This is a genomic window from Xenorhabdus stockiae (assembly GCF_002632825.1).
GTDB classification, from domain to species: domain Bacteria; phylum Pseudomonadota; class Gammaproteobacteria; order Enterobacterales; family Enterobacteriaceae; genus Xenorhabdus; species Xenorhabdus stockiae.
Genome location: NZ_NJAJ01000018.1, coordinates 1 through 57,671 on the forward strand (window position 1 = coordinate 1; position 57,671 = coordinate 57,671).

Here is a 57,671-nt window from a genome sequence, read left to right on the forward strand (position 1 = left end):
TTTCATGTCACCTTACCCGAAAAAGGACAGGAATTAGCTACCCGGCTGACCGATAATTTCCAGACTTTAATTCCTGCATCTTCAAGTTAATTGCGTATAGATTAAGAAATAGCGATAAAATATTTTCCTGTCTATAAGATAAAAAAACCGGAAAACGATAATTCCATATAATTGGTAAGCATTAAAAGTTAAAATCAAAAACTAGCTAAAGGAAAGGTACATAATATGAACCCTATTGCTGCATTGAGAAAAGTAACAAATTTAAAACAAGAATTTGATTTAATCAAAGAAGTATGGTCACCGAAGGTAATAACTGAAACAAACGAATATAAGATAATTATATTACTCGCAGATGGTGATTTTATATGGCATACACATGAAAAAGAAGACAAGGTGTTTATGGTAATTGAGGGTCAGCTACGTATAGATTTTAAAGATGAACACGTAATAATAAATCAAGGTGAGTTTTTTGTAGTTCCTAAAGGAGAAGAAAGTAAACCTTCTTCCACAGTATTAACCAAGCTGCTATTAATCGAACCTATAGTTGCGAATTAATAAAAATTGGCAAGTCATAAATTCAGATAATTATTCCTATACACAATGGATTTCAAGATGTGTCGCGGCGGCAAGGGAGTAACAAATTCGTCGGGAACGAATTTGCCCAGCCAAAGGCTGGCCTCCGGTGAAAGGCCGGAGCCTCTCAGTAATCCCTAGGAGCATAGATAACTATGTGACTGGGGTGAGCGAACGAAGCCAACAAAGAGGCAACTTGAAAGACGAAGTGTATATACGTGATTTGAAATAAAGGCAGGGGAACAGACAATGATTAGTTCCCCCTGCCCTATCGTTTATTATCTTTAACTTTCAGTCAGGCTGAGTAATCCATTAATTGCGCAGAAAAACCGATGTATATACATCGGCCTTATAAAGCGCCGGAAGTATATTAATCAACTCGGTTTAAATGCGACTAAATCAATCAAAGCAGATATACCAGAATGACCTGTTCCTTCTTGAAGTTCACTATCATATTCATCCAATTTGGATATTCTGAAATCCCCAAACATTTCTTCTAATAACGTCCGTGTGTAAAAATATTCAAGCTCCCTAGGTCCCCCAGTCCCATATTCTAACTGCTCCGGTCTGTAACCCTGCATCAGTATCATCCCTCCTGGCCGTAGTGTCGTTTTCATTCCTTCAAAGATTTTCCTACGCATCGCAGGTGGTGCGAACTGAATAAAAATGGCAACCACAATATCAAACTGTTCCGGAACCCAGCGCCAGTTTTCTATGTCAGAGAGTTTGAAATTAACCGACACATCATTAAGGGTAGCTAGCTTTTTCGCTTTTTTCAGGCCTTCATCGGACATATCGAAAGCCGTCACATTCAGCCCCTGCGAAGCAAGCCAGATACTGTTCCGACCTTCTCCATCCGCGACAGATAATACCGACTTTCCTGGTGATAGCAGGTGTTCACAGGAGGTAAGGAAGATGTTCGGTTCGGTACCAAAGATGTAATCAGAGCATGAATACCTTTCGTTCCACATCAGTAATTTAGCCTTATATTTAAATAGTTATAAATAATTGAGTATATTAAACACGATACCCAGTGGATTTGTTTTTTGTCATACCACCATATTTACCATAATGTTCTGTTGAAAGTTTATACATTTCTAGGTAATGGTAATTCCAATCAAGATATCAATGCTAATATTGGCTTTTTGCATGTCATATCACAGAACATCTAAAGGATATTTTTGCTCGATATCCAGTTAAGAATTTTGGCATGAGAGTACATAGAAGGCGTGGGTATCTAGGGAACAAGTCATTTTCTACTGTGGGAGGCGCCAATCCTGCTCAAACGAAGATCGGCGCACTCAATGCTGTTTTTTTAGAAGCTCATTTTCGCACCAATACCCACTTCACGCGGCTCTAGCATATTGCCAGAAAGCCCGGCAGTACGGTCACGATACTTATTTGTCGGCGCACGTCTGTCAAAAATATTATTTCCGTAGGCGAAGAGTTCCAGATTATTAGTCGGATTATATGAGAAACGAAGATTGGAAACTGAATAAGAACTGACTCGTAATTCAGGATCGTTTTGGTCATCAGAGAAGTAATGATCCACGTAACGAAGAGATCCACTCAGACGGAATTGTTCGGTGATATTCCAGTCAGCTCCGATATTAAACATATAACCGGGTGCTTTAGAGAAGTGTTTTCCTTCAAACGAGTTGCCTCGATAATCAGCGAATTTTTTGATTTCAGTATGAAGTAATCCAAGCCCGCCGTTTAAGCTTAAATTATCCAGTACCCGATAATCTGCGCTGAGTTCAACCCCATAGCTTACAGCTTTATCGGCGTTAACAAGAATCGAACCGTTAGATTTGTCTTCCCTGTAATCATCTACAGCACTCTGGAACCCCTTATAATCTGTATAGAAAATATTGCTGGTTACCAGTAATCGGTTATTGATGGCTTTACCACGGGCAAACAACTCATAATTCCAGGCCTTTTCCGGGGCAAAGGTATAATAAGAATGCCCGGAGAAATTCACACCTGTACCACCCGGAGCATAACCTTTACTGACTAAAGTACCGACAGTGACATCGTCAGTAATATCGTAAGCGAGGGAAACTTTCGGCAGGACAGCATGGAACCCTTTACTATACTCATGATAAACACCGGGTACATAGCTGTTGATCCCTTCATGCTTAACCTGATCATATTGATAACGCAAACCGCCAGTCAGAGCCCATTTTCCTGCAAAACGTCTGGTCGCCTCAGAGAAAAGGCCAATGCTCGTGTTAGTCAAATCGGCATCAGCCTTGCCCAAGACATTATTAAGCACATTTCTGGCCTTATCACGCGAATAATAAAGCCCTGTCACTCCGCTCCAGATTGAATATTCATCACCAAAGTTCAAATGTGTTTCGTTAGTGATATTGTTCGAATCACGGTTTGCGATACCCGGCAACATCTTCGTGAAAGTGTAACGGTATTTCGATGCAGAATATTGAAGCTGGTTGGAGAGCACGATATCGTTGTCAAAATCATACTGAAGATCGAAGATACCGACATTACTGCTGGTCTTAGATCTGTTTATGCCCGCGGTCATACTCTTCAAATTACGGTAAGGCAATGAAGCAGACTCAGCATCAGAGTTTTTTGCTGCTGTATGGAAGTAGGTGAGTTTAGCCAGCCAAGGACTATCCAGTGGTTGCCAAAGTGCTTTAAATCGGGCATCCAGATTTTCAGAACCTTTCTTCATATCAGAATCATAGAAGTCGGGGTTGGTATATTTCATAAACGTATTTCTGCCGCTGTAATCCACCGCGAGGCGTACCGCGAGATCATCTGTTAATGGCCCATTAACAGTAAAGGACGCTCGTTTCTTTTGGTGGCTTCCATACAAAACCTGACCATCGAATTCGGGAGTAAAGGTGGGATCGTTTGTCTTGATAATAATTGCCCCGGCAATACTGTTTGCTCCCTGTGTTGTGGTTTGTGGGCCGCGGAAGACTTCTATTGAATTCACGTCCCAAATAGGCCCTCTTCCCAAACTGAATTCCGCCGCACTTATATAACGACCATCAACACTGGTGGTTGCACGGGGTATCGGTTTGGAAAGAAAAGTATTTCCTCCTACAAGAGGGCCGTTCGTCTCAATACCGCGAATACTCGGTGCCTCTGTATTACTGGTATAAAGCACATTGGGTGTACCCTGCAACATACCACCGATGGTTGTCGCTTCGGGCTTATTTCGTATCTCCTGTCTGGAGATAACGGTAACTGAACTTGCCGTTCTTTGTAGTGATCTTGCCGTTTTTTCACCGGTTACAGTGATGATATCGGCTTCATCGTTCCTCTTTTCATTTTTCTCTACTTTATCAGACGCAATCGCTTGCCCCCCCAGAGAGGATAAAGAAAGCAAAATTGCGCTGTTAAGTAACATTTTTCTGCGTGAAAAAATCTGATTTCCTGCCTTGATAGCTAGGGGAGTTACTGTCTTTTTCGGGATGATTCTCATTATCATTATCATTATCATTAGTGTTCACAGGCAGGTAATATTATGTTAACCTTCTAATTTGTCAATTACATATTTGTTAGTATTTCTTCAAATACGGGCCGTTACAGCACATATTCTTCGGGTAACATCTGGCTTCCCTGTGCAGTATTTAATGGCTATTAGCCCGTATTAATACACTTAAAAAAACAACTAATTAGTTTGATAAAGCGGGATTTTTTATGTTGAATATTGATTCAGGAAAGTTATCGCACGTAGCCGTATCCCGTTATGAAGAACATATCTGGTTACTCCAGCAACAGAATCCTGACCGCGTACTTAAACAGCTCTCAGCCTGGCAACTTCATGATGATATTAATATTTCAATGATGGTGCAGGCTGTCCAATCTGTTGTTGAAGCAATACCGGATTTGAACGTACGTTATGAGCTAAATGATGACGGTGAATTGTATAAAACCCGAGCAGTTAGCTGGCAGTCGTGCCTTGAGTTTTTCCATGCCAATTCACATTCAGACATGCTCAAGAAAATGCTAACTGTGCAAGCATCTGCCTGGCTCCCTGAACAAAATCCACCCTTCAATGTATTGATAATACAAAGAAATGAGAAAGTTGTTTTAGCTCTGATCTTGCACGAAATACTGGCACAAACTTGCCATGAAACCGAAATTCTCGAAATGCTGATCCGCGCTTATGCCGGTCACTTAGTAAAACTTCCACCGCTAAAACGCGTTTCTTTATTACCTTACGATGGAAAAGCAACTTCTGTTGTTTCCTGGCTATGTTGCCGCAACAATGAGAATGCCACCATTCATTCCTCTTTTGGTAAGGAAACTGACCTGAATAAAGACAGGCTCGCACTGCGTTGGAAAACCGGGCTTAAAATTAATGAACTGGAAAAATCTCTTCCTAGCGACAGATTACCTCACTATGTGCCAGCTCTTATTTCAGCCCGATTTGTCCAGTTCATCGCTCTGCTTGGAAGCCAGAAAAAGCTGACACTGTGTCTGTTACAGTCGGACGGGGTCCGTCGCCTTGTTATCGAACCTGACATGGCGGAAACCCAAATTATCAGCTCCATCATGGATAAACTTCAGGCTCAACCAAACGAAGACCATTTTCTCTCCGATGCTCCGGTAACAGGGAGTGATGAACCGGAGGTATATGTTCGGTTGTTATCTCGCCCGAACGATCTGGTTGAACAACAGAGATTACTGAGTCAGTCAATACTGTTACCCACCTATGAAATGCGACCCGATTTTGAGCTGGCAATGGAGTATGAAAGTACAGAGGAAATTAGTCTTATATTAACAACCGGCCAGTCGGTTTCCAGCCATGCCGGAGAGTTCTTGATGAGCCGTTTTGTATCTTTTCTTAAAGGTACTGAAGATGCCATGATGAGCTTAGCCGTGAAATCTGTGTCTGACTCAGAGATACCTTCTACGCATGATGCCACCAGCAAAGAAATCTCCGTTGGCACTGACGAAATAGCAACAATAATCCTGTCGGAATTCCGTGAAGCGTTGGCGATTAAAGATATGGCACTGGAGGATGATTTTTTTGATTGTGGCGGTCATTCCCTGCTGGCAACACGTATTATCGGTAAATTGCTTGGTACGCACGGTCTGGAAGTACACTTTGGTGATTTCTTCAGCCATCCTTCAGCTACTGCTTTGGCATCCCGTGCAATCAGAAAAAATCAGCATAAAAGCGCCATCTGTTCGGCACAGAATGATCATTTAACCGCGCCATTGGCACTTGCACAAACCTCGCTCTGGAATGCCTATAAGGCCTATAAGTTTGGCACTATCTTTAATCTGCCATTTGCTCTGGATTTTCTTGATGAGATTGATGAAACAATCCTTGAACAGGTTTTTTCTGATCTTATAGAACGCCATTCCAGTCTGCGTACCCTGTTCTATGTTCAAAATGGAGAGGTTTATCAGCAGATTGTCACGATGTCGGACATGAGTGATTATAAATGGTTCTGGTTCAGTCACGAAAATCAGGGTGTACACCTTGATGATGAAGCGGCTTATACGTTCGATCTTTCCCGTGAATTGCCAATCAGAATACGACTACTCCGCAATGCAGAAACCGGACGTCAGATATTATCGCTTCTGGTCCACCATATGGTTATTGATGAATGGTCGCTGAATGTTCTGATGGATGAACTCTCCCAGGCTTACTTATCACGCTCTTCCGGTGTGGCCCCTAGCTGGAAAAAACCCGTATTATCATTCCATCAATTTGCTCTGCAACAGCAAGCAAACGGTTTTAATCAAAAGCATCTCGATTACTGGACGAACATGCTGCGTGATGCAACTCGCGGATTAGAACTCACCTTCTCTGACAACCAGAAAACGGTTGCAGCGCATGAAAGTTCATCGAAAGCCGGCTGGATCGAGTACAAACCCAGACCTGAAATCACTCATCATCTCTATTCCTTTGCCCGGCAAAATAACGCATCCCTGTTCAGTGTCGTCTACGCTGCAATTGCGCTTTCGTTGCATAAGCTCGGTAATCTGAAGGATATCGTAATCGGTACTTCTGCATCGGGCCGAACCGAACACGATACTTATGAAACAGTCGGCTATTTCACCACCATGGTTGCACACCGGCTGCAATTCTATCCGGAGAAACCCGTCGGTACACTGATCGAAGACACCAGAGATACAATCAATAATTCAATGCCGTATGCAGATGTACCGCTTGATCTTATTCAACAATCGTTGGGGATGACGCCTGAGGAAGGACTGATCTTCGACGTTTATATTCAGATCCATGCCAATAATGCACTGAATGGTGTACTTAAAACCCCGCTTGGTCACAATATACGCTATCGGCAAATCGATCCCGATAAAAAGGAATCCATGTTCGGTCTTCAATTCGAAATTATGGAAGATGTCATTGATGGTGAAAGAATCATGCGGTTGGTCATCACTTACCGTGAAGAGCGTTACCCTGAAGAACTTATCCAACGTCTCTGTAAAACAATAGAGAAAGTTTTCTCATTCTTCACCACACCTGGGGCCTTAAGCCTTCCCCTTGCTCAAGTTACTGTGTGATATCTATAACAACCATGATTAACGTGAGTCGGTCAGTGTTTGCTGACTGACTCATATAACCCTGATCCGTTCTGAAAGAGAAAACATTATGCGATCTGCTATTACTGTAATATTAATGTGCCTAATGGGAACATCGGCCTTTGCCGCATCACGGCAGGTTACGGATACCTTAGGGCGGGATGTCGTTATTCCTGAGGAGCCACAGCGTATTGTGGTTATGAGCGAGCCAGCTATCGGCCTGCCCTTAATGGAGCTGGGTGTTGAACCTGTAGGCAGTTACGGGCGCACGGAAGATGGTATCTACCAGCTTGGAACAGATTTCGTCGATACTGTACTGGGTGAAGGGCGTACAAAACCAAAAGGCATCGGTGCTGGCCGGGAGATTGATCTGGAAAAACTCTACGCGCTGAAGCCCGACCTGATTATCGGAACAGAATTTGATATCGACAAGGTAAAACAACTTTCAACGATCGCCCCTGTCTATCTGCAAAATTTCCTTTCTGGAAAATCCCACAATTTTCATATTGAAGAAAATCTGGCCCAACTGACCGGACGTGAGCAAGGCTTTCAAAAACGACGGGATATGTATTTACAACGCGTTGCCGCAACGCGCGCTCTCTTGCCGGAAAATCCGGCTAAACAGACTTATCTGCCGATCCTTGTCACAGATCAGATCAATGTCGTTGGCGAAGCAACCGGTTTCACTCAGGCATTGGAAGATCTGGGTTTCACCCGCCTGAACCTCTCGAAACAAAGCGGCCTTTCTGCCAATTCATCTCAACTGCTTCTACAGTTGAGTGCAGATAAATTAGGCGAGCTTAACCCGGACGTTCTGGTCGTTCTCAACAGTTGGGGCAGTAAGGAACACGATGAGAAGGCCATTCGCTCCGCGCTTGATCGGGTTGTCCCCGGATGGGCGCACTATATGAAACCCGCCCGCGAAAAACGGATTGTTTTCCTTAATGCAGGTGAAGTCTTTACCCCCACGTTTGCCAGTGCGGAGCATACGCTTAAAGCCGTGGAAGAATGGGCTAAGTCGAAGCAATAAAATGATCTTGCTCGCCAGAGGCTGCTCGCATTCAACCTATTTTTATACTTGTACCTATTAACAGCATTTTTCAACCACGTGAATAAACTATGAGAGAATTAACGTCAATGCAGGCAGCCTACTGGGTCGGGCGTCATGTTCAGGCCGATCTGGGAGGCGTTGCCGCGCACCTTTATGCTGAGTTCGATGGCGATGACATTGAAGTGAGTCGATTTAAACAGGCTCTGGAACGCGTTTGTTCTCTACACCCTATGCTAAGACTCTGTGTCGATGCTGAGGGTCTTCAGTCTGTGACTTCATTCAGTGAATCGTTATTGCCGGAGGTCGAAGATTTTCGCGGATTATCAGAACAAGAAGCGGAGAAGTTACTTCTCGTTAAACGTACGAAGTGGACGCATCAGAAACTTGATCTTTCTTCTGGTCAGGCATCGAGATTCTCGCTCAGTCTGCTAAATGACGGAAAATTTCGCCTGCATATTGATACAGATATGATAGCTGTCGATCCTTCCAGTTTCCGGGTATTAATGGAGGATCTGGCGATATTTTATGATAATCCAGACCAGCCAGCTCCGGTAGTCGCATCATATTTCGAATGGTGCGATCAACTGCGCACCGATCCCCACCTGAAAGCGGCCCGTGAAAGGGATAGAATCTGGTGGCGTTCACGTATTCCACATATTCCACCAGCCCCTGCTCTGCCTATTAACAAAACTCCGCCCGATCAGGTTCACAGCCACCGCTTAGCGGCATGGCTCCAGCCAGACGAACGTCAGGCGCTGAAAAGACTTGCCCGTATACATAAGATAACTATGTCGAGCCTGATGTTGGGGCTTTTCTCCATTATTCTTGGAAAGCATACCGGAGATAAGCGGTTTCGTCTTAATGTGCCGATGTTCTGGCGCTCTCCCCATGTAGATAATGTAGAAAGAATTGTCGGCGATTTCTCTAATGTGCTTATCCTCGGCGTTGATATCAATGGAGCTGAAAGTCCTGCTGATCTTAGTCAACAGCTTAGCGAGCAACTGACAGATTTGCTCGCTCACTCGGCTTATCCGGGTGTGAATCTGATGCGTGACCTTTCCCGGCATCATGGTGCAACGCAATTAACTCCAGTCGTCTTCACCGCAGCTTTGGATATGCCGGGGGAAGAACTTCTCTCAGATCGCGTCAAGCAGGCATTTGGTTCTATGAACTGGGTTATCTCACAAGGCCCGCAAGTTGCCCTTGATGCGCAAGTGGCATCTGCCGATGGCGGTATTCTCATCAATTGGGACATTCGTCTGGATATACTGCCAGAAGCATGGATAACCTCAATGTTTGACAATTTTGTCAGTTTCGTCCGTGAAATCGCTACACACCCACAACAATTCGATGAAGCAATACAATTTTCATCCAATAACGTCGCAGCCCTATCATCAATAATCAGGCGCAAACCTGCTGACTCTACCGCGCAAATTGATCTGAAAAACAATATTGGCCTGAAAAACAATATGGAAAAGATAGATAACACGGAAAAACCATTAACCGCTCTTCAACTGGCGTATCTGCTTGGGCGACGAGCAGAATTACCACTTGGTGGCGTCGCGATGCAAGAGTTTCGTGAATACCGCGGAAGCATGGAATTAGCGCGTTTGCGAAATAATCTGGAGGATATGGTTCAGCGTCATGAAAGCTTGCGCACCCGAATCGATGCCAAGCGACTTGTCCAATATGTTTGTGCAGATGCAGATATCAATTTACACCAAGTCGACCTGAGCGCTATGTCACGGGAAGATGCTCTCTGCCATGTAGAAAACCACCGTGAAGAATATGCCCATGCACTTTGCAATTTAGAGCGCTCTCCGTGGGATATAACATTATTTCGTTTACCAGAATGCCGTTTACCAAAGAATCAATCAGAAAAGGAAGAGCTAGTCGCGTTTATTCGTTTCGACGCGCTGATCCTTGATGGGCGTTCGATAGCTGCTCTGATGGTAGAACTTTTCGAGGGCAAAGTATCACTTGTCGCGGATACCAGTGCCTCCTTAAATGATGACGATATCTCTGAAAAGCGCAAAATAGATGAAGCGTATTGGAAAGCAAAGCTTGAAGCCGTCAGTAGCGCCCCAAGACTTCCGTGGATAAAACCATTGGTGCAAATTGGCACATCCCGCTATGCACGACAAAGCTTGATTGTAGCCCGGGAAGATTATGCCGCAGTATCAAAAGCCGGTACTAAGCAAACGCTTTTTAAGAATTCCACTATTATGGCACTGGTGCTTGAAGTTCTGTCTCATTGGAGCGAAGAGAAGAATCTATCTATCGGTATTCCCGTAGCACCGCAGATCTCTGGTGTTTTGTGTAATCGTTCAAGTTTTATTGTGGTCAACTGGAATGCTGAGCAAGGCAACCTTTCTGAACGGGCCAGTACCTTACAGAACGATGTGATGGAAGGGATTGAACACCTTGCATTTTCAGGTATAGACATTACCCGCATGCTGGTTGAAAAAAATGGGGCTAGCCCTGTTTTACCTGTCGTCATTACCAACGGACTTTCATGGCCGGTATCAGGTCAGGATAGTGGTATGCAGGTGCATAGCGGTTTGACTCAGACACCACAAGTCGCAATGGATATCCGTTTTTCAACTAATGCGGATAAAGAGCTTGTTTTTGACATCGATTATGCAACTGCCGCGATTGAACCCACTTTCATTCAGGACATTTTACAGGCTCTAAGCAAGGCGATACAGGCCATCGTATCATCAGGCGTATTCATCCTTTCAGCGCAGAATATTATCGATACAGACCACTATCGATTAAACGGTGTCGAAGCTGATTTTCACTGCGGACAATTTCTCAGCCGGATAGCCGCCAATATTTTCGACAACAAAAACACCAAAACGGCACTCATCTGTGGCGACAGACATATCAGCTACGCTGATCTGGGGCATGATGTACGTCGAATAATGAGCGCTTTCAGGGAGAAAGGACTTTCCGAGGGTAGCGTTGTCGCCCTTTGCCTGCACCGTGGGCCTGAACATACAGCAGTAACCCTAGCCTGCGCATTAACAGGAGTGATCTGGGTTCCGATAGACGCAGACTCCCCCTCAGAGCGACTGCATTATCTCCTTGAAAACTGTCATCCGGATCTTGTCGTAACGACAAAAAGAGAAGGTATTGAACATCCGGCGGAAATGCCTGAAACACTCTTATCAGCCGAACCTTTAGCAGAACTCCCACTTCCGCTTGACGCTCTCTCATCAAGTGAGGCACCCGCTTATTATCTCTACACATCAGGGACAACCGGAAGGCCAAAGTGCGTTGTTTTATCCAATAAATCAACATCGAATGTCATTACCAGTACCCTTAAAGAGTGGTCTGTAACACATCAGGATGTCTTCATTTCTGTAACGCCTTTACATCATGATATGTCGGTTTTCGACGTTTTGGGGTGCCTGACCGCCGGTGCAACACTGGTTCTTCCCGCTGTCGGTGAAGAAAAGGATGCCCTGTGCTGGAACCAGTTAGTTGCCAGACACAAGGTCACATTATGGTGCTCTGTGCCTGCTATTTTGGAAATGCTCCTCGCATGCCGTCAGGGTGATGAATTAAAAAGCCTGCGGTTGATTGCTCAGGGTGGCGATTACATCAAACCTGCTGTGATTGGTAACTTACGTACACTGCTACCGGCAGTGCGGTTGATTTCGTTAGGGGGACCAACCGAAACGACTATATGGAGTATATGGCACGAAATTGGGCAGGATGATATCAGTCAAATCCCTTATGGAAAACCCTTGCCTGCTAACAGCTACTTTCTGTTGAACGAGTGTGGTAGCCACTGTCCGGTGGGTGTGACTGGCCTTATGCATACGGCTGGCGTCAACGTCGCATTGGGTTATCTGGAAAACGGGAAGCTCACCCAGACCAATTTTGTCACCATCAGGGATACAAACGGAGAAGACATCCGAGCGTTCCGAACCGGCGATCACGGGCATTATCGTCACGATGGCATCATTGTTTTTGATAGCCGTGTCAACGGTTACGTCAAGGTGCGCGGAGTGCGTATTTCGTTGCCGGATATCGAGAATGAACTGGTTCGTCATCCGTCAGTTAAGCACATTCTTGTGGTGAATTATGGTGATGAAATGCATGGTGAAACCTCTATCGGCGTACTTTATGTACCGCTAAAAGAAGATGCCCTGTCAGGAGCAGAATTGCGCAAATATGCCAGCCAATGTCTGCCTCCATCACATATTCCCACACGGTTCGCACAGGTCACCGAATTACCGCTCTCACCAAATGGTAAACCTGACCGCCCTAAAGCACGCAGCCTATTGATGGAATCTGTGCATGAAGCATCGACTATTCGACAAGATCCTTCCCCTGAAAGACAGGCAGAGATAGAAGAGACTGGAGTGAAAAAGAAAGTGCTGGAAATCTATCTGGACGTGCTCGGCAAATCACAAGATAGTCATTTTGATGGTTCCAGCGACTTCATCAGCATGGGATTACGCCCCCAGCATCTGAAAATAATTTCGGTACGAATCTCCGAGGAATTTGCTATCGATGTTTCGTTACCACAATTGCTGCGTTGCCGTAATGCCGCAGAGGTTGAACAGCAACTGAACGCATCTCTGCGCTTTTGAAAACAGTTCGGATTATTAACATGAATAATATTGACCTTATCGGTATTGGCATCGGCCCCTTCAATCTGGGATTAGCGGCCCTGCTTTCGTCACACTCTAATCTGACCAGCCTTTTCCTCGATCGCAAGCCTGAGTTTCGCTGGCATGAAGGTCTCCTACTACCGGGGACAACGTTACAGGTTCCATTTCTGGCCGATCTGGTCACGATGGCAGATCCTACACATCCTCTGAGCTTCCTGAATTATCTTCATAAGCACGACCGTATTTACAAATTCTATTACTATGAAAAATTTCAGATCCCTCGTCAGGAATATGACCATTATTGCCGCTGGGTGACACAACAACTTCCCTCCTGTCAGTTTGGTGAAAATGTCATTGATGTGGCTTATGACCTGACATCTGAGCGTTTCATTATTGAAAGTAAGACTCACACGCGTTCAACGCATCAGTACTACAGTCGTAATCTTGCCATTGGTATAGGAACAGCCCCGTTCCTGCCTGAATGGGCTAACATCCAAACTAAAGCACCTATCTTTCATTCGGCAGACTTCATCAACAAACGAGCACAACTCTCAACATGCCGACGTATCACCGTGATTGGCTCAGGGCAAAGTGCTGCTGAATGCGTGCTGGCACTCTATAGTGCGTTGACTCCTGAAATGATAGAAGACGGTGCTTCAGTCCAGTGGATTACCCGCTCTGCCGGTTTCCACCCGATGGAATCATCGAAACTCGGCCAGGAATGTTTTACGCCTGCTTACATGAACCATTTCCACAGCCTAAGCAGAGAAAAACGCCGCACGATCGCATCGGGTCAAGGGGGGCTTTATAAAGGTATCAGCGTCTCAACTATCGCAGATATCTTCGATATTTTGTATGAACGTTCCATCGGCGGTCGTGATCCGGGTCTTTCCCTTGTTTCAAACTGCGAGGTTGAGCAGGTGGAAAATATAAGAGACTCCGGGGCACTGCGGATCGTTTTTCGCCATCAGCAGCTTGATGAAGTCAGTTTCATTGAGACTGACGCCATTGTTGCTGCTACAGGTTATAAGCACACCAGCCCCAAATGGCTAGAAGGACTCAAGAAGACGGTACTTGCCACCGATGATTATGGTGATTTGATTGTGAAAGAGAACTTTAGCGCTCAACGCCTTGATAAAGGAAAAGGCCTTATATTCGTACAGAATGCTGAGATCTTCCAACACGGCATTGGTTCTCCCGATCTGGGACTTGGCGCATATCGTAATAGCATTATTGCCAACCAGCTTCTTGGCCGAGCGCATTATCGCCTGCCTCAAAACTCATCATTCCAGAGCTTTGGTCTGCAAGAACATCACAATATCGGAGATAAAAATGACGTTATCCCTTGCCGATAAGGACAGGCTAGATGCATTTTGGTATCACTGTGTTAAAAACCAGCATTTCAATATCGGTTATCCAGAATCCTCAGACTTTGATTACTCTTACTTACAGCGGTTCATGCAGTTCTCTATCAACAATTGCGGGGACTGGGGAGCAGAGTGCAACTATCTTTTAAACTCCTTTGAGTTCGAAAAAGAAGTCATGGAGTACTTTGCTGAACTGTTCAGAATCCCTTTTGAAGACAGTTGGGGCTATGTGACCAACGGGGGAACGGAAGGTAATATGTTCGGCTGCTATCTGGGGCGGGAATTATTCCCGGATGGAACGCTCTATTATTCAAAAGATACTCATTATTCGGTGGCAAAAATCGTCAAATTATTGCGTATCAAATCTTGTTTAGTGGAATCCTTACCCACCGGTGAGATAGATGATCATGACCTGCTACAGAAAATCATCGCTCATAAAGAACCCCATCCCATCATCTTTGCTAACATTGGCACGACATTGCGCGGTGCGGTGGATAACATAAAAATCATTCAACAGCGTATGCAGCAAGCGGGTATCGCCCGCGAAAATTACTATCTACATGCTGACGCCGCCTTAAGTGGGATGATCTTGCCATTTGTAGATAATCCACAACCCTTCACCTTTGCCGATGGTATCGACTCAATCAGTGTCTCCGGGCACAAAATGATAGGCTCACCCATTCCTTGCGGAATTGTTGTTGCGAAACGGAAAAATGTCGAACGTATTTCCGTTGATATTGATTATATTTCGGCTCAGGACAAGACTATCTCCGGTTCACGTAATGGCCAGACGCCACTGATGATGTGGGCGGCTATTCGCAGCCATTCGTTCGCCGATTGGCATCACCGCGTCAAACGCTGTCTGGAAATGGCACAATATGCCGTCAAGCGTTTCCGATCTGCGGGGATAGATGCCTGGTGTCATGATAACTCTATTACAGTGGTATTTCCCTGCCCGTCGGTCGCTGTCTGGAAAAAGCATTGTCTGGCAACATCAGGAAACACGGCACACTTAATAACCACACCACATCATCACGACAGTAGTAAAATCGATATCTTAATCAATGACGTTATTGCTGATTCCCGCCAGATCGTTAACGTGCGGAATGTTGTATGTGAGCAGTAAAACAATAATAGTGAGGCTGATTATTTTCAGGCTATGCGGCATTAAGGACGCAGAGAATGGGTCATCCATAAGATAAAACCGTAACCTGACTGCTCGTCAGATAAACGATAACAGCCATCATTTTTCTGCTGTGTTATGGATAGGGTGATTTTGGTATTCTGCCTGAACCCTAACCATGTCACTGCAATTTTTTTTATATATAAGATAACTGAAGGAGCTTTTGGTGCTTACAGCAAAAAATATCACCGCAACTTACGGTAAAAAAACCGTATTGCATGATTTGTCAGTAGACTTTGCCCAAGGGCGCATTACCGCGCTCGTCGGGTCTAATGGCTGCGGTAAGTCAACACTTCTGAAGTCCATCATGGGCTTCATTCCACTGAAAAGCGGGGAAATTTTACTGGAAGGTAAGCCGATTACAGGAATAGGCCGCAAAGCGCTGGCCCGAAAGATCTCTTATCTGCCACAGGAATGCCACTGCCCGGACTACATGACACTGGGAGAGTTGATCGAACTGGCTGCTTGTGGACGCCATTCTCTTTTCGGCGGGGCATCTGCGCGGGATCGCAAACTGTTTCATGATGTGCTAGAAATCGTCGGCTTGGCTGATCAGGCCAATTCTCAGGTCAGTTCCCTTTCAGGAGGACAACGCCAGCGGGCCTGGGTGGCGATGGTGCTTGCACAGGATACTGACATCATTCTTATGGACGAACCCGTCAATCACTTAGATATCAAATATCAGTACACCGTGCTAAAACTGATCCGTGATCTCTCACTCCAGCACGGAAAAACTATCGTTGTGGTGTTACATGATTTAAATCTGACTACCACTTTTGCCGATGATGTTGTGATGCTTAATACTGGCAACGTCGTTGCCGCGGGCGCTGTGAGTAAAACAATAACCGTAGATAATATCCAGCGTGTATTCGATATTCCGGCTGATATTTTCAGTTATAATGGCAGTCTTATCTGTCAGCCTTATCCGGGCATAAACCAACCTGAAAATTGGTCCGGAGTATAACGATGAAACCCAGTCTATTCTTTATATTCGCACCTTTTTTATTACTGCTGATCTTCTTTTTTAGTCTTTCTTTCGGTGCAAATATTGCGTCATTTTCGCAAATTTATGCCGCTTTAACCCAGTCTGAACCACAAAACTATGAACAAGCCGTTATTTTATACCAGCGACTGCCACGTGCGCTGATTTCTGTTTATGTCGGAGCGGTGATGGCATGCAGCGGTCTTGTTTTCCAGGGGCTTATCCGCAACCCGCTGGCTTCTTCATCAACATTAGGCATCAATGCCGGTGCAACCCTGTTTGTCGTAGCTGGTGCAATCGTGTTTTCGCTCGACCTGACATTACAAGGCATAGCGGCCCTTTTAGGTGGGCTATTTGGTTTTTTGTCATCTCTTTTAATATCTCGTCTGGCGGGCGTTAACACCGTTTCTCGCGACTTGCTGCTGATACTGGCTGGCACATTAATAGCGATGCTTTATCTTGGGGTAAGTAATGCTGTTCTTCTTGCTTATCCTGAAACGCGAACTGAATATTTGAGCTGGCTAGCAGGGGCTATCAATCATGTTTATATCACAAGACTGCACCATTTCTGGTGGTTCGGTCTGCTGGCCTTAATCGTGCTTTTATTACTGGCTCGTCCTCTGACGCTCATTCTGCTCGGTTACGAAAAAGCGCATTCGATTGGTGTGAATGCAACGCTTGTTTCGCGCATTGCGCTAATTGCCGCCATAGTTGCATCCAGTTCTGCCGTTGCCATATGCGGGCCGATCGGTTTCGTAGGGCTGATTGTACCCCATATTGTCAAGCCTTTGGTTGGACAGAACTTTATGCTGTCGCTGCCAGCCTGTGCTCTGGCAGGAGCAAGTATCTGCCTGATCGCTAATCTTTGTGCGCAGACACTCTTCCAGCCTTATGTCATACATACCGGCATTCTGATGGATTTTTTGGGCGGGCTGTTTTTTATCTGGATCATCAGAAAACGCTATCTTTCAACAACATCAACGAGATTGTTATGAAGTTCAGTCAGGCAATAGACGGAAAACGAGTATTACGTTTCGCGAATGGATTACAAATGCGTACCCTCGATATAAAAGTCGGGTTATGTCTATTTACCATTACGATCATACTCGTCGTTATTTCTTTAAGCGTGGGAGTTACGGACGTTGGTGTCTATGAATTCTTGCATATGCTTTTCGGTAACTCGCTGGAACACCACCAGTTTTATGCACTCTGGGTTGTACGGATCCCGCATATTTTATTGGGGCTGATGGTTGGTTGGTGCGCGGCCCTTGCCGGCGCTATTCTACAACCGATTGCTCGTAATCCATTGGCCGACCCCAGTCTTTTTGGCATAAGTCAGGGTTCAATGACAATGATCATCATCTTGCTGGCGTTCGTTCCCACCGCACCTAACATACTGATCGTCCTTGCTGCACTGGCTGGTGGGCTGGCTGTTGCATTGTTTTTGACTTTACTCGTCGGCAATAATCGCGCAAGTGGCTTGGCAATTTTATTGATGGGAATTGCTGTCTCGTCCGTTCTCGGTTCAGTCAGCTCTTTTCTTATTCTCTATCTTCCAACAGAGTTATCCCTGCATCTTGCCGGATGGATGGAAGGATCACTATTTCAGGCAAGCTGGTCAGTTATCGCATCATTCATGCCATTATTTTTATTGAGCATTATCGGCATTTTGCTCATCGGCCCTGCTTTAAATCGCTATGAACTTGGAAACGAACTTGCTTTATCCCTTGGAGAACCTATCAAATATTCCCGCCCGATGCTGATGGGATTCTCTGTCTTGTTAAGCGCTGCATCTGTCACCGCAGTAGGGCCATTGAGCTTTCTAGGGATACTGGCACCACATCTGGCCAGTTTTATTTCATCGGCTACCGGACGCGCCCGTTTGTTTCTTTCCGCTCTGGTGGGCGGCAATCTAGTCATTGCAGCAGATATCATAACGAAAGCAGCACCAGCAGGCGTCTTTATCCCTATCGGGCTGAGCTTCACACTTATTGGTGTGCCCCTGTTCATCCTGACAATGCGGCTTCGCGCACTGCGTAAACACTAAATATTTGCCGTATCTGTTGTGGAGTGGTGCCCGTTATTCATCTATGTTCCATTTAAACCGTCACTGAAACGTCTTCTTCTGAATAGAACACTTTCAGTGATGGTTTTTTCTATTTTGGAAAATATCTCAGGTGTGATCAATTATTGTCAATCACATAATTCCTTAAACTTTCTTTTAGACTAAAATTATATATCCTTAGTTTAATAACTAAGGATATATAAAAGTGAAATTAGAAATTCAATTCGTTAATAATAAAAAATTAATCTGCACAACATTTAATTAACAAGTGAGCGACAGGGCTTCCTATTGCATTTTTTAAAATTAAAACTTTTATCATTCTCAGTAGAAATAAAATAATTAACTCCAGCTACCCGATCCATAACCACCACCTGCTACCATGGAGAGAGCTGCACCCTGGAAAGTTCCAAGAAAAGAACCATCTGCACTGTAGAAATTCAGAGTTAAATAATCGGTAGCTCCGAAAAACCAAAAATTTGTAGTATCAGAAAAAAGTTTATCTAAATTGCTTGTTAAAATAACGCCAGCTGAACTGCCTACACCTGGAGAAGCGAATCCCCATGAAGAACCGTTAAAAACCTCTGTATAATCTATCAACCCGACTTTAAAGTGCTGACGAATAATGGAACTATCTACAGCAACTAAAGCAGCGTAGCCCTCTGTTTCCAAAGACGTCATTTCTTTTACTGTTTTATCAATGAGCTCAGGCTCCCATTTACCTTCTGCTTGTTTTTTAAACTCTTCAATCGTTTTTAAATTTACTTTTTCACTCATAATATTACCTATATATCGTATGAAATTAAAAAATATAAAAATAATTCCACTCCCTTATTGGATACTATTTTTAATAGTATCAACCCCTTCTATGAAAGTAATTTACCCCAAAGGAAATAAGCATCATTAAATTTATCTCTCTATCTATAAAAAAATTAAAATGCATTACAATAACAAGTATGGATAATTTCAAATTACACACTAAATATCATTTTATTATATTAAAAGTATTTTCATACATAAGTGATTATATTCCATTTTGATGACTTAGATTTACAAACCTTAACTCATCCTTATGAATTCCCTTTATCTTTCCCATCTGAAATACTTTTTAATATAACAATTAATAAATCTCTCTATCGAAATCTAACTCATATACTGACCATCTTATTAACTTAGATAATTAAAACATATTATCTGTTGATCTTTTTAAGAAAAAAGTTAATTTCTATTATGTAAAAAAGTATCGCCTTTATATAAATCAGATTTAAAATACTAAAGGAGATCTTCATGATAGATAAAATTTTGTCCTCCTCTGAAGTAAAATCCCTACCGTGGAGAAACAATGATGCTCCATTATTAATTGTTCTTGGGCAGTCAAATAGTTACGGTCACGCCACTCAACTGGCACCAAATGAAGCAATTACTCAGGGTTTAAATAATGTATTTACCCTGTCCCTGCCTGAAGTTTATAGCGTCAATTTTTCAACTATTAACTGGACAGGCCTGACGAGTTTTGGCCATGCCAATATTGGTGCTCCATGTGGTTTACCGCGAGGTAATCAGGATCATCCGGTTAATATCGCCAATCGTTTTGCCCGCTATTGGCAAAATCATATTAACACCGGTAATATTCTCAAATTACCTGATCTTTATGTCATTCTCATGGGATACGGTGGGCAGGGAATGTATTTACCTGATACACCTGATAACCGTTGGGCGCCAGAGCGGGACCCTGATGATGTAGAATCCCTCTACCCCCGCGCAGTCAGAACATTAAGGATGGCGGTGAATTCTCTGCGTAAAATGGGGAAAACTCCCCGCATACTGGCCGTTCACTGGAATCAGTGGGAAGCAGAAACTGAAAGTTTAGCCGCAGCAAAAGCCGCAGAAATGAATTTTACCCGTATCGTTACCGGTCTCAGTGATGCCATAGGCTCGCGCAATATACCGTGGAGATTTTATTACCCGCTTTCAGTCTGGTTTGACCCCCTTAATACCAGTTATGTTTCCGAAGCAATGAATAGTGTGATTGCGGCTAACCCTGAGTATCGAACACTCGTCGATGCCAGAAATGCACCAAACTATAACGGGATCGCCACCCAATTTGGGGTATTTACTCCCGATGATATGCATTACAACGCAGAGACCCAAAAATGGTTTGCCCGACAGGAATGGGCTCAGATTATGGCTGGTTATAAAGGTGTTGAGTTGTAGAATGTATTTATACTTTTCGTCTTTCAAATTGCCTTTTTATCGGACAATAGGTGGTGTAAAAATACCACCTATATTTCCACACAAAATCGCTGCATAAGCACCCTTCTTCCTGTTTCTGTCAACGTCAGCTCCCGGCTATCTAATTGCCGGATAGCCCATTTTTTCTGCAAAAAAAGATTCAGGAGCGATGAACCCAGAAAACCACCAAGATGGAAATATCGCTCACTCCAGTCAAGACAGGAACAGGCAAATTTCCGTCCGGAAATTGTTTTCGCATCCAAACTTAGACCAAGAGAAAAGAAAAATTCTTTACCATGTGGCGTTAAGCGGTAATCATCCGTTATCCAAAAACGGGACAGCAAACTGTTATGAATTTTTACGGCGACTTCTCCGGCCATATGGTCATAGCAAGTTCGGAAGGAACGCAATGATTTTGGTGTCGACGTTTTCACAACCCCGAAACTTTTACTATTCACGAAACACATCATGCTTTCCAGCAATACTGCGACTTCTTTACTATAAATTTTAAAATAACGGTATCGCCCCTGCTTAATACAGCTCACCAGATTTTGTTCTACTAACCGGCTTAAATGTGCACTAGCTGTCGAAGGTGCTATATCAGCAGCAGTGCTTAATTCAGTCGCTGTGTAAGCGCGTCCGTCCATCATCAGAAATAGCATACAGATACGAGCACGATCCGATAATAATGCAGAAACTACAGTGACTTTTTTCTCCAGAGTTAATTCACACATATCTACCCCATACCCGATACAGCCAACAAAGAGGTTACTTGAAAAGCGAAGGATATATTTCGCTACCCAGCGAAGTAACCGTCAAAACGGCAATATATGATTGCGTTTTCTATTCTTCAAGGAAACGATAATGTTAGCAGTTATATTTGAAGTCGAAATCGCAGAAAACCAAAGTGAGCGTTACTTTGACACCGCAGCCATGCTAAGGCCACTACTGGATACTATTCCGGGCTTTATTTCTGTAGAGCGCTTTCAAAGTCTGTCTCAAAATAATAAATATCTTTCATTATCCTATTGGCGGGATGAGGAATCTGTTAAACAGTGGCGGAATACCTGCCAGCACCGGGAAGCACAAATATTAGGACGCAATGGGATATTTGCAGATTATAAATTGAGGGTCTCAGCCATTATTCGTGATTATGGCATGTATGAACGGGAAGAAGTGCCAAAGGAAGATTAACCCTGAGCTATCGGGAGATCGGTTGCCAGCATCTCCCGATATACTCGCCACCTTTTAAGTCATAAATTGTATTAGCCACAGCTAATATACAGCAAATGAGCACCCCATTAATCGGCCGAAGAACATCCAGTACCAGTATCCTATTACAAATCCTGCAATCAACATATAGCTGATCGATTTGAATTTACATACTGAAAAAATTTTTACTCCTTTTACGATAAATATCAGTAGAAAAGGCAGCAAAAAAAACAGGCATAAAGGTGCAGTCAATACCCTGTCATCATCAATAACAAAAGAGCTGACCACATCACAAACGGTATTTATTCCTTCCTCTCCGATTGTCCATTCATAATCAACAGTTGACAAACAACCTATCAATATCGTACTGAACAAAATAAAAGTAATACAGGCGAGTATATTTAGAGTTTTCATGCACATTTGTTTTTCTTATCTGTTTATAAGGCATAAGACGAGATTTAATCCTTTCCTAAGTTCACTAACTTAAATCTGAAACGTTTATATCAAAAAACTTAATACGTGATTCTTCTTACCTATCAAAGATAAGATCTCGATCACAAGATAAAATAATATAATAAGAAAAAAAGAAGGGATTTACTGAATGCAAAAGAACTCAATACACATTAAGAGGTATAAGCCATTAAAACAATTAATAACAAAGCGTTATTAAGGAACCAAAGAGGAAATAAAAGGCTCTTATCGCAAACCGATAAGAGCCAGAAATCACAGAATTAAATTAGAATATATTATCTATACATCTCAAACAAAGACATTCCTTTTAGATCAGTAAATGCTTTGAAAGAAGCCTGCAAAGAAGCCTGTTGCTGATAATAATTGGAAATCGTGGAAGTCCAATCCACATCAACTAACTCCCCTGAGCGAACTTTGTTGGCAATACTGCGCTCACTACCCAGAGAATCCAGCTGTTCCAGTTCCTGAAGCTGTAAACCCAGTACTGCTTCAACAGAAGAGAGGTTATTCAGGCTATTGCGAATACCACGGTTAGCTTTGTTGATAAGCTCCGCTGCTTGGTTTTTTTCTTCTTCAGTTTCTGAACTGTATGGCTCTTTTAAAGCTTTGATTGCCATATCGATAGTGGCAAAAATATCAGACTCACTATCAATTTTGCCATCAGGTTCTTTAATCGGATTCGGAGGCGAGGATAAAAAGACCTGCTGTCCTGTATGAGCGATAACCATTGAGCGGTTATCATCCACTTTCTGAGTGATTTTTTCAGACCCACCAACATAAGTGACTTTGCCATCTTTATCCGCCGAAAAAGGCGGCACATCGGTTTTATAGCCGGCAAAAATATAACGGCCATTGCCATCGGTTTTATTGGCAAGGTTTAACAGCTCGTCTTTAAAACCCTTCAATTGCTGTGCATAGGATGAACGATCCTGATCACTTTGTTCATCTGCTGCTGCCACTAAAGTTTCAAACACATTCGTTGTTACCTTAACGGCGTTCGCTGTAATACTCAGCTGGGATGACATTGCATTTTTGGCAAAAATACGCGCAGTGGTAAATTGTTGGTTTTTCGATTCAGACTGAGAAACCATAATATTCTGCGATGCCGCCAGAGGATCATCAGATGGGTTAATAACCCGACGTCCGCTGGACAATTGTTCACCATATTTCATCCATTTGGATTGAGCGCCAAAAATCCCATCCATTTTCTGGCCGTATAATTGATTCGTACTTACACGCACAGTATCACTCCTTATTATTCCTTTTATCAGCGAATGCCTAAAATAGCATCGAACAACGTCGTCGCCGTCTGGATCACACGGGCGTTTGCCAGATAATACTGCTGCATACGCTGCAATTCGCCGTACTCTTCATCCATATTAACGCCGGAGATTGATTCACGGGTTTCTTTCAGCTTATCAACAATATGGCCCTGTGTTTCAACGCTGATTTGTGCGCTGTTGGCTTTACTACCGACTGTACTCACCAGTGATGCATAAGCACCGGAAAAAGAAGCCTTGCCATCCACCAGACGCTTATCCTGTAATTCAAGGAATTTCTTCGCGTTGCGGTTATCACTTGGGCCAGCACCTTTCTCACTGGCGGTTGCCAGTTGGGAAGAATCCTTAAGATTCACTTCCAGTGTTGCGATAACATTGCCGACAGTTTTCAGAGTATATTTATCGTGTTCCTGTACATCAGGCGCTGTGATTTCGACTTTCAGTCCATCGAATTCCAGCGTATTGCCATTTTTGGTTACAGCAACCATTTCACGATCAGAAACACGCTGGACTTTCCAGTCTCCACCTTCATATTTGAGGGTGTAATCGCTGGCTTTAACTTTCGTGGAATCCGCATATTCCACCTTAATCTCAGCTGTGCCTTTGTTATCGCTATTTGAAATAATTTCTGACGATTTGAAATTAAAGAAATCAACCCCTTTCTCGCCTTTCAGATCAAAACCACCGTGTTGTACCTGATTAAACTGATCCGCCATCACCAACGCCAGTTGGTTCAGTTCATTACGGGTTGAATCAACCACTTCGCTACGAACACGCAATGCACCACCCAACGCGCCACCAGAAATGAAACGATCATCAATTTCTCTCGTGCCCACTGTGCCGTTGTTATAACCCAGCGTAATACGGCCGCTGTCAGCACTGGATGGAATAGCTTCCATACGGTAGGATTTACTGCCTGATACCAGTGACATGCCACCACCGAATGAGACGTTATAAACGCCACCATCCTGCTGTGTCACATTCACTTCCACCAACTGGTTTAATTTATTGACTGCCAGATCACGTTTATCCAACAATGCCAGCGGTTCACCCGTGCCAGTACCGCGCATACGGATGATTTCATTATTCAGCTTGGCAATTTCTTCTGCATATTTGTTGATTTCTTTGACATTCTGCTCAATCTGAGAATTGATGCCACTATCAAGCTGACGCAGAAATTCATCAGCTTCTTTAAAACGACTGACCAAGCCTTCAGCTTTGCCTAAAACCGTGGTTCTTGCCGCGCTGTCTTCTGCATTGCTCTCAACGGTACCAATGCTTTTGAAAAAATCTTCGAAAGAATTGGAAAGGCTGGTGTCTTTATCAGCCAACAGATTGTTGATCTTAGTTATCTGTTCGTTATATGACTTTAACGCAGAATGTTTGGTCTGAGCTGAATTGAACTGCTGGTTAATAAATTCGCTGTATTCACGGTTAATAGTCGTAACCGCTGTTCCGTTACCTATAAAACCCACCGGGGACATAGTTCCATTATTTTGCGTCATGACGGTGTTCTGTCGGTTGTAGCCCTCACTTTTGGAGTTGGCAATATTATTACTTACTACACCCATTGCCACCTGAGCGGCATTAATACCGCTCATCGCAGTATTCATAAGACTGTTGGACATGTGTAGATCCTTTTACGTTTTCGCTCTGCCTCTATTCAGAGAGACATGACTGCTATCGTTATCGGTATAAATTCTCTGTAAAAGTTATCGGCAGAAGAACCTGAACCTTGAACAAAAATGATTTAGACGGTGACTCAGAACAAATCATCAAAATCGTAGGTGTAGGCTTTTACCATCTGGGTGCCGTTACTCTTTAATTGCTGGATCAGTGATACCAGTTTCTGGGCATAACCGGGGTCTGTGGCATAACCTGCTTCTTGCAAGGAATGAGCCCCTTGCTCTGCGGTCACTGACTGTGCGACTTTGGCGTAGCGGGGGTTTTCCGTCAGCAGCTTGACGTAATCCGTGACGGCTTCCAGATAAGAATCATAGACCCGGAAACTGTCACGCATTTTTTGCGGCTCACCATTCACATACTCGGTTGTCATGATATTGGTGACCGCCCCCTTCCAGCTTTTACCCGCCTTGATACCAAACAGGTTATGGCTCGGTTTGCCTTCTTCAGTCAGTATTTCCCGCTGACCCCAGCCAGATTCCAGCGCCGCCTGTGCAATAATCAACAAATGAGGAATTCCGCTTTGCTGACTGGCTATCTGTGCCGGTATGGAAAGCATGGAGACAAAACTGGAACTGTTTATTGGCAGGGATTTTGATTGCGCCCCCCCTGAAGAAGATTTATCAGACTGGTTTTTGTCGGGCATCGCCCGGCGTAGAAACTGCTCCAGCGCTTGTGTCGGCAGAGTATGCAGGATGTCATTGCCCAGCGGCATCGGCACGGTTCCGGCCAGCTCACTGGGAGCACTGTTCGCACCGGAAACCTGTTTAACGATCATATCGGCAAATCCCAGCCCCTTTTGGGAGAGATCCTGCGCAATTTGCTGATCGTACATCGAAGTATAAAAACGCGTCTGGTCACTGCTTAACATGCCGTCCTGCGGCAACGAGGAACGCATACTTTTCAGCATCATCTGAACAAATACGCCTTCCAGTTGTTGGGCTACCTGCCGTAGCCCCTGTTGTGGTTCCTGTGATAACTTCGCTTTCAGTGAATGAAGTGAATTCACATCATAAGCCGCGGTCGGCATCGACAGAAAATCATTCATCAGATAATCTCCAGCTTCGCCCGTAAGCAGCCTGCACTTTCCATCGCCTGTAGAATCGACATTAAGTCTGTCGGTGTTGCACCCAATGCGTTCAGGGCACGGATAACTTGAGTCAGATTTGCGCTGGAATTGACTTTCTGTAGTACACCGCCCTGCTCCTGAATACCAACACCTGTGTTGCGTGTTACGACAGTATTACCTCCCGCCAACGGAGTATCCGGCTGGCTGACTGCGGTCTGACGTTCGACAATCACAGACAGGCTACCATGCGCAATCGCACAACTATCCAGTGTGACATTACGGTTCATCACCAGCGATCCGGTACGGGAGTTGAAAATCACTTTGGCATCACCGGCATCAACGCGAATATGCAGATTCTGCACCTGTGACAGAAATTTCACCTGCTCACTGTTTTCTATCGGCAGACGCAGCTGTACCGTGCGGGAATCCAGCGCTGTTGCCGTACCCACACCTTGCAGGCGGTTGACCGCATCACTGATTTGCTGCGCCAGACTGAAATCATCCTCATTCAGTTGCAGATTCAGTGTTCCTTTCTGGCCGAATCGCGTTGGTAACTCCCGTTCAATAACTGCACCATTAGAAATGCGTCCGCCTGCCAGCTGGTTGATTTTCACGCTGTTACCACCGGCACTGACACCAGCCCCGCCAACCAGAATATTACCCTGAGCCAGTGCGTATACCTGATTATCCACACCTTTCAGTGGCGTCATCAGCAATGTACCGCCGCGCAGACTTTTGGCATTACCCAGTGAAGAAACCACCACATCAATATTCTGCCCTGAACGTGCAAAAGGTGGCAGCTTAGCTGTCACCATCACAGCAGCAACGTTTTTAAGCTGCATATTCGTGCCGGGGGGCACAGTAATACCCAGCTGTGACAACATATTATTCAGGCTTTGCGTGGTGAAAGGTGTCTGCATGGTCTGGTCACCCGTTCCATCCAGCCCGACCACTAAACCATAACCAATCAGCGCGTTATCCCTGATACCTTCAATCGTCGTCAAATCACGAATGCGTTCAGCGAAAGCGCTGGTTGGTGCGAACGTATTGAACAGTACCAGCACCAACGTAAAAAGGCTGGCGACTAATTTTTTCATCCTGACCATCCTCTTTTAAAACGGTGAGATATTCATAAAGAAACGTTGTAACCAGCCCATATGCTGCGCTTCATTAATATAACCATCGCCAACATACTCAATGCGAGCATCCGCAACCTGATTGGAGCTGACTGTATTGCTGCCGCTGATGGTGCGCGGATTCACAACACCGGAGAAGCGGATAAATTCCGTTCCCTGATTGATGGCGATCTGTTTTTCCCCGATAACATGCAGGTTACCGTTTGCCAGCAAGTGATCCACTGTCACAGTGATTGTGCCCCGGAAAGTATTGTTGGCATTCGCTCCACCTTTGCCGCCAAACTCACTGTTACCTTCCATCTCAATATCGGTTTTCCCCCCACCAATCACGCCCTCTAAGAAACGAGGTGTCACAGCAGCAAGGAAACCCGTTTTACCGCTACGACTGGCATTGGCGGAAGAGTTTTTGCTCGCACTGACATTTTCTTGCAGGATAATAGTTAGCGTATCACCGATATTGCGTGGACGACGGTCTTCAAACAATGGCTGATAACCATAGTAAACTGGCTGGACGGTCTGAAAAACAGAACCATTCGGCGCTGGCGCAGGTGCTTCGGTTGGCTTGGCAGTTGTCACCCCTTTCACCAGTGGTTTGTGCGGCATATAAGCACATCCCCCTAATGTCAGTACTGACAATGCGAGTACCGCCGCAGTTCTGCTGATACGCCGCTTATTTCCCCGGTTTTTCCGTAAACCGGCACAGCTATCAGCCATAGGATTTTCAGTATGGCTTTCAGCAACGGGCATTGTATCCATCTTCGATGCTCTTATGTTTATCGCAGTAATCATGAAGGGTTTATACCCTCTGGGTATAAATCCCTACTGATTAATGATTAGATTATAACTGGGTAAGTTTTTGCAGCATCTGATCAGATGTTGATACTGCCTTACTGTTAATTTCGTAGGCTCGCTGAACCTGAATCATATTGACCAGCTCTTCCGCCACGTTGACGTTAGAGGTTTCAACATAACCCTGATACAACAATCCGGCACCATTGATGCCCGGCGCGTTTTCGACCGGAATACCGGAACTGTTGGTTTCCAGATACAGGTTCTCACCAATACTTTCCAGACCACTTTCGTTAATGAAAGTCGTCAGTGTCAGTTGCCCGATCTGCTGTGGTGCGTTCTGCCCCTGTACGTTGACGCTGACAATACCATCACGGGCAATGCTCATTTTGGTGGCATTGTCCGGAATAATGATGGCAGGCATGACCTGAAAGCCGCCCGCTGTCACCAGCTGACCATTCTGATCCACCTGAAATGAACCATCGCGGGTATAGCCGGTTGTGCCATCAGGCATCTGGATCTGGAAGAAACCCTGTCCTTTGACTGCCACGTCCTTGCTGTTGTTGGTCTGAGCCAGATTACCCTGACTATGCAGTCGTTCAGTCGCTACCGGACGAACCCCAGTACCAATCTGCAAACCGGATGGCAGGTTAGTCTGTTCAGACGACATCGCACCAGGCTGACGTTCAGTTTGATAAAGCAAATCTTCAAACACCGCGCGCTGACGTTTAAAACCATTCGTGCTGACGTTTGCCAGGTTGTTGGCAATAACGTCCATATTTGTTTGCTGAGCATCCAGCCCAGTCTTAGCAACCCATAAAGAACGGATCATGAATTTATCCTCTGTTTCCGACTCAGCTCATTGCGAGAATTTGATTAGCTCGCTGAGCGTTTTCATCGGAACTGTGTATGACTTTCATCTGCATCTCAAAACGACGCGCGTTGGCAATCATATTCACCATGCTTTCCACCGGATTTACATTGCTGCCTTCCAGTACACCCGGCATGATTTTTACTTCGGTGCTTGCTGCCAGCTCATCGCCCTGCTGTTCCCGTGCCTGTTGCGTTAAATGGAATAATCCATCATCACCACGCACAACCTGACCCGCTTCCGGTTTGACAATTTTCAGTTTGCCAATCTGCCCCAATAAAGTCGGAGGATCGCTGGCAATCAGAGCAGAAATGGCACCATCTCCGGCAAGCGTCAGTTCAGCCTGTGGCGGAACATCAATCGGCCCGTTCTCGCCCATCAACATGCGTCCCTGTACCATCAGTTGCCCTTCCGGTGAAATCTGGATGTTACCGTTACGGGTATAGGCTTCTGTCCCGTCTTCAAGCTGAACAGCCAGATAACCGCCTTGTCCGACAGCAACGTCCAACGGGCGGGAGGTATAATTCATCGGCCCCTGACGGCTATCCATACCGGGAGTCGAAGCCACAACCAAAGTACGGGTTGGCAGGGTTTCACCTTCAATGGGGACAGCACGCAGCGCAGCAAGCTGGGCTTTAAAGCCCGGCGTTGAAGCGTTAGCCAGATTGTTGGTAGTAACAGCCTGATGCTCCAGTGTCTGGCGCGCGGCTCCCATAGCGGTGTATATAACGTGATCCATAAAGCGATCTCCAAAAAAGCTATCCGCCTGAGATTATTAACGCATGCTGACCAGAGTTTGCAGGATTTGATCCTGAGTCTTGATGGTCTGGGCGTTGGATTGATAGTTACGCTGAGCGACGATCATATTAACCAGTTCCTGACTCATATCGACGTTTGAGGCTTCCAGCGCGCCGCTGATCAGCTTACCGAAGTTACCAGAACCCGCTGTACCCACAACCGGACTGCCGGATGCACCGGTTTCGACCCAAACGTTATCACCCTGTGATGCCAGACCTTCCGGGTTAGAGAAGTTAGCCAGAACAACCTGTCCCAGAACCTGAGTCTGCTGGTTAGAATAGATACCGTAAATTTTGCCGTCTGCATCTACACGGTAATTAGTGAAGTGACCGGCTTCATAGCCGTCTTGTTGCAGGTTAGAAACAGAATCCTGCTGAATGCTCTGCTGTTTGCTACCGTTAAAATCGATAGTGATCGCCGCAGGATTAGAGCCATTCAGTGCTGGCATATTAAATGCAAATGCGTTGTCATTGCCTTTAATACGACCATTATTGTCGAATTCCACATTACCCAGTTTCTGGGCCGCAGAACCTGCTACAGAAGTATCCTGTGCATAAATTTCCCATTTGTTATCTTCGGTCTTAACAAAGAAAACATTCACGTTATGTTCATTACCCAGACTATCGTATACGGACATACCCGTGCTGTAGTTAAAGCTGTCTTTTTTGGCTGGATCAAACGGGTTCGCAGCTGCGTCGATAGCTTTATTCATCGAATTCAGGTTAGTTGTCATCGTAACCTTCGTAGTCGCTTTCGCATCCAGCATATCTGTTGCGATAGCGATCGGTCCCGGTGCTGCACCACGTTGAATTTCAGGCCCGTTTGGTCCCTGTACGGCCGGATAACCCGTTAGTTTCATGCCCTGCATATTGATCAGGGTACGGTCTGAGTCCATTTTGAACTGACCATTACGGGAATAAAAAATGTTACCGTTTTCATCCAGCATGCGGAAAAAACCGCCCTGCGTGATGGCCATATCTAATTGACGGTTAGTAGTAGTGGTTGAACCATCTTTAAAGTTCTGAACCATGCCAGAAACTTTAACGCCCAAACCTACATCAGAACCGCTGAATACATCAGCAAACGCCGCTGAACTCGATTTAAAACCGAATGTCGCTGAGTTCGCAATATTGTTACCGATTACGTCCAGGTTACTTGCTGCGGCATTTAAGCCACTGACTGCCTGTGAAAAAGCCATATGTCCTCCGTTTTGTTAAAGAATCTGACGAACTTTATCCATGGTTACCGAACCCGCCAGCCCTAAATCTAATTTAGTGCCGTCCTCACCCCGCGTGACGCCGTTTACTTCGGCAGATACCAACGGAAGTGTCACTAACGCTTGATCTCGATAGCTTGCGGAAACCGTGAAACTATAAGCACTGTTTTCCACTTCCTTGCCATCTGCGTCTTTGCCATCCCAGTTAACTTTATGTATACCGTTTTGTACTGATTTTGATTCTATTTCCCGAACGACTACGCCACTCTTATTTCTGATGGTCACTTTTACGTGTTCAGCAGGACGAGCCAGTTCGAAACCGAATGTCGATACACTAATGCCTTTATCTTCACTGGGACCGGTTAAAATCTTATCGCCTGGGATCATGACCTTACGACCGATCAACTGGGTCGTCTGCATGGCCTGATTGCCTTCCATCTGGCTGACAACAGCGCCCAGCGATTTATTGAGTTTCTCAATCCCTTCCACTGTACTGATCTGCGCAAGCTGCGTAGTCAGTTCATTGTTTTGCATGGGATTGGTTGGATCCTGATTCTTAAGTTGCGCAACCAGCAGATTCAGAAAGTTATCTTTAATATCATTGCTGTCTTGCTTTTTTTTGGGGCTACTGGCTAATTCACCAATCGTTGAATTATCCAGAGAATCATTGATTGAAGCAGTAACTGCCATAATGGAATTCCTGTTACTGACCCAGAGTCAGGGTTTTCAGCATGATGGACTTGGTGGTATTGAGTACTTCAATATTGGCCTGATAGCTGCGGGAAGCAGAGATGGTATTGACCATTTCTCCGACGACATCCACATTCGGCATACGCACATAGCCTTTTTCATCCGCCAATGGGTTACCCGGCTGGTATTCAAGGCGGAAAGGTGTTGGATCATCCACCACTTCGCTGACACGCACGCCGCCAACCTCCTGTCCTGCGGGAGCAGCGACACGGAAGACCACCTGCTTGGCGCGATAAGGCTCGCCATCCGGCCCGACGATACTATCGGCATTCGCCATATTGCTGGCACTGACATTCAGTCGCTGGGACTGAGCAGAAAGCGCGGAGCCGGCAATATCAAAAATACTGAGTAGAGACATTCCCATTATCCTTGTGACTGTAGAACTGACATCATGCTTTTGATCTGAGCATTCGTCATCGTAAGTTCAGCCTGATATTTCAGACTGTTATCTGCAAAATTGCTGCGTTCCATATCCATGTCAACGGTATTTCCATCCATAGCCGTCTGATGAGGAACCCGATACAACAGATCCATCTCCAGACGTTGCTGGGGCTGAATGGGAATATGTCGATTGGAAGTCAGAGTCAGCCCAATTCCATTCCCAGTTACCCGCCCGTGATCCATCACTTTTTTTAACTGAGCGGCAAAATCGATATCGCGTGCCTGATAGCCGGGGGTATCCGCATTGGCAATGTTTGCAGACAGAATTTCCTGCCGCTGGTTGCGGAGCACCAGAGCTTCCTGTCGAAAATGAAAGGCGGCGTCTAATTTATCGAGCATATTCCTCCCTCGCCTGTTTTTAAGCCAGATTTATGGCCTTTCTTGTAGGGCTAATTCCGTAGAACCAAGCCCTGTAACGCATTAAGAGCGATAACAGCATAAACGCAGAAGAAAAAGCCGATTCGAAGAATAGACACAAATTGATTTGCTATTTATCCCATTAACTAATAATCAAGCGCGTTACACTATTAATTAGTCAGATAGAGTTAATGAAATGAAGAACGGCAACAGGTACTGATTATTTTTTGCAATCATGGTCTACCCTATTAGAGTTGGGTATCAGGTATGTCAGGTAAGGAAAATTAAGGTGATAAAATGTCTGTATTAAAATTTATCGTATCCGTTACTTTTTTCCTTAATGTATTTTTAGGCTGCTCTCTGGCATGGGGAAGTGATTTGCCTCGCTCAATAAATGATTATTTCAGACAAATTCACCACGGCACGAACTATAAAGTTTCCGTTGAAATCAAAACACCGGAACAACAATGGCCGACGTGTGAATCGCCTGACATACATCCCCCTATGGGCAATAAAAACTGGGGCAATATTTCACTGCCTGTTAATTGTGGTCAACAGCGTCGTTTTATGCAGATTTACGTTAGTGTTAACGGCCCGTATCTGGTCTCAAACCGGGCTATTCAGCGCAACGCTGTACTGACAGAAAAAGATTTTCAGAGCAAGACGGGTCATTTGGACAAATTGCCAAATAACATCATTCATAACAAAAAGGCCGTAAAAAATGGAATTGCCATCCGCAATATCCCCGCCGGACAACTCATCACAAGCAATATGATCCGGCGTCCGTGGGTGATTAAAGCCGGACAAAATGTCATCGTCATTGTAGATGGGCAAAATTTCCGGGTACGTTATGAAGGAAAAGCGATTAACAATGCTGCCAGTTTTGATAATATCCGTATCCGTTTGGTTTCCGGGCAGGTTATTACCGGTGAAGCTCAGGAAAATGGCAGTGTAAAAATGATGTTATAAGTGTCTAAAGTTTTATTGCTTTCAGCCGATATAACCATCAGACCATGATTTACAGGCATGCCAGCGGTATATCGCCTGCTACCTAAGACAAATAAATAATGCCTGAATAAAGGATTACGATTATGAGTATTGAACGCACTCAACCTCTACTGGCTATTGCGGCTTTACAGCAACGCAATTCCAATGAAGGTGTCCATAGCACTCGCAGGACCGTGGCTGTTGCAGAAAAAAGCGCCGATACGCAGGTTAAACTGAGCGAGGCACAGAAAAAACTGGTTCAGCCAAGTAGCCAAGACATTAATATCCAGAAAGTACAACAACTGAAAGAAGCGATAGCGAAAGGAACTCTGACCATGGATAGCGGCAAAATTGCTGATGCCCTAATCAGAGAAGCCCTTGAAAACTGATAATACCTCTCGTCTTTCAAGCTGTTTCTTTGTTGGCTGCACTCGCTCACCCCGGTCAGCATTTTTATGAATATACGGTTGCCTATGCTCCCGGGGGATTAACGAGAGGCTCAGTCTCTCATCGGAGGCCAGCCTTTGGCTGAACAAATTCGTTCCCGACGAATTTGTCGCTCCCTTGCTGCCACAATGCAACTTGAAATCCATTAGGTATACTTTCAGTGGTTGTTTAAAACAGATAAACCAGCAAAATCATAAAGGCCATAAATGGAAGAACTTCAACTGTTGCTTGAGCAGCAAAGCGCACATTTAAATTCGCTTTCGATAACGATGGCAGAAGAACAACGTATCCTGAGTGAAGGCTTTATTGAAGCGAATCATTTACATCGTGTGACAGAGCAAAAAACATTCTTACTCTCGGCACTGGATCATTCTGAGCGAAAACGCCAGCAATTAAATGAAACGCTAAAAGTAAGTGCCCCCTATGCCGATCATGAAATACTGGTTGTATTGTGGGATCAAATCAGCCAGACGGTTGAACGTATCCGTGATTTAAATGCCCATAACGGATTTCTGCTGGAACAGCATATTGATCAGAATAGTCAGGCAATCGCTTTTCTCAAGAGTCATCACAGCCCCTCTTTTTATGGTGCTGATGGTCAGGCTCGCCGTAATTCTGCATTATCAGGTCACAAAATCAGCGTTTGATTTTTAAAACCTTTTAATCCATGTGTTATATACAGACCTCTTAGTGTATCAATGGTGATAAGGGGTCTGTTTTTGCTTGTTAGCACCCTCTTCTTTCGGATTATCCCCCACGTTAACTTGATTCAATTGTCCCATTTTTTATCGCTATAAACATAGAATAACCTGTACCCCATAGATGATTACACAACTTCTAGTTTAGATTAAAAATCAAATAGCTGGAAAAATGAAAGAGTATAATAAGCTATTATCATTATTGTTGTGACAAAGAAAACACTGAGTTTTTTCTATAAAAAATAACAAAAACACCAATCAGGTACTATAATAAACAATAGATATTAAATTTCTTAAAAGTGCTGTTTTGCTCATTTCACTTTAAAAATTAATGCATTTATTAAACATTCTTATGTAGTATCTCTTTTAATATTATAGATAAAAATTAAGACAGGGATTTAAAATCCAAATTAATTAGACCGTCGCAATAAACCAAATAAAATAAAAACATTAGGAAAAATCCAAAGCATTAGATAATTAAATCCAAATACATTAATAAAAACAACATATCTACCACATTATAAAAATAAGAGAATATAATATGAAATATATTGTGCTAATTTTATCTTTATCAGTATCTTATGCTTATTCTTATGATCCCTCTGCCTACTCAAACCCTAATAGGCACGTCTGTTCTATAGCTTTAAACAATCAAATCTATAACCCATCTGATTTTTTTAATAATAATTTAAGATATAGAATAGCTGAAAATATAGGATCAGTGACAATTGCTATTCATAATGATGATGGAACAACAAGAAATATTGCTATCGAGGTTGCTCCATTAGTAAGAGATGCGGCAGATATGTGGAATCAACGCCTTATAGCAAGGAATAGCCCTATTCGTCTTACAGAAATACCTCAGGGCTCATCTAGTGATACTGATTTTCAAATTACCAGAGCGAATGATGCTCAACAGACAAGTTTGGGTTCAGATTTAGCTGAAACAACTTTAATTTTACCACCGGAAGTCCAAGGGCATATAACAAATCAAGTTTTTAATAGACCTGGAATAGTCCTAACTAATACATTCAATTATCCAAGAGAAACTTTCGACAACATTAGAAGAACGTTAAATGAACATTATTCAGAACACCACGTTGCAAAAATATTGGTTTACCATACCATAGCTCATGAGTTTGGACATGCTTTAGGTCTGACGCATCCTGGATTGCTTGAATTGGGGGAGCCGAATGAAAAAGAACGTCAAATACAATTAGATAGTTCAAACCCCGAGCACTTTTTTGCTGTAGCGATTACAGCAGAACTTGAACAGGGACAAGCAAATGCCAGAGTACCATTAATGACAGGTAATGATACCTATTTTCTCCGATTACGTAACCAATTAGGTAGGCAATTAGAATATAACGATATCGCCCCATCAGAATTAGAGCTAAACGCTATAGCAACAGAAAATGCATGTGGTGGTTCACCTTCATCTCAGTCTAAAATAAATATTACGGCCTCAGAAATTTGTAAAGAAAAACCCCGTATATTTTACCCTATAGCGCAGGCACTGATACCTGTTTATCAAGCACAGTTATTTAACTAACCTTAATTCCGTTTAAGCCATCACTGAAATATCGTTTTCTGTGTGGAAAACTTTTCAGTTTAAAATAAGATGATTTTATCCTCCCCTAATACAACGTTGTCTAATCGAATTCTATCAGCGATTAGCAGAAAGTTGAGATGAAACTGGGAAACACAAAATACTGGTCTAAATAGGCCCTGTTTAAAAGTCGATTAAACAGATAATTTGGTAAGATTTAAGCCCTGAACAATAATTTATAAAGATAAACTTCATGGTGGTAATTTATACTTACATCTCAGGATTCTAAAAACCATATCATAAACACTATGAGAGTTATACATAGGGATCTTCACAGTAAAGTGAATAATAAATGCACCAAATAATATTTTTACTCATTCAGTTTTTTTGTCAATTTCGTTACTGCAAGCTTAGCTTGAGTAAAATCCTTATCTTCGGCTAATGCCTTTTTATACCACTCAAGAGCCTGTTTCTCATCTTTTTCGACACCTAATCCATTTTGGTATAAATAGCCAATGTTAAACATTCCTATCTCATTTCCCCCGGTTGCAGATTTTAAATACCATTCCATTGCCTTGTTATAGTCTAATGATACACCTTTACCTCTTTGATATAAGAAACCTATATTATTTTGAGCCGTTGTGAATCCTTGCTCAGCTGATTTTTTATACCATTCCAGCGCTTTTTTATAATCTTGTGGTACAATTTCTCCTTCATCGTAAATCATACCCAAATTATTTTGAGCTCCGGGATTCCCCAATGTTGCAGCCTTCAGATACCATTCTAAAGCTTTTTGTTTATCTTGTTTTAACCCCAAACCTTCTTTGTACAAAAAACCTATATTATTCTGAGCATCTGAATGACCTTGATTGGCTGCTTTCAGATACCATGAAGCCCCAGTAGTATAGTTCAGAGATATGCCTCGCCCTTCAATGTAAAGGCTACCTAGATTAAACTGCGCTTCTGCATGCCCTTTTTTTGCAGCCTGATTATACCACTTCACAGCTTCGCTATAATCTTGCTGAATACCTACTCCTTTCTCATAGAACATGCCTATTTTATATTGAGCATCCAGATCCCCTTGTTTTGCTAATTTCAAACAAGCATTAAAAAAATATGATTCAATCTGACATGAATCAGAAGTAACAGTATTAGACCAAGCTACATTAAAAGATAATATAAAAATAATAATACAATTCACTAATAATATTTTCATATTTTCCCCATTTTTAATTTGCATATTTATCCAATAATTTCTCAATGGCTCTTACAAAATCCTGATCAGAAGAACTATTTTTATTATGTTCCGATAGCCTAAGTATATCACCAAATACATCTTCAAAAAAATGATAGCTTAAGGTCAGCCTGACTTTATCTAATCTCTCATATACTTTAGGGTGGTTTATTTTAAGCCTTCTTGCTGATTTAGACAGTTTCTCTATAATTCCATAATTGGATGCAAAAACAACAAAAATATTAGCACGTTTAATAATCCCAGCTCTCTTTCTAATAAAGAGTGGGTTTTTAGTAGCTACAAAATGTACTATACTATGCACAACAGCAGAAACAATAGCACTTCTGATGATGTTATTAGTTACCATATTAGAGGTAAGTTTAATTTTAACATCAATAACTGCGGTATTGATTTTTCCTTCTGTGAATTTCATTAGCTCTGTTGTTTTTTTATTCTCTTTTATCAAACCTTTTCCTAACAAAAGTATTGTTAGTAACTCTTTCCTTTGACCTGAGATATCATCCAAAATAGATGATAATATTACCTCTGCAGCTTCAGTTAAAAAACCATAGGGATCTAATGCTCTCGTTAATAAATAAATTGCTTCGGCATTTTCTTTCAATATTAGTGGATTAACTGAAATCCTTTTCTCCATAAGAGAACGAACCACTATATTACTTGGGTTATATTCAGAAATTGTATCACTTGTTCTATTAATGCCATGGTAAGTATTAACAAATAAATCCTCAGTACCTTTAACCCAAACGTTTTTTTCAAAAACCTCATCTGCAGACATAAGGTTCCCACATCTATCATAATAGATAGATTCATCTAATCCCGTATATTGTTTACCGCCACATGCTTTCCTGAGATCGGCCTGTTTTTTAAGTGCCTTTGTGATCCTTTTTATTACTAAAATTTTAGTTTCCAGTGCCTCCTCAACGCTTATAGGCTTATTATTCCGACAATACATCCATCCTTCATCATTTCCTGAGCAACTTTCCATAATTTCCCCTATTAGTATTTTTATACCAGACTCTGAATCCAAGAATAGTTTGATAAAACCCTACTACGAAAAAATAACAGGACAATACTAAAAACTACGATTCATAGTATAGTTTGTTATTGATTGAACTTTCAACAAATAATCAAGTAATAATCCGATAAAATGCTACATATGAATCAAATCATTAAAATAACTAAATGGTAAGGTACTTAATAAGTTTAATTTTGCAATATATATAATAACAAACGAAAATATTCCATATAAAACATTAACTGATAATCATGATTATGTGATTAACATCTAAAGTTGTAAGCATTATTATATAAACAATAGACAAAAAATATCATTTCTGATAAAAATAAATCTAGCGTAATATACTAAGGAAAAATTAAATGGCTAATTTAATTTATTTAACACTCAAAGGTGATAAGCAAGGATTGATTTCAGCAGGATGTTCATCCTTAGATTCAATAGGAAACAAATACCAGATAGGTAATGAAGATAAAATTTTTGTTATTGAATTTAATAGTTCAATTACCCGAGAGCAAAACGTAACACACCACCCTATCGACTTTATAAAACCTATTGATAAATCTTCTCCACTCATATTGATAGCAATTTCAAATAATGAAAAATTAACATTAGAATTTGAATTTTTCAGAACAACTCAAAATGGGTCGCAAGAAAAATATTATAGCATCCTAATTCAAGGAGCTTCTATTGTTGATTACTCTACCAGATACCCTCATAATATTAACCATGCAGGTGCTCAACCAGAGGAATACGTATCTGTAAACTATAATGATATTACATGCAGACACCATTCAGCTGGAACATCAGGTTATAGCATAAAAGAAGATCGTATTTATTAAAATAGATGATATAAAAGCGGATAAAAATATTTTTTATTCTTATACCTTTACTATTTTATATAAAACTCAAGGAAAGATCACCACCTCCTTAGGGGGTGGTTTAAGACTGACAATAAATGCCTCGCCATTGTATGGTACATTTATAAAAACAGAGTTATTCAGGTGAATTAATATAACGAATGACTTCTGCTGAAAGATGCGGCTCTAATTCCAGTATATATTTATACGTATCCAGTCGGGTATTACACTCTAAACTAGGTTTTTTGGCTGACTCCCTCGGATCTTCAACATAGTAATTTTCACCATATTTTTCGACTAATTTATCATTGATTTTTGATATTGCTTCCAAGACTTGTTCCACAGGCAACCTATCAATTTCAATGTTCTTTTCAATTGAATCAGCAATACTATTTAAATAATTTCTTTTAAATGGAAAATCTTTAAAATCCCTATTAAATCTAGATATATCAGGGGTGCCAATTACTCCAGGGTATAACATATTAAAACAATATAAACCTGTAGGATCGGAGTTTATAGTAGTACTGATAAAGTTAACTGTATGCTTACCAAATTCATTTGCAGCCTCATCAGAAGAAATTTTTAATAGCCGTCCTATATTATTATCAAACCATGCTCTGGTTAATGAAAATGCTTTTAATTCAATTTCTTTTTTAGTTATTTTACCTGGATCGTTAGATGCGGAAGAAATCATTTCATAAAACTCTTCAAATTTTTCTGGAGCAAGTTTATTGATCGCCTCAAAAATTGGATATGTCTCTAATATTTTCTCCTTTGTTGGGATATCATCTTTTTTTGATTTATCTTCTATAAAGCCATAACCTGCGATAAACACAACAGCCATAACAACAATGGCAATCACTAACTTTTTAATATCAATATCAGTTTTAAAACTTTCCATGTATTCCTCACCAATTTAAAACTAAAAATTATGAACATTACTCGCTAGCTCAATCTCGAAACCTACAGTGAAATACTATTAAAAACTCGGTTCTATTCACCAGAAGGATTTGGACAAAATTTAGAAATCACTGATAAAAAGATCAGGCGTCAGACACAGAAAATCATACCAAACACGGCATACTTATGCTTGTTGGATGTTATCTGCTGGCGCCAATCCTTCATTTATTGCAACTCAAATGGGGCATGTATCAGCTCAAATGGTTCATAACGTCTACGGTGCATGGATGAGCGAAAATAGCGATGACCAAATTAAGCTATTAAACGAAAAACTCACGATTGCACCATATATGCCCCAAACAATTAACGAGCATGAATCGCTAACTATAAGTCAAATAGATAAACCACTAAACCTGCATATTCATCACTTCGTGATACGCACTGACCAGCTTGTTTCTGACCTGAATACCCATTTGCAGTGAAATAGTGGCTTTCTGCATATTGACCATCACGTCATTCAGTTCCACGCCCGGTACACCCAGTGTGAAATCCTGTGCCTGTTTAGCTGCTTCTACGCGGGACAGATTTATTTTTTCTACCGCGGCGGTGAGCTGGCTGGCAAAGCCTCCTTTTACCGGCATAGGCTTGGCAATACTTGCTGCCTGTAATGCCTGCGCCTGCATCTGTTGCAATACACCTTCAATTGCCTGAATTGACATAAAAACCTCGTGTTAAATCACCCTATTGATTACGTGATTAAATGCCATATTAGCCGTGGGCTGGTTGGCAGTTTTTTCAGGCTGCCACCGTAACATAGCCCTTTCAAACTAAAGCGGGTAATTAACGTAAAAATTCGAAGCTTATTGTGCCATTAAAAGATGTGTGAACAGCGAATAATGACGGGATTAATTATATCTATTGTATTTAAGTTGCATCACGGCGGCAAATTAAGCAATTCCCGGTGACACAGATAACGATGTCACTGAGGCGGATGCAGTCAGCAAAGAGGCAATTTGTAATAAAATGAAAGGTATAGAGATAGTTTTTTCGCTTGCGTATGGGGAGTCTGTTTTGTTACGCCACGCTTTTAGTATTCATGTTGACCAGCAAGGCAAGGATCGTCTATGAGTGCAGCAACAACCGACGCTGAGAATCCACAGAAGGGTTTCAGCGCTATCATCAACAGGATAAAAGCTGATCCAAAAGTTCCATTATTAGTTGCTGGCTCTGCTGCCATCGCTATTATCGTCGCCCTTTTTCTCTGGTTGCGCAGCCCTGATTATCGGGTGCTTTACAGCAATCTGAGTGATAAGGATGGCGGCGAGATCGTTACACAATTAACTCAAATGAATGTCCCTTACCGGTTTGCCGAAAACGGCGCCGCCATCATGATACCTACTGATAAGGTGCATGAAATCAGGCTGAAACTGGCACAACAGGGCTTACCAAAAGGTGGCGCTGCGGGTTTTGAGTTATTGGATAAAGAAAAATTTGGTATCAGCCAGTTCAGTGAACAGGTTAATTACCAACGTGCGCTGGAAGGCGAGTTGGCGCGCACTATCGAGTCTCTCGGCCCGGTGCAAAGTGCCCGCGTTCATCTGGCATTGCCAAAGCCTTCCCTGTTTGTCCGTGAGCAAAAATCACCTTCTGCTTCCGTAACAGTCGGGTTGTTGCAGGGCCGTGCTCTGGATGAAGGGCAAATCAACGCCATTGTCCATATGGTTTCAAGCAGTGTGGCCGGATTGCCACCAAGCAATGTCACTATTGTGGATCAGGCCGGACGCCTGCTGACTCAATCCGATGCCAACGGGCGGGATTTGAATACCACCCAGTTGAAGTACATACAGGAAGTCGAAAACCGCTTCCAGCATCGCATTGAAACCATTCTGGCACCTGTTGTCGGTCGTGGCAATGTTCATGCTCAGGTCACCGCGCAAGTCGATTTCTCCCGCCGTGAAGAAACTGCGGAAGAGTATAAGCCTAACCAGCCACCGAATCAGGCAGCCGTCCGTTCTAAACAGACCAGTGCCAGCGAACAAAGTGGCGGACCATTGGTAGGTGGTGTTCCGGGAGCGCTGTCGAATCAGCCAAGTGCCGCACCAAGTGCGCCAATTGAGAAACCAAAAGGTAATGGTGACGACAAATCTGCTCAGGGGCGCAATGGCAATAACAGCTATGAGCGCATGATCAGTAATAACCGCAATAATCGTCATGATGAAACCATCAACTATGAAGTGGATCGCACTATCCGCCATACCCAGTTACAGGCTGGCGGCGTGGAGCGTCTCTCTGTTGCGGTTGTGGTCAACTATGCCACTGTTCAGGGCGAGAATGGCCCGGAAACTCAGGCGCTGACACCAGAGCAGTTATCCCAGATTGAGTCACTGACCCGTGAGGCAATGGGCTTTTCTGCCGACCGTGGCGACAGCCTGAACGTCGTCAACACACCGTTCAATAATACCGCCGAAGTGATAGAAACGCTGCCGTTCTGGCAACACCCTGTCCTGCTGGAGAAATTATTGGAGCTGGGCCGTTGGTTGCTGTTAGCACTGGTTGCATGGCTGCTGTGGCGCAAGATGATCGTGCCGCAAATTGCCAGAAAACGTGCTGCGGAAAAAGCCGCACTGGAAGCGCAGAAGAAACAGAATAAGCCTGCGACTGAATCCAATGCTGAAATGGATGAAAAAGTGCGCCGTCAGTTGGCTCGCCAGCGTGTCAATGCTGAGATTCAAAGCCAGCGTATCCGTGAACTTGCGGAAAAAGATCCTCGCGTAGTTGCGCTGGTGATCCGCCAATGGATGAGTAACGAACAATGAGTCTGACCGGAACAGAAAAAAGCGCCATTATGTTAATGACTCTGGGAGAAGATCAGGCGGCTGAGGTGTTCAAGCACCTGAACTCCCGGGAAGTACAACAATTAAGTATTGCAATGGCGGGGATGAAACAAGTCTCCAACCAGCAGCTGGCTGAAGTCATGGCCCAGTTTGAGGAAGATGCTGAGCAGTACGCAGCTCTCAGCATCAATGCCAACGACTATCTGCGCAGTGTACTGGTGAAAGCACTGGGCGAAGAGCGGGCTTCCAGCCTGCTCGAGGATATCCTTGAATCACGCGATACCACAACCGGCATCGAAACACTCAACTTCATGGAGCCGCAGGCAGCGGCTGACATGATCCGCGATGAACATCCGCAGATCATTGCCACGATTCTGGTTCACCTGAACCGTGGTCAGGCCGCAGATATTCTCGCCATGTTTGATGATCGTCTGCGTAATGACGTCATGCTGCGTATTGCCACCTTTGGTGGTGTTCAGCCAGCCGCACTGGCCGAGCTGACCGAAGTTCTGAACAACCTGCTGGATGGTCAGAATCTGAAACGCAGCAAAATGGGTGGTATTCGTACTGCGGCTGAAATTATCAACCTGATGAAGAGCCAGCAGGAAGAGAGCGTTATCGATGCTGTCCGTACCTATGACGGCGAACTGGCACAGAAAATCATCGATGAAATGTTCTTGTTCGAAAACCTTATCGGCGTGGACGACCGCAGTATCCAGCGTCTGTTGCAGGAAGTTACTACCGATTCGCTGTTGGTTGCATTGAAAGGCTGCGATCAGGCACTGCGCGATCACTTCCTCAACAATATGTCGCAGCGTGCTGCTGAAATTATGCGTGATGACCTGGCAACCCGCGGTCCGGTTCGTATGTCTCAGGTGGAAGCTGAACAGAAAGCCATTCTGCTTGTAGTTCGTCGTCTGGCCGAAAACGGGGAAATGATCCTGAATGGTGGTGATGATACCTATGTCTGATAATTCGAATAATGGAAACTGGCAGCGATGGCTGCCGGGTGAATTGACTCCGTGGGAAACATTACAAGCGAAACTGGAATCATCGGATGATATACAGGAGCTTACCGAACAGGAGCGCTTGCAGGAGCAGGCCAGAATACTCGACGAACTGAAAGAACAAGCGCGTCAGGCTGGTCACGAGCAAGGTGTTGCTGAAGGTCATGCCCGTGGATATGAGCAGGGTGTTGAAGAAGGCCGGAAAGCCGGCTTTGAACAGGGACTCAAGGAAGCCGGGGAACAACAGCAGGTTGTTATTGAGCAGTGGAAAGATCTGCTGAGTGATTTCAGTCATTCACTGGATGGTCTGGATACGGTTGTTGCATCACGCCTGATGCAGCTTTCTCTGACGGCCGCGCAACATATTCTCGGCCAACCGGCGGTGTGTGACGGCACTGCCCTGCTGAACCAAATCCGTGAATTTATTCAGCAGGAACCCATGTTCAGTGGCAAGACTCAATTGCGTGTTCATCCGCAAAATATCCCACTGGTTGAGCAACAACTGGGCGAGATATTGGCTCTGCATGGCTGGCGTCTGGTTGCAGATAATAAACTGCATCCGGGAGGCTGTAAGGTCAGCGCTGATGAAGGTGATCTGGATGCCAGTCTGGCTACGCGCTGGCATGAGATGTGCCGTCTGGCGGTATCAGGAGAACTGTGATGACTGCGAGACTTGGGCGCTGGCTGGCGACATTAGATTGCATGGAAAAACGTCTGGAGAAAACGCCGAAAGTACGTCGTTACGGACGTCTGACCCGCGCCACGGGTCTGGTACTTGAAGCCACAGGTTTACATCTGCCACTGGGAGCAACCTGCCTTATTGAACGGCAAAATGGTAATACTCTTGAAGAAGTCGAAAGTGAAGTGGTCGGCTTTAATGGTGAAAAATTGCTGTTAATGCCTTTGGAAGAACTTGAAGGCATTGTGCCGGGTGCCCGTGTCTATGCACGTGCTTATGGTGAAGAAGCGAGTGGCGGGCGGCGTTTACCTCTGGGGCCGGAATTACTCGGCAGGGTGCTGGATGGTGCAGGTCGCCCTCTCGATGGTTTACCTGCCCCGGATACCGGATATCGCGCCCCCCTGACCACACCACCCATCAATCCCCTGCAACGTACTCCCATCAGCGATGTACTGGATGTGGGTGTACGTGCCATTAATGCTCTGCTAACCGTCGGGCGTGGACAACGAATGGGGTTATTTGCCGGTTCTGGTGTCGGTAAAAGTGTGCTCCTTGGCATGATGGCCCGTTATACGCAGGCAGACGTTATTGTAGTCGGCCTGATTGGTGAACGTGGCCGGGAAGTTAAAGATTTCATCGAAAATATTTTAGGTGAAGAAGGACGAGCCCGTTCCGTGGTTGTTGCGGCACCTGCTGACGTTTCGCCACTACTGCGAATGCAGGGAGCTTCCTATGCAACCCGTATAGCAGAAGATTTCCGTGATCGCGGGAAGCATGTGTTGCTGATTATGGATTCTCTTACCCGTTACAGCATGGCGCAACGTGAAATTGCACTGGCTATTGGTGAACCACCGGCAACTAAGGGTTATCCCCCTTCTGTGTTCGCGAAATTACCGGCGTTGGTAGAACGGGCGGGTAATGGTGTCAGTGATGGCGGTTCAATAACCGCATTTTATACTGTCCTGACCGAAGGTGATGACCAGCAAGACCCGATTGCTGATTCAGCACGAGCTATTCTGGACGGTCATATTGTCCTGTCCCGTGCCTTGGCTGAATCCGGGCATTATCCGGCTATCGATATTGAAGCATCAATCAGCCGTGCCATGACATCGCTGATTGATAATACCCATTATCGACGGGTGCAACATTTTAAACAGCTGCTTTCCAGCTACCAGCGCAACCGGGATCTGATTAATGTCGGTGCTTACGCTGCCGGCAGTGATCCTTTGCTGGACAGGGCAATTGAGTTGTATCCGCATATGGCTCAGTTCCTGCATCAAAGCATTGAGGAACGCAGTGAATACGATGCAGCATGTGCCCAACTGCAACAGTTATTACCAAGTTAAGAACGCAACTTAACTATACCCAATGGATTTCGGGTTTGCATTGCGGCAGCAAGGGAATGACAAATTCGTCAGAAACGAATTTGTCCAGCCAGAAGCAGCCTGAAAGACGAAAGGTATAAAACGCTGAGGATAGACATGCAACAACACTCCCCTCTTGTGACTTTGCGCGAACTTGCTCAGGACGCAGCGGAAAAAGCCGCGACCCAACTGGCACAGATACGACAAAGCCATCAGCAAATGGAGCAACAACTCACGGCGTTAATGAGTTATCAGGATGAATATCGTACACGTTTGAACGACACACTAAGCAGCGGCATGTCCAGCTCGACCTGGCAGAATTACCAGCAGTTTATGAAAACACTGGAAATGGCAATCGAGCAACACAGATTACAGCTCAACCAATGGAAAAAACGGCTTGAGCAGGCTATGTCGCAGTGGCAGGAAAAACAGCAGCGTCTGAACGCGTTTGATACGCTGCAACAACGGGCAGAACATAGTTTGAAGTTACACCAGAATCGCATGGAGCAAAAACAAATGGATGAGTACGCACAACGTGGTGCACAACGGAGAATGAAACAATGAATCTCACTCTTTTGCCTACTGATTTAACCCTTGAAAAAAGTGTGGGGAAAAATCAGCAAGCACTGAACTCCTCTCAGGGCAGTAACGCCTCTAAAGAGCAGGTGACTGAATTCGGCCAGTTTCTCAGTGCAGAACAAAAAACCGCTGTTCAGACCGCTAAAAATCGCGCAGATGGCAGCAATAGCGAATCTGGAGAGAAACGTTCCACTGATAACCGGGACGAAGAAAAATTATCTTCTTCACTGACTGTCGCTGGTCAGGTCGCCAGACTGGATCAATCTTCTGTTTCAGGCGCTTTTGCATCCGACAATGATGCAGAATTCACCTTATCCGAAGAGGATGATCTTCTGTCTGCTGAAATGTTAATCAATGCGATGCCTATTCAGCTGGCAGGATTAATCAACCATCGTCCGACCGGCGAGGGTTCAGAAAGCTCAGATGATTTACTGAGTACTGAAAATAGTCTTGAAGATACATTATCCGACAGGAAACTCTCTGGTAAAAAGACTAAAGCCGATATGACGTTGATGGCAACAGATCCGGCTGAAGAAAATGATTTGGATAGCGATATCCGTTCTTTTACCCCACAGCATACAGCCTCAGCCACAAACCGTGCGGCTCTGGCAACAGCTACCGGAAAAGTAAAAGCCACGGCTAACAGCACTGAGCAAAATTCAGAATCATCAGTTAGCGGAAAAGGCGATATCGGGAAGACGTTTCTATCAACACAAGGAGCAACAGCACTGGCTTCAGCTGCTGTAGAAACGTCCTCTTCAAATACACTACACAATCTGTTCAGTGCTCCCCTACTCGCTACAGGCCATCAGGCTAACGGACAGATCCAGCTGAATAATGCTCCCGCACCTTTACTGAGCGCTCACCTCGGCAGTGAAGAGTGGCAGCAGCAACTCAATCAGCAGGTACTGTTTTTTAACCGGAACGGGCTGCAACAGGCAGAATTACGCTTACATCCACAGGAGCTGGGCGCACTGCATATCCGCATGAATGTTGAAGATAATCAGGCACAGTTGCATTTTGTTTCTGCACATCAACATGTTCGTGCTGCTTTGGAAGCCGCTCTGCCTAACCTTCGCCACTCACTGGCGGAAAACGGCATTCAGTTGGCTGAAAGCAGTGTGGGCAGTGATACATCAGGAAACTGGCAACAGGAACAGGCCGCTGATCCTCAACAGCATGCCAATACCGGTAGCCATACTGAAAATCACAGAGCACTGGCAGCAACACAGGCACCGGCAACTCATGAATCCACAATCCGGCTAACCCCTCAGCAACTGGCTTCAAGCCGGGGAGGCGTTGATATTTTCGCCTGATTATCTGCCTGATTTCATCATTTGCTATCAGAACACTGCAAAAAAATGAAACAGAGCCGATAACAAACGAGTGAGTTAATGGTTTTTTCCGCGCTTTTTCCTGCCATTGCCGGAACAAAGACGCGGGATAATTGATGTTGAATTTGTTGGATAAGGAACTCCGCCACGGAATGCGCGGTGCCTTACTCCACTACAGAAAACAGGAATTTGTCTGTCCATGTCTGATTATAGCTACGAGCGTAAGCGCACAAAAACAATTTGGATGATACTGCTAATACTGATTGCCGTATTGAGTACCGCCATCGGAGGATATAGCTGGTGGACAATGAAGCAATCCGGCAATAACAGTACAGAAAAAGCCAAAATCATAAGTACTCCGGTATTCATGACACTGGAACCTTTTACCGTCAATCTGATAGACAACGAAGATCATTTTGATCGCGTTTTGTATGTCGGCGTGACGCTGCGTCTGTCTGATGAAATAACTCGTCAGCGCTTCCATGATTACCTTCCTGAAGTTCGTAGCCGTATGCTGCTGTTACTATCCCGCCAGAGATCAACTGATCTGGCAAAAGATGACGGCAAAGTACGTTTAGTGGAAGACATTAAACAGACACTGAGCCCAACACTGATCCCCGGTGAACCTGATCAAGAGATCACCGATGTGTTGTTTACTACGTTTATTCTGCGATAATCACGATGAGTGACAATATTCTTTCACAGGCAGAGATCGATGCTCTGCTCAATGGTGACAGTGCTGCTGCGGATGACGTAGAACAAACTACGTCATCAGTGGAAAGTGAGGTTCGTCCTTACGATCCGCATACACAGCGCCGTGTTGTACGCGAGCGTTTGCAGTCACTGGAAATCATCAATGAACGCTTTGCCCGCCAATTCAGGATGGGGCTGTTTAACATGCTGCGCCGCAGTCCGGATATTACGGTCGGTGCCATTAAGATCCAGCCTTATCATGACTTTGCCCGCAATCTGGCCGTGCCGACCAACCTCAATCTGGTTCACCTGAAACCGTTGAGAGGAACCGCACTGTTCGCTTTTGACCCCAGTCTGGTTTATATCGCCGTTGATAACCTGTTTGGCGGTGACGGACGCTTCCCGACTAAAGTGGAAGGCCGTGAATTCACCTATACCGAACAGCGGATCATCAATCGGATGCTGAAACTGGCACTGGATGCCTATCGTGACGCATGGGATTCCATTTTTAAGATTGACGTGGAATATGTGCGCTCTGAGATGCAGGTGAAATTCACCAATATTACGACGTCTCCTAACGATATCGTGGTCACCACGCCATTTACAGTGGAGATTGGTGACCTGTACGGGGAATTCAACATCTGTATTCCATTCGCCATGATTGAACCTCTGCGTGAACTGCTGACGAATCCTCCGGTGGAAAATGTACGGCAGGAAGACGGGCAGTGGCGTGACATTCTGGTGAAACAGGTTCAGAACTCCGAACTGGAACTGGTGGCAAATTTTGCTGATATCCCTCTGCGGTTGTCAAAAATTCTCCAGTTAAAACGCGGAGATGTTTTGCCGATTGAAAAACCTGAACGTCTGATCGTTCACGTTGATGGTGTGCCGGTGCTCACCAGCCAATATGGAACACTCAACGGGCAGTATGCCCTGCGCGTTGAACACCTGATTAACCCTGTTTTAAATGCTCTGGATGAGGAAAAGCCCAATGAGTGATGCTAAACAACCCGCAGATACCAGCTTGACTGAAGACTTGTGGGCAGAGGCGCTGGAACAACAGGCTGCACAGCTTGCCTCTGACAGCGGCTCGTCAATTTTTGAAAGCCTTGAACCGCAGGATGCGCTTTCCCAGCTTTCTGATATTGACCTGATTATGGATATTCCCGTTAAGCTCTCTGTTGAGCTGGGACGCACCAAAATGACTATCAAACAACTGCTGAAACTTTCTCAGGGTTCTGTTGTTTCACTTGATGGTCTGGCTGGTGAGCCACTGGATATCCTGATCAACGGCTATTTGATTGCACAAGGAGAAGTGGTCGTCGTATCTGATAAATACGGTATCCGTATTACGGATATCATTACCCCTTCTGAGCGCATGCGTCGCCTGAGTCGTTAACCATGATGGCGAACCAGCCTTCTCTTCATACTTCTTTCCAAAGTGGTGCGGCATCAGATGCCGCACCAATTGGTACAGCAGTAACACATACCCCTCCCCTTTCGGCCGGTCAGACACTGATGCAGGTCAGTAGTGCTCTGGGCGGGATCTTGTTACTGATATTTTTCATAACTTGGTTTATCCGCCGTCTGGGGCTTGCTCCTGCTAAAAATAAAAATCACCGGTTACTCAACATAAAAGCCAGTTGTTCACTTGGGGCAAAAGAGCGGGTTGTCGTGGTTGAAATCGAGGATAGCTGGCTGGTACTGGGTGTCACACCTCAACAGGTCACTATGCTACATCAGTTGCCTGTACCACCTGATGACACGGAAAAGGAAACCGTGCTCAAAACACTTCCTTTCGGTCAGTTATTAAAAAATAAGCTTCAGCGAAAAACCAGAAACGACAGGGACGGCGATGAAAAATAGAGTTTTCCTTATGATAGGCAATCAAATAAAAAGCCGGAAATTCGCCGCACATATTTCTCCGGCGCGTCTGGCAGCTGTGTTTATGGCGCTCTTACTGCCTCTGTTTCCCATGAATGCAGCCGCAGAGTTACCGGGCATCATCAGCCAGCCACTGGCAAATGGCGGCCAAAGCTGGTCATTGCCGGTTCAGACTCTGATTTTCATTACTGCACTGGGATTTATTCCCGCTGCACTGCTGATGATGACCAGTTTTACCCGCATCATCATTGTACTGGGATTACTGCGTAATGCACTGGGAACACCTTCTGCCCCACCGAATCAGGTAATGCTGGGCTTAGCGTTATTTATGACTTTTTTCATTATGGCCCCGGTATTCGATAAGGTTTATCAGGATGCCTATCTGCCTTTCAGTGAAGATAAAATCACGCTGGAAACGGCACTGGAAAAAGGTTCTCATCCTGTACGCCAGTTTATGCTGCGTCAGACCCGGGAAAACGATCTGGCACTGTTTGCCCGTTTGGCGAATCAGGAAGCATTTGAAACTGCCGATTCTGTCCCGATGCGGATTCTGGTTCCGGCTTTCATTACCAGCGAACTGAAAACGGCGTTTCAGATTGGTTTTACGCTTTTCATTCCTTTCCTGATCATCGATTTGGTTGTTGCCAGTGTTCTGATGGCTCTGGGGATGATGATGGTTCCTCCCGCCACAATATCGTTGCCATTCAAACTGATGCTATTTGTTCTGGTGGATGGCTGGCAGTTATTGCTTGGTTCGTTGGCGCAAAGTTTTTACGTCTAACAGAACTTTTCTTAAAAAGATCGAAAACGGTTTGAAAAATTATGACTCCAGAATCGGTAATGGCACTTGGTGTTGAAGCAATGAAAGTCGCATTGGCGCTGGCCGCGCCATTGCTTTTATCTGCTTTGATATGTGGTTTAGTGATCAGTCTGTTGCAGGCAGCGACGCAGATAAACGAAATGACGTTGTCGTTTATTCCTAAAATTCTGGCCGTTGTTGTCACAATTATCGTTGCCGGCCCGTGGATGCTCAATCTGTTGCTGGATTACATGCGCACACTTTTCAGCAGTATTCCTACGATTATTGGTTAATCATGATCCCGTTTGACAGTGAAACACTTTCCCGCCTCGTCAGTGATTTTTTCTGGCCACTGGCGCGCCTTCTGGCCTTGTTCAGCATCGCCCCGATTTTCAGCGAAAAGCAGATGCCGATAAAAGTCCGAATCGGGCTGGCATTAGTGATCACTGCCCTGCTGGTTCCTACTATTCCCTCTCCCCAAATTCCGATCTTTTCCGTTGCCGGAATTTGGGTTCTGATCCAGCAAGTGCTGATTGGCGTTGCTCTGGGGTTAACTATCCAGATTGCCTTTGCTGTGGTGCGTCATGCCGGTGAAGTTCTGGGGTTACAGATGGGGCTATCTTTCGCCACATTTTTTGATCCGACCGGTGGCCCGAATATGCCAATCTTAGCGCGTATTCTGAATATGCTGATGATGCTGCTGTTTCTGGCTTTTGACGGGCACTTATGGATATTATCCATTCTGGCTGATACCTTCTATTCCATCCCTATTCAGACTACCCAGTTAAATTCAAAAAGTTTTCTGTTACTGGCGCAGAGTGCCAGCCTGATATTTATCAATGGCATGATGCTGGCAATGCCACTCATTACTTTATTGTTAGTTCTGAACTTCTCGTTAGGTATGCTGAACCGCATGACGCCTCAACTTTCCGTGTTCGTAGTTGGCTTTCCCCTGACGCTGACAGTCGGCATTTTCACCCTCTCCCTGCTGTTCCCGATGCTGGTACCATTTACAGAACGGTTATTCAGTGAAATGTTCGATCGTCTGGCAGTGATTATTAATTATATGGTGCTGTAAAGAGCACCATTTTTATAAAAATATACAGTTATCTATGCTTGCCGCCACGATGCAGCTTGAAATCTATTGGGAATATGCTGTTTACTGACATTTAAATCAATCCTAATAAATACTCTCATAGCAAGTAGCAGAAAACTCTCTCCTTATAAGTTAAAAAACATAAATCAATAAGCATTGTCTATTTGTTTCGTGTTTATTTCCCATTGAATTCATTATGCTAATTTTTCATTTTTAATAAGACTATAAATATGAGAAAAGTAATGAATAACGATGCGAAACCCTTAATAAAAAATCCGTTTTTTATATTAAGTAGCACATGTTTTTTCAGACATTACAATTCTCCATTAATCATAAACAAAAGGAGATTGTAAGTGATTGAAAGAATCGTCGTAAAAAAATATGTTGGATTAACTGGTATATGTATCGCAAGTTTTCTCGGGTGTATAGATCTCACCGTTGTGAATACTATTCTTCCTGCAATTGGGCGTGAATTCAATACGCCATTAAGGGAAACACAGTGGATTACCTCAATATTCATGATCGCACTTTCCGCTTTTATGGTTCCGGTTGGAACGTTAGCTGATAGTCAGGGGCGTAAAAAGATATTGATTTTGGGGTTAATTCTATTTGGAGTGGCATCATTATTTGTTGGCCTCGCAACAAATATCACCACAATCACTATTTTTAGATTTATTCAAGGGATAGGGTGTGCAATTCTCTATACTGTTTCTGGTGCTATTATTTCCTACTTATTCAATCAGGATGAGCAAGGTAAAGCGCTTGGTATTTTATTTGGTATTAACGGACTTGGTCTGGCGATAGGGCCTATTATCGGAGGGCTGTTTGCAGGTATTGTAGACTGGCGTTACGCTTTTTTGATAAATATTCCATTTATTATTGCCAGCACTATTCTATGTATCTGGTCCGTACCCGAATATAAAACAAGTCAGATAAAAAAACTGGATATTCCCGGTTGTATTTTCCTGATCATTTTTCTAATGAGTTTAGTCAGTTATTTCTCTTTGAATGGAAATTCACTACAACAATGGAGTTTATTATCTATTGCAGTAATATCTCTGGTTATTTTTATATGGCATGAATTAAAAACACCAAATCCCATCGTGGAATTTCATTTTTTCCGTAATATGCATTTTATTTCAGCATTACTTGCTACGTTTTTCCTTGCTTTCTTTTACTGCATCGTTCTGCTGACATTACCTATGTTTTTCGCTGGGCCGCTGGGAAAAAATGATATTGAAATCGGGTTGTTCCTGTTACCCGCGACAATCATGTTCGCCCTAACCTCCCTCTGGATAGGAAATCACAGTGAAAAATTTGGCCCATCCCGCGTTATTTTAGCTGGCTTACTATTATTTGTCGTTGCTGCAATTTTGCTTGCGTTTGCATCAACTCAGGTAAATGCCTGGTGGTTTATTGCTCCATTAATGCTATTTGGCATGGGATGGGGGTCAATCCTTGGGCCATCGACACTTATTGCACTGAGCGCCTTACCTCGTGAACAAGCAGCCATTGCTATGGGAACCTCATGGACTCTCCATAATGTTGGAGGAGCCTGCGGTATCGCTTTTGCTGTATTTTTATTAGCCCGTTTTGATGCTTTAGCTCAAGGCTATCAGGTTCTGATGTTACTTTTAGCTGGGCTTGCCTTGGTCTCAACCCTCATCTGCTATTCTCTGAATCGAAAATAACTTCTGGGGCTCGCTTTGCCCGAGCCTCACTCATCACAGTACCTACACTTAAAATTAACTTTTCTTCAACAAAAAATATCGACATCTGATATTAATTTCAGTTAATTTAATTTTCTGAAGTTATAGTTCATTAAGTATTTTACATGGATATCGTCATCCAGCCTTATTATATTCCTTTGCATCAAGGTTAGCCTAAGGCGATATACATCTATTTTTCAAATGGATAAGAATTAAAGTCGGACTCTTATCAAGGAGAAATGAGAATGTTACATGAGAACTCTTCACAAATTACCTCAGCAATTCGTGATAAGCATCAACCTATTTCGAATACCTATCCTCTTAGCTCTCCTCAGCAGGCCATCTGGTTTGATCAGGCTCTTCGGCCTGACTCTTACGACTACCATATCAACATATTTATCTGTGTCGAAGGTGAGTTGAATGAAGAAATATTTGTCCGCGCCTTTGAACAGGTTGTTTATAGTAATGATTCTCTGAATCTGCAATTTATCAGTACACACGGCTTACCCGCGCAAAAGGTTGTCAGGCAACAATCTATTACCATGGATATCCTCGATTTTTCATCATATTCTGATGCAGAAATCCGAGCGAAAGAGCATATAAATGCTCAGTTGATACAGCCATTTAAACTGGATGATGTGCTGTGGCGAGCCAGTTTACTGCGAATAAGCAATACCTGCCGATATTGGCAGTTTTGCTGCCATCATTTGATTATTGATGGTGCAGGTATGTTCATATTCTCTGAAAAACTTCTCGATACCTATAACCGACTGGTGCAAGGGGAAATACCGGATAAGGTTGCTTTCTCTTATCTGGATTTCGTTGGAGATGAGCTCAATTATTTTTCTTCAGAACACTATTCTCACGACATGCAATTCTGGTTACAACGGTATGAAAAATTACCACCTCCATTACTTAAACCCGTCCACGTCAGTCATCCGTCAAGTGAGAAACCACCCGCACCTGTTGCCACACAACCCGTTATCTGGCCACTGGAACAGGCTCTTTTTAAGCGCCTAGAAAAAGCTATAGGCGGGCGGAGACGACCACTCCTGTATTTTATGTATGCTGTTCTGGCCTGTTATTTTGCACGGACAACAGATATCAATGAAATTGTTATAGGTGTTCCCCTACATAATCGCAAAAATCCAAAACAAAGGCAGACTGTAGGGATGATTGCGGCAGTATTCCCGATTGGCATCACCATTGAGCCAGAAGATACTTTTCATGATCTCATGGATAAAGTCGCCGCTGAAATGCAGCGTTGTCATAAACACCAACGTTTCCCGATTGTAGAACTTAACCGACAACGCCATTCCCGGCAAAAAGCGGAGAATACGAAGTTATTTCATATCACCTTATCTCTGGAATCGATTGAAGTTAATTTGGGAATAGAAGGACAGGATACCAAAATCAAGCTTTTTGACATGCAGTCCGGGATACCTTATCCACTAACTGTAAAAATAAAGCAATATACAAATATAGCCTGCTCTAATAATACCCCCCCTCCTATTTCCATTGAGCTCCATGCTTCTCCTGATTATCTGAGCCATCAGGAACTCATAACACTCCGCTCCCGCCTTGCCGTTCTGTTTGATGCCGCTCTCACTACACTGGAAACACCCTCCCTAAAAAATACGAAAATAGTTAACCTGCCTATTCTGTCCGATATCGAGCGTCAGCAGGTATTAGTGGATTTCAACACCACTCAGGCGAAATTTCAGCAGGATGCCCTGATTCATCAGTTGTTCGAAGCACAAGTACAACGCACTCCAAATGCGATTGCTTTGGTTTTTGAAAACCAGTCATTAACCTATGCCGAGCTGAATAAACGAGCTAATCGTCTGGCACACCACCTGATTACGCTTGGTATCCGGCCTGATGATCGTGTCGCTATTTGTATTGAACGCAGTCTGGAAATGATGGTCGGGTTATTGGGGATCCTCAAGGCTGGTGGTGCCTTTGTGCCCCTCGATCCGGCTTATCCGAGCAACAGGCTGATATATATGTTCAATGATGCAGAGCCTGTCGCGCTGGTGACTCAATCAGCAATAACAGAAAAATGGAATAAGAACCTGCCAACCATACTGCTTGATAACCCGCCATATTCAGTTTTAGATGAAAACTCGGCAGAAAACCCGAATATTCAGGCACTGGGACTCACCTCCCGTCATCTGGCTTATGTGATTTATACCTCCGGTTCAACAGGGCAACCAAAAGGTGTCATGGTTGAGCATCGCAGCCTGTGTAATCTGCTTACAACTCAGCAGAATCTTAACATCACGCCAGAAAGCCGGCTTTTACAATTTGCCTCAAATAGTTTCGATGCCTGTATTTGGGAATGCGGCATGGCATTACTGGCCGGAGCGCGTCTCTACCTCGCCAGACGGGAAGACCTTCTGCCCGGAAAAATCCTGTCTCATTATTTAGAAACTCATGCCATTACTTTTGCACTGTTATCCCCCAGTGTACTGGCGACAATGGATTCTCTTCCTGCAACGCTGCAAACTCTGCTCGTGGGAGGTGAAGCGTGTCCGCCTACGTTGGTTAAGCGCTGGGCGCAAGGGCGACGGATGATCAATGCCTATGGCCCGACAGAAACAACTATTTGTGCCACCTTGTACCAGTGTGACAGTCAGGAAAGCAAAGCACCTCCGATCGGCTATCCCATCGCCAATACCCAAATTTATATTCTTGATAAATACCACCAGCCCGTTCCTCCAAATATTACAGGAGAGATTTATATCACTGGTGCCTGTGTTGCCCGTGGCTATCTGAACCGTCCCGAACTGACTGCCGAACGTTTCCTCGCCGATCCGTTTTCTGCTGATAGCGGGGCTCGTATGTATAAAACCGGCGATCTGGGACGGTGGCTGCCAGACGGTAGAATTGAGTATCTCGGCCGCAATGATTTTCAAATTAAATTGCGTGGCCTGCGTATTGAGCTGGGTGAAATCGAGGCGAGGCTACATCAGTGTGATGGCGTACACGAAGCCGTGGTACTGCCTTATGACAATACTTCTTGTGAGGCGCTTGCCGATCAAGACGCACCGGATGAACATAGTTCAGTATCAAAACATCTGGTTGCCTACCTGCTGCCTGAAACCAATGCCAGACTGGAACCCATGGCGCTACGGCAACAACTCTCGCAACACCTTGCAGAATATATGATACCCAGCGCCTTTGTGACACTTGATGCTTTTCCTCTGACTCCCAGTGGAAAATTGGATAGACAAGCTCTGCCCAAACCCGATCACACTTCAATCGTCACACGCAGTTATCAGGCTCCCGTAGGAGAGC

The 57,671-nt window shown here is 44.1% G+C and carries 51 protein-coding genes and 1 pseudogene (1 of these 52 running past the window's edge); 32 read left to right on the forward strand and 20 right to left on the reverse strand.

Annotated elements, in window-relative coordinates; translation table 11 throughout:
- Nucleotides 1-225: 225 nt before the first annotated feature.
- A complete protein-coding gene (locus Xsto_RS10695) occupies nucleotides 226-555 on the forward strand; it encodes a cupin domain-containing protein (RefSeq protein WP_099109764.1) in 330 nt (109 codons plus the stop codon).
- A 392-nt stretch (nucleotides 556-947) separates the two neighbouring features.
- On the opposite strand, the gene Xsto_RS10700 is transcribed toward Xsto_RS10695, so the two are convergent.
- Nucleotides 948-1,544, reverse strand: a complete 597-nt coding sequence (locus Xsto_RS10700; RefSeq protein WP_099109763.1) for a class I SAM-dependent methyltransferase — start codon at nucleotides 1,542-1,544, stop codon at nucleotides 948-950.
- Between the two features lie 344 nt (nucleotides 1,545-1,888).
- On the reverse strand, nucleotides 1,889-3,952 hold the full coding sequence (locus Xsto_RS10705; protein ID WP_099125051.1) for a TonB-dependent receptor: 2,064 nt from the start codon (nucleotides 3,950-3,952) through the stop codon (nucleotides 1,889-1,891).
- 293 nt (nucleotides 3,953-4,245) lie between these two features.
- Here Xsto_RS10705 and Xsto_RS10710 point away from each other — a divergent pair, with 293 nt between their 5' ends.
- The 8 genes from Xsto_RS10710 (at nucleotide 4,246) to Xsto_RS10745 (ending at nucleotide 18,362) form a co-directional block, all read left to right on the forward strand.
- Complete coding sequence (locus Xsto_RS10710) at nucleotides 4,246-7,089, forward strand: condensation domain-containing protein (RefSeq protein WP_211284310.1); 2,844 nt, start codon at nucleotides 4,246-4,248, stop codon at nucleotides 7,087-7,089.
- A gap of 88 nt (nucleotides 7,090-7,177) precedes the next feature.
- A complete protein-coding gene (locus Xsto_RS10715) occupies nucleotides 7,178-8,137 on the forward strand; it encodes an ABC transporter substrate-binding protein (protein ID WP_099125052.1) in 960 nt (319 codons plus the stop codon).
- A gap of 89 nt (nucleotides 8,138-8,226) precedes the next feature.
- Nucleotides 8,227-12,762 (forward strand): amino acid adenylation domain-containing protein, encoded by a 4,536-nt coding sequence (locus Xsto_RS10720; RefSeq protein ID WP_211284311.1) that lies wholly within the window; start codon nucleotides 8,227-8,229, stop codon nucleotides 12,760-12,762.
- Nucleotides 12,763-12,782: 20 nt separating this feature from the next.
- Nucleotides 12,783-14,138: a putative histamine N-monooxygenase gene (basC, locus tag Xsto_RS10725; RefSeq protein WP_099109760.1), complete on the forward strand. Its 1,356-nt coding sequence runs from the start codon at nucleotides 12,783-12,785 to the stop codon at nucleotides 14,136-14,138.
- Nucleotides 14,116-15,276 carry a histidine decarboxylase gene (locus tag Xsto_RS10730; RefSeq protein WP_099109759.1) on the forward strand — a complete coding sequence of 387 codons (1,161 nt, stop codon included), beginning with the start codon at nucleotides 14,116-14,118 and terminating at the stop codon, nucleotides 15,274-15,276. The genes basC and Xsto_RS10730 overlap by 23 nt, the downstream gene beginning before the upstream one ends.
- Before the next feature lie 223 nt (nucleotides 15,277-15,499).
- Nucleotides 15,500-16,297: an ABC transporter ATP-binding protein gene (locus tag Xsto_RS10735; RefSeq protein ID WP_099125054.1), complete on the forward strand. Its 798-nt coding sequence runs from the start codon at nucleotides 15,500-15,502 to the stop codon at nucleotides 16,295-16,297.
- A 2-nt stretch (nucleotides 16,298-16,299) separates the two neighbouring features.
- Nucleotides 16,300-17,310, forward strand: a complete 1,011-nt coding sequence (locus Xsto_RS10740; RefSeq protein ID WP_099125055.1) for a FecCD family ABC transporter permease — start codon at nucleotides 16,300-16,302, stop codon at nucleotides 17,308-17,310.
- On the forward strand, nucleotides 17,307-18,362 hold the full coding sequence (locus tag Xsto_RS10745; RefSeq protein ID WP_099125056.1) for a FecCD family ABC transporter permease: 1,056 nt from the start codon (nucleotides 17,307-17,309) through the stop codon (nucleotides 18,360-18,362). The genes Xsto_RS10740 and Xsto_RS10745 overlap by 4 nt, the downstream gene beginning before the upstream one ends.
- 357 nt (nucleotides 18,363-18,719) lie before the next feature.
- Here the strand turns inward: Xsto_RS10745 and Xsto_RS10750 are convergent, their stop codons facing one another.
- The gene (locus tag Xsto_RS10750; RefSeq protein ID WP_099125057.1) at nucleotides 18,720-19,154 is read right to left on the reverse strand and encodes a VapA/VapB family virulence-associated protein; all 435 of its coding nucleotides are present in this window, start codon (nucleotides 19,152-19,154) and stop codon (nucleotides 18,720-18,722) included.
- A 510-nt stretch (nucleotides 19,155-19,664) separates the two neighbouring features.
- On the opposite strand from Xsto_RS10750, the gene Xsto_RS10755 reads away from it, so the two are divergent.
- On the forward strand, nucleotides 19,665-20,591 hold the full coding sequence (locus Xsto_RS10755; protein WP_099125058.1) for a sialate O-acetylesterase family protein: 927 nt from the start codon (nucleotides 19,665-19,667) through the stop codon (nucleotides 20,589-20,591).
- 68 nt (nucleotides 20,592-20,659) lie between these two features.
- Here the strand turns inward: Xsto_RS10755 and Xsto_RS10760 are convergent, their stop codons facing one another.
- Entirely contained in the window at nucleotides 20,660-21,343 is a 684-nt protein-coding gene (locus Xsto_RS10760; protein WP_099125059.1) for an ArsR/SmtB family transcription factor, read from the reverse strand.
- Between the two features lie 130 nt (nucleotides 21,344-21,473).
- On the opposite strand from Xsto_RS10760, the gene Xsto_RS10765 reads away from it, so the two are divergent.
- Entirely contained in the window at nucleotides 21,474-21,803 is a 330-nt protein-coding gene (locus Xsto_RS10765) for an antibiotic biosynthesis monooxygenase family protein (RefSeq protein WP_099125060.1), read from the forward strand.
- Nucleotides 21,804-21,884: 81 nt separating this feature from the next.
- On the opposite strand, the gene Xsto_RS22850 is transcribed toward Xsto_RS10765, so the two are convergent.
- From Xsto_RS22850 to flgB, 12 genes are all read right to left on the reverse strand, one after another.
- On the reverse strand, nucleotides 21,885-22,241 hold the full coding sequence (locus tag Xsto_RS22850; RefSeq protein WP_099125061.1) for a DUF2645 family protein: 357 nt from the start codon (nucleotides 22,239-22,241) through the stop codon (nucleotides 21,885-21,887).
- Nucleotides 22,242-22,567: 326 nt separating this feature from the next.
- Entirely contained in the window at nucleotides 22,568-23,533 is a 966-nt protein-coding gene (gene flgL / locus Xsto_RS10775) for a flagellar hook-associated protein FlgL (protein WP_099125062.1), read from the reverse strand.
- Nucleotides 23,534-23,559: 26 nt separating this feature from the next.
- Nucleotides 23,560-25,200, reverse strand: coding sequence for a flagellar hook-associated protein FlgK (gene flgK / locus Xsto_RS10780; protein ID WP_099109749.1), 1,641 nt, complete (start codon nucleotides 25,198-25,200; stop codon nucleotides 23,560-23,562).
- 134 nt (nucleotides 25,201-25,334) lie between these two features.
- Complete coding sequence (gene flgJ / locus Xsto_RS10785) at nucleotides 25,335-26,303, reverse strand: flagellar assembly peptidoglycan hydrolase FlgJ (protein WP_099109748.1); 969 nt, start codon at nucleotides 26,301-26,303, stop codon at nucleotides 25,335-25,337.
- On the reverse strand, nucleotides 26,303-27,421 hold the full coding sequence (locus tag Xsto_RS10790; protein WP_099109747.1) for a flagellar basal body P-ring protein FlgI: 1,119 nt from the start codon (nucleotides 27,419-27,421) through the stop codon (nucleotides 26,303-26,305). Before Xsto_RS10790 ends, flgJ begins: the two co-directional genes overlap by 1 nt.
- 15 nt (nucleotides 27,422-27,436) lie before the next feature.
- On the reverse strand, nucleotides 27,437-28,216 hold the full coding sequence (locus Xsto_RS10795; protein ID WP_099109746.1) for a flagellar basal body L-ring protein FlgH: 780 nt from the start codon (nucleotides 28,214-28,216) through the stop codon (nucleotides 27,437-27,439).
- Nucleotides 28,217-28,298: 82 nt separating this feature from the next.
- Complete coding sequence (flgG, locus tag Xsto_RS10800) at nucleotides 28,299-29,081, reverse strand: flagellar basal-body rod protein FlgG (RefSeq protein WP_099109745.1); 783 nt, start codon at nucleotides 29,079-29,081, stop codon at nucleotides 28,299-28,301.
- Nucleotides 29,082-29,103: 22 nt separating this feature from the next.
- On the reverse strand, nucleotides 29,104-29,859 hold the full coding sequence (locus Xsto_RS10805) for a flagellar basal body rod protein FlgF (protein WP_099109744.1): 756 nt from the start codon (nucleotides 29,857-29,859) through the stop codon (nucleotides 29,104-29,106).
- Nucleotides 29,860-29,895: 36 nt separating this feature from the next.
- On the reverse strand, nucleotides 29,896-31,116 hold the full coding sequence (flgE, locus tag Xsto_RS10810; protein ID WP_099109743.1) for a flagellar hook protein FlgE: 1,221 nt from the start codon (nucleotides 31,114-31,116) through the stop codon (nucleotides 29,896-29,898).
- Between the two features lie 15 nt (nucleotides 31,117-31,131).
- The gene (locus Xsto_RS10815) at nucleotides 31,132-31,824 is read right to left on the reverse strand and encodes a flagellar hook assembly protein FlgD (protein WP_099125063.1); all 693 of its coding nucleotides are present in this window, start codon (nucleotides 31,822-31,824) and stop codon (nucleotides 31,132-31,134) included.
- Nucleotides 31,825-31,837: 13 nt separating this feature from the next.
- Nucleotides 31,838-32,242 carry a flagellar basal body rod protein FlgC gene (gene flgC / locus Xsto_RS10820; protein WP_099109741.1) on the reverse strand — a complete coding sequence of 135 codons (405 nt, stop codon included), beginning with the start codon at nucleotides 32,240-32,242 and terminating at the stop codon, nucleotides 31,838-31,840.
- 5 nt (nucleotides 32,243-32,247) lie between these two features.
- Nucleotides 32,248-32,664 (reverse strand): flagellar basal body rod protein FlgB, encoded by a 417-nt coding sequence (flgB, locus tag Xsto_RS10825; protein WP_099109740.1) that lies wholly within the window; start codon nucleotides 32,662-32,664, stop codon nucleotides 32,248-32,250.
- A 315-nt stretch (nucleotides 32,665-32,979) separates the two neighbouring features.
- Between flgB and flgA the strand changes: the two genes are divergently transcribed.
- From flgA to Xsto_RS10845, 4 genes are all read left to right on the forward strand, one after another.
- Entirely contained in the window at nucleotides 32,980-33,651 is a 672-nt protein-coding gene (flgA, locus tag Xsto_RS10830) for a flagellar basal body P-ring formation chaperone FlgA (RefSeq protein WP_099125064.1), read from the forward strand.
- A 122-nt stretch (nucleotides 33,652-33,773) separates the two neighbouring features.
- Nucleotides 33,774-34,058: a flagellar biosynthesis anti-sigma factor FlgM gene (gene flgM / locus Xsto_RS10835; protein ID WP_099109738.1), complete on the forward strand. Its 285-nt coding sequence runs from the start codon at nucleotides 33,774-33,776 to the stop codon at nucleotides 34,056-34,058.
- A gap of 264 nt (nucleotides 34,059-34,322) precedes the next feature.
- On the forward strand, nucleotides 34,323-34,763 hold the full coding sequence (locus Xsto_RS10840) for a flagella synthesis protein FlgN (RefSeq protein WP_099109737.1): 441 nt from the start codon (nucleotides 34,323-34,325) through the stop codon (nucleotides 34,761-34,763).
- Nucleotides 34,764-35,355: 592 nt separating this feature from the next.
- The gene (locus tag Xsto_RS10845) at nucleotides 35,356-36,366 is read left to right on the forward strand and encodes a zinc metalloprotease (protein ID WP_099125065.1); all 1,011 of its coding nucleotides are present in this window, start codon (nucleotides 35,356-35,358) and stop codon (nucleotides 36,364-36,366) included.
- Between the two features lie 367 nt (nucleotides 36,367-36,733).
- On the opposite strand, the gene Xsto_RS10850 is transcribed toward Xsto_RS10845, so the two are convergent.
- Nucleotides 36,734-37,603 carry a tetratricopeptide repeat protein gene (locus Xsto_RS10850; protein ID WP_099125066.1) on the reverse strand — a complete coding sequence of 290 codons (870 nt, stop codon included), beginning with the start codon at nucleotides 37,601-37,603 and terminating at the stop codon, nucleotides 36,734-36,736.
- On the reverse strand, nucleotides 37,593-38,603 hold the full coding sequence (locus Xsto_RS10855) for a hypothetical protein (protein ID WP_099125067.1): 1,011 nt from the start codon (nucleotides 38,601-38,603) through the stop codon (nucleotides 37,593-37,595). The genes Xsto_RS10850 and Xsto_RS10855 overlap by 11 nt, the downstream gene beginning before the upstream one ends.
- Nucleotides 38,604-38,995: 392 nt before the next feature.
- On the opposite strand from Xsto_RS10855, the gene Xsto_RS10860 reads away from it, so the two are divergent.
- Nucleotides 38,996-39,475, forward strand: coding sequence for an Hcp family type VI secretion system effector (locus tag Xsto_RS10860; protein WP_099125068.1), 480 nt, complete (start codon nucleotides 38,996-38,998; stop codon nucleotides 39,473-39,475).
- A 154-nt stretch (nucleotides 39,476-39,629) separates the two neighbouring features.
- On the opposite strand, the gene Xsto_RS10865 is transcribed toward Xsto_RS10860, so the two are convergent.
- Nucleotides 39,630-40,394 carry a hypothetical protein gene (locus tag Xsto_RS10865; protein WP_099125069.1) on the reverse strand — a complete coding sequence of 255 codons (765 nt, stop codon included), beginning with the start codon at nucleotides 40,392-40,394 and terminating at the stop codon, nucleotides 39,630-39,632.
- A gap of 127 nt (nucleotides 40,395-40,521) precedes the next feature.
- Between Xsto_RS10865 and Xsto_RS22155 the strand changes: the two are divergent.
- A pseudogene (locus Xsto_RS22155) lies at nucleotides 40,522-40,755 on the forward strand (tyrosine-type recombinase/integrase); the annotation flags it as partial.
- Between the two features lie 45 nt (nucleotides 40,756-40,800).
- Here the strand turns inward: Xsto_RS22155 and fliE are convergent.
- Complete coding sequence (fliE, locus tag Xsto_RS10875; RefSeq protein ID WP_099109735.1) at nucleotides 40,801-41,112, reverse strand: flagellar hook-basal body complex protein FliE; 312 nt, start codon at nucleotides 41,110-41,112, stop codon at nucleotides 40,801-40,803.
- A 405-nt stretch (nucleotides 41,113-41,517) separates the two neighbouring features.
- Here fliE and fliF point away from each other — a divergent pair, with 405 nt between their 5' ends.
- The 15 genes from fliF to Xsto_RS10950 all read left to right on the forward strand — a co-directional run.
- Nucleotides 41,518-43,209 carry a flagellar basal-body MS-ring/collar protein FliF gene (gene fliF, locus Xsto_RS10880; RefSeq protein ID WP_099125071.1) on the forward strand — a complete coding sequence of 564 codons (1,692 nt, stop codon included), beginning with the start codon at nucleotides 41,518-41,520 and terminating at the stop codon, nucleotides 43,207-43,209.
- The gene (fliG, locus tag Xsto_RS10885; RefSeq protein ID WP_099109733.1) at nucleotides 43,206-44,198 is read left to right on the forward strand and encodes a flagellar motor switch protein FliG; all 993 of its coding nucleotides are present in this window, start codon (nucleotides 43,206-43,208) and stop codon (nucleotides 44,196-44,198) included. Before fliF ends, fliG begins: the two co-directional genes overlap by 4 nt.
- Nucleotides 44,191-44,895 (forward strand): flagellar assembly protein FliH, encoded by a 705-nt coding sequence (fliH, locus tag Xsto_RS10890; RefSeq protein ID WP_099125072.1) that lies wholly within the window; start codon nucleotides 44,191-44,193, stop codon nucleotides 44,893-44,895. The genes fliG and fliH overlap by 8 nt, the downstream gene beginning before the upstream one ends.
- Nucleotides 44,895-46,259 (forward strand): flagellar protein export ATPase FliI, encoded by a 1,365-nt coding sequence (fliI, locus tag Xsto_RS10895; RefSeq protein WP_099125073.1) that lies wholly within the window; start codon nucleotides 44,895-44,897, stop codon nucleotides 46,257-46,259. The genes fliH and fliI overlap by 1 nt, the downstream gene beginning before the upstream one ends.
- Nucleotides 46,260-46,394: 135 nt before the next feature.
- Nucleotides 46,395-46,841, forward strand: a complete 447-nt coding sequence (fliJ, locus tag Xsto_RS10900; RefSeq protein WP_086956259.1) for a flagellar export protein FliJ — start codon at nucleotides 46,395-46,397, stop codon at nucleotides 46,839-46,841.
- A complete protein-coding gene (locus Xsto_RS10905; RefSeq protein ID WP_099125074.1) occupies nucleotides 46,838-48,172 on the forward strand; it encodes a flagellar hook-length control protein FliK in 1,335 nt (444 codons plus the stop codon). The genes fliJ and Xsto_RS10905 overlap by 4 nt, the downstream gene beginning before the upstream one ends.
- Nucleotides 48,173-48,389: 217 nt before the next feature.
- Nucleotides 48,390-48,866 carry a flagellar basal body-associated protein FliL gene (gene fliL, locus Xsto_RS10910; protein WP_099109729.1) on the forward strand — a complete coding sequence of 159 codons (477 nt, stop codon included), beginning with the start codon at nucleotides 48,390-48,392 and terminating at the stop codon, nucleotides 48,864-48,866.
- A gap of 5 nt (nucleotides 48,867-48,871) precedes the next feature.
- On the forward strand, nucleotides 48,872-49,882 hold the full coding sequence (fliM, locus tag Xsto_RS10915; RefSeq protein ID WP_099109728.1) for a flagellar motor switch protein FliM: 1,011 nt from the start codon (nucleotides 48,872-48,874) through the stop codon (nucleotides 49,880-49,882).
- On the forward strand, nucleotides 49,875-50,282 hold the full coding sequence (gene fliN, locus Xsto_RS10920; protein WP_099109727.1) for a flagellar motor switch protein FliN: 408 nt from the start codon (nucleotides 49,875-49,877) through the stop codon (nucleotides 50,280-50,282). The genes fliM and fliN overlap by 8 nt, the downstream gene beginning before the upstream one ends.
- A gap of 2 nt (nucleotides 50,283-50,284) precedes the next feature.
- Nucleotides 50,285-50,749 carry a flagellar biosynthetic protein FliO gene (fliO, locus tag Xsto_RS10925; protein ID WP_099109726.1) on the forward strand — a complete coding sequence of 155 codons (465 nt, stop codon included), beginning with the start codon at nucleotides 50,285-50,287 and terminating at the stop codon, nucleotides 50,747-50,749.
- An 82-nt stretch (nucleotides 50,750-50,831) separates the two neighbouring features.
- Entirely contained in the window at nucleotides 50,832-51,548 is a 717-nt protein-coding gene (gene fliP, locus Xsto_RS10930) for a flagellar type III secretion system pore protein FliP (RefSeq protein WP_099120618.1), read from the forward strand.
- Nucleotides 51,549-51,589: 41 nt separating this feature from the next.
- Complete coding sequence (fliQ, locus tag Xsto_RS10935) at nucleotides 51,590-51,859, forward strand: flagellar biosynthesis protein FliQ (RefSeq protein WP_099109725.1); 270 nt, start codon at nucleotides 51,590-51,592, stop codon at nucleotides 51,857-51,859.
- Between the two features lie 2 nt (nucleotides 51,860-51,861).
- Nucleotides 51,862-52,644, forward strand: coding sequence for a flagellar biosynthetic protein FliR (gene fliR / locus Xsto_RS10940; RefSeq protein WP_099109724.1), 783 nt, complete (start codon nucleotides 51,862-51,864; stop codon nucleotides 52,642-52,644).
- Between the two features lie 371 nt (nucleotides 52,645-53,015).
- Complete coding sequence (locus Xsto_RS10945; RefSeq protein WP_099125075.1) at nucleotides 53,016-54,353, forward strand: MFS transporter; 1,338 nt, start codon at nucleotides 53,016-53,018, stop codon at nucleotides 54,351-54,353.
- 263 nt (nucleotides 54,354-54,616) lie between these two features.
- On the forward strand, nucleotides 54,617-57,671 hold the 5' portion of the coding sequence (locus tag Xsto_RS10950; RefSeq protein ID WP_099125076.1) for a non-ribosomal peptide synthetase. Its footprint extends 8,690 nt past the window's final position; only the first 3,055 of its 11,745 coding nucleotides appear in the window; the start codon lies at nucleotides 54,617-54,619; its stop codon lies off the right edge, out of view.

Coding starts and splice junctions, on each gene's coding strand:
- fliM (WP_099109728.1), top strand. CDS start 48,872: ATGAGTGACAATATTCTTTCACAGGCAGAGATCGATGCTCTGCTCAAT.
- fliE (WP_099109735.1), bottom strand. CDS start 41,112: ATGTCAATTCAGGCAATTGAAGGTGTATTGCAACAGATGCAGGCGCAG.
- fliF (WP_099125071.1), top strand. CDS start 41,518: ATGAGTGCAGCAACAACCGACGCTGAGAATCCACAGAAGGGTTTCAGC.
- fliR (WP_099109724.1), top strand. CDS start 51,862: ATGATCCCGTTTGACAGTGAAACACTTTCCCGCCTCGTCAGTGATTTT.
- Xsto_RS10705 (WP_099125051.1), bottom strand. CDS start 3,952: ATGTTACTTAACAGCGCAATTTTGCTTTCTTTATCCTCTCTGGGGGGG.
- fliN (WP_099109727.1), top strand. CDS start 49,875: ATGAGTGATGCTAAACAACCCGCAGATACCAGCTTGACTGAAGACTTG.
- Xsto_RS10815 (WP_099125063.1), bottom strand. CDS start 31,824: ATGGCAGTTACTGCTTCAATCAATGATTCTCTGGATAATTCAACGATT.
- fliH (WP_099125072.1), top strand. CDS start 44,191: ATGTCTGATAATTCGAATAATGGAAACTGGCAGCGATGGCTGCCGGGT.
- Xsto_RS10765 (WP_099125060.1), top strand. CDS start 21,474: ATGTTAGCAGTTATATTTGAAGTCGAAATCGCAGAAAACCAAAGTGAG.
- fliI (WP_099125073.1), top strand. CDS start 44,895: ATGACTGCGAGACTTGGGCGCTGGCTGGCGACATTAGATTGCATGGAA.
- Xsto_RS10730 (WP_099109759.1), top strand. CDS start 14,116: ATGACGTTATCCCTTGCCGATAAGGACAGGCTAGATGCATTTTGGTAT.
- Xsto_RS10905 (WP_099125074.1), top strand. CDS start 46,838: ATGAATCTCACTCTTTTGCCTACTGATTTAACCCTTGAAAAAAGTGTG.
- Xsto_RS10840 (WP_099109737.1), top strand. CDS start 34,323: ATGGAAGAACTTCAACTGTTGCTTGAGCAGCAAAGCGCACATTTAAAT.
- Xsto_RS10740 (WP_099125055.1), top strand. CDS start 16,300: ATGAAACCCAGTCTATTCTTTATATTCGCACCTTTTTTATTACTGCTG.
- fliP (WP_099120618.1), top strand. CDS start 50,832: ATGGCGCTCTTACTGCCTCTGTTTCCCATGAATGCAGCCGCAGAGTTA.
- fliQ (WP_099109725.1), top strand. CDS start 51,590: ATGACTCCAGAATCGGTAATGGCACTTGGTGTTGAAGCAATGAAAGTC.
- fliO (WP_099109726.1), top strand. CDS start 50,285: ATGATGGCGAACCAGCCTTCTCTTCATACTTCTTTCCAAAGTGGTGCG.
- Xsto_RS22850 (WP_099125061.1), bottom strand. CDS start 22,241: ATGTGCATGAAAACTCTAAATATACTCGCCTGTATTACTTTTATTTTG.
- flgA (WP_099125064.1), top strand. CDS start 32,980: ATGTCTGTATTAAAATTTATCGTATCCGTTACTTTTTTCCTTAATGTA.
- Xsto_RS10845 (WP_099125065.1), top strand. CDS start 35,356: ATGAAATATATTGTGCTAATTTTATCTTTATCAGTATCTTATGCTTAT.
- flgC (WP_099109741.1), bottom strand. CDS start 32,242: ATGTCTCTACTCAGTATTTTTGATATTGCCGGCTCCGCGCTTTCTGCT.
- Xsto_RS10795 (WP_099109746.1), bottom strand. CDS start 28,216: ATGGATACAATGCCCGTTGCTGAAAGCCATACTGAAAATCCTATGGCT.
- flgG (WP_099109745.1), bottom strand. CDS start 29,081: ATGATCCGTTCTTTATGGGTTGCTAAGACTGGGCTGGATGCTCAGCAA.
- Xsto_RS10715 (WP_099125052.1), top strand. CDS start 7,178: ATGCGATCTGCTATTACTGTAATATTAATGTGCCTAATGGGAACATCG.
- Xsto_RS10855 (WP_099125067.1), bottom strand. CDS start 38,603: ATGGAAAGTTGCTCAGGAAATGATGAAGGATGGATGTATTGTCGGAAT.
- flgJ (WP_099109748.1), bottom strand. CDS start 26,303: ATGAATGATTTTCTGTCGATGCCGACCGCGGCTTATGATGTGAATTCA.
- Xsto_RS10750 (WP_099125057.1), bottom strand. CDS start 19,154: ATGAGTGAAAAAGTAAATTTAAAAACGATTGAAGAGTTTAAAAAACAA.
- Xsto_RS10865 (WP_099125069.1), bottom strand. CDS start 40,394: ATGGAAAGTTTTAAAACTGATATTGATATTAAAAAGTTAGTGATTGCC.
- Xsto_RS10850 (WP_099125066.1), bottom strand. CDS start 37,603: ATGCAAATTAAAAATGGGGAAAATATGAAAATATTATTAGTGAATTGT.
- Xsto_RS10860 (WP_099125068.1), top strand. CDS start 38,996: ATGGCTAATTTAATTTATTTAACACTCAAAGGTGATAAGCAAGGATTG.
- basC (WP_099109760.1), top strand. CDS start 12,783: ATGAATAATATTGACCTTATCGGTATTGGCATCGGCCCCTTCAATCTG.
- Xsto_RS10710 (WP_211284310.1), top strand. CDS start 4,246: ATGTTGAATATTGATTCAGGAAAGTTATCGCACGTAGCCGTATCCCGT.
- flgE (WP_099109743.1), bottom strand. CDS start 31,116: ATGGCTTTTTCACAGGCAGTCAGTGGCTTAAATGCCGCAGCAAGTAAC.
- Xsto_RS10790 (WP_099109747.1), bottom strand. CDS start 27,421: ATGAAAAAATTAGTCGCCAGCCTTTTTACGTTGGTGCTGGTACTGTTC.
- Xsto_RS10695 (WP_099109764.1), top strand. CDS start 226: ATGAACCCTATTGCTGCATTGAGAAAAGTAACAAATTTAAAACAAGAA.
- Xsto_RS10745 (WP_099125056.1), top strand. CDS start 17,307: ATGAAGTTCAGTCAGGCAATAGACGGAAAACGAGTATTACGTTTCGCG.
- Xsto_RS10755 (WP_099125058.1), top strand. CDS start 19,665: ATGATAGATAAAATTTTGTCCTCCTCTGAAGTAAAATCCCTACCGTGG.
- fliG (WP_099109733.1), top strand. CDS start 43,206: ATGAGTCTGACCGGAACAGAAAAAAGCGCCATTATGTTAATGACTCTG.
- flgK (WP_099109749.1), bottom strand. CDS start 25,200: ATGTCCAACAGTCTTATGAATACTGCGATGAGCGGTATTAATGCCGCT.
- Xsto_RS10720 (WP_211284311.1), top strand. CDS start 8,227: ATGAGAGAATTAACGTCAATGCAGGCAGCCTACTGGGTCGGGCGTCAT.
- Xsto_RS10700 (WP_099109763.1), bottom strand. CDS start 1,544: ATGTGGAACGAAAGGTATTCATGCTCTGATTACATCTTTGGTACCGAA.
- Xsto_RS10805 (WP_099109744.1), bottom strand. CDS start 29,859: ATGGATCACGTTATATACACCGCTATGGGAGCCGCGCGCCAGACACTG.
- Xsto_RS10760 (WP_099125059.1), bottom strand. CDS start 21,343: ATGTGTGAATTAACTCTGGAGAAAAAAGTCACTGTAGTTTCTGCATTA.
- fliJ (WP_086956259.1), top strand. CDS start 46,395: ATGCAACAACACTCCCCTCTTGTGACTTTGCGCGAACTTGCTCAGGAC.
- flgM (WP_099109738.1), top strand. CDS start 33,774: ATGAGTATTGAACGCACTCAACCTCTACTGGCTATTGCGGCTTTACAG.
- flgB (WP_099109740.1), bottom strand. CDS start 32,664: ATGCTCGATAAATTAGACGCCGCCTTTCATTTTCGACAGGAAGCTCTG.
- fliL (WP_099109729.1), top strand. CDS start 48,390: ATGTCTGATTATAGCTACGAGCGTAAGCGCACAAAAACAATTTGGATG.